Source organism: Iodidimonas nitroreducens (genome assembly GCA_000710935.1).
Classification (GTDB): Bacteria; Pseudomonadota; Alphaproteobacteria; order Sphingomonadales; family Rhodothalassiaceae; genus Iodidimonas; species Iodidimonas nitroreducens.
In genome coordinates, this window is sequence record BAYV01000026.1 from 1 (window position 1) to 42,043 (window position 42,043).

Genomic DNA, 42,043 nt, shown 5'->3' on the forward strand with positions numbered 1-42,043 from the left:
CGCAGGGGCGGTATTGGGGCGATTGCTGGCCGATCCGCCCCCGCCACAGGCGCCGAGCAGCAGGCAAACACCAAGCAGGCTTGATAGAAATAAAGGGGCGCGCCCGGATGGCTTGCGATCTGGCATGATGAAAACCCGTGCAAATGAAAGAAAGAATGATCACACAATGACATGGAAAGCTTAGCAGATGGTTGCCTTTTTGGATGCCCGTTTTGTGATCAATCGGGTGGCTTTTTTGTCGCGCTTTCATGCTAATTTCCGGATTGGATCGAAAGAGTGCAGGCTCAAAAGCGGAAGGATGAAGGCGATGGATGATGGGATAAAAGCCGCTGTGGTGCAGGCCGGATCAGCCGGTTTTGAAACGCAGAAAAGCCTTGGAAAGCTGGCGGATCTGGCATCCGATGCCGCGCGGGGCGGGGCTGAGCTTGTGGTTTTCCCCGAAGCCTTTATCGGAGGCTATCCCAAGGGGATCGATTTTGGCACCCGGCTGGGCTCGCGCAGCCCTGAAGGACGGGATCAATTTCGTCGCTATCATGAAGCGGCGATTGATCTGCCCGGTCCGGCGGTGGATCGCATGGCTGAAATCGCCAGTGATTGCGGGCTTTATCTGGTGGTGGGGGTGATCGAGCGCGCGGGCGGCACGCTTTATTGCACCAGCCTTGTTTTTGGCCCGGATGGCCGCCTGCTGGCCAAACATCGCAAGCTGATGCCCACCGCGATGGAGCGCCTGATCTGGGGGCAGGGCGATGGATCAACGATGGAGGTGGTGCCAACGCCCATCGGGCGGATCGGCATGGCCATCTGCTGGGAAAATTATATGCCCCTTTATCGCAGCCATCTTTATGCCCAAGGGGTGACCCTTTATTGCGCCCCCACGGTGGATGAGCGTGAGGAATGGCAGGCCAGCATGCGCCATATCGCCCTTGAAGGGCGCTGTTTCGTGCTGTCGGCCTGCCAGCATTTGAAGCGGCGGGATCTGCCCGATGATTTTGATTGCCGAGAAGGAAACGATCCCGAAACGACCCTTATCAATGGGGGCTCTGTGATCATCTCGCCTTTGGGAAAAATTTTGGCGGGCCCGGTTTATGGCGAGGATGCGGTGCTGTTGGCCGATCTTGATCGCGGCGATCTGGCGCGGGGCAAATTCGATCTCGATGTGGCGGGGCATTATGCCCGGCCCGATATTTTCCGCCTGATCGTTGATGATGGAGCAAAAAGCTGAGCGGGGGCGGCTTTCATCGATGATTGGCTTTACACCATCCCGGCGATGAAATGATGATCGGGGCGGCTTTTGATCGGGGTGATCCGCAGGTCTTTGGCGGTTTTTGCCGATTCGCGTTCCTGAATGCGGCCCTGATGATCCCGGGCGCGGCGGCAGGGCAGGATCGCCGCCAGTTCATCTAGGGTCATGCGGCCATGCAGATCAGGGCGTTGCAAAAGATCGGCAGGCCGCACAGACCATGTGATGCCGCAATGGGGGCAGCGGCAGATAAAGCGATAGCCATCGAGATAATCGCTCAGATGCAGATCATGGGGCATCACCAGCCATCCTCGATATCGGGAATGCGGCTGAAGGCGATCTTGGCCCCGGCATAGCCCCCCGGTGGCGGGGCCCAAACCCCCTGGCTGATCACTGTGGCGGCATATTTGGCATTGACCTGATCGATGATCGCGGAAATTTTCCGCCAGCGTTCGGATTGATGCGTTTCCGGGGTCAGCAGATCAAGCTGCCGGTGGCCTTCGGGCACCAGATCATAATGCGCCACATGCACCCGTACCACCCGCAGGCCCGGCGGCAGGCTGGCCCGCGCGCGCTGCCAGAGCTGTTCCAGGGCATGAAGCGAGCTGTGATCATCATTGCTCTCCGCCAGGGGCATTTCCCCCGACCAGCGATCATCCTTCATCACCAGCCACAGGCCAAATCGCCGGGCCAGAAAGCGCTCTCGGCGCATCCGGCGGGCGGCCTTGATGGTCAGCAGGCGGGAATAATCGCTGGCATCATCATAGCCGCGACGATCCGGCGGCAGCACCCGACCATGGCCAAACATCGATTTCTGCGCGGCTTCGGCCTGCACCGCATAGCCATGAAGCGCATACCAGAATCGCTCGCCATTCACATTGCCCCACAAGGCGCGAAGCTGTTTGGGCTGGGTATCCCATAAATCCGACAGGCTCCAGATCCCTGCCGCATTCAGGCGGCGCTGCATCTGCCGGCCAATGCCGGGAAGATCATCAAGCTCCAGATCCAGCAAAGGGCCGGGCAGATCATCGGGATAAAGGATCGTCAGGCCATCGGGCTTGTTCATATCGCTGGCGATTTTGGCCAGATGCCGATTGGGGGCCATGCCGATGGAGCAGGTGACATAAGGCCCCACCCGATCCCGGATGCGATCCTTGATCCGCCGGGCCAATTGATGCGGATCGTCCTGATCCTCGGCTTTCAGGGTGCAGGCCAGTTCATCGATCGAGCACACCACATCGATGGGCAGCACCGATTCGATTTCTAAAATCAGCTTGTGATGGGCGCGGGCATACAGATCGGGCGATTGCGGAACCAAAGCGATTTCGGGGCATAAACGCCGGGCTTCCACCACATCGGTTCCGGTTTTCACGCCATAGCGTTTGGCTTTGGCATTGGCGGCGATGACGATGGTAGCGGTGGCATGTTCAAAAGGAATCACCCCAATCGCCCGCCCGCGCAAAGCGGGCCGCGCCTGTTCTTCAACGGATGCGAAAAATCCATCAAAATCAATATACATGCACTCAAGGCGGTGGGGCTTGCGCATGGGGGGATGGTCCTTGTTCATAGGGAATCGGCTGATTGCCGATAATTAGAACAAAACAAGAACTTTAGCGCAAGCTCGATCAGATGGGGGCCGACGGATCAAGGGTCGCGGCTGTTTTTGATGCTGATTTCCCGGCTGCCCAAAGCATCGGCCAAGCGGCGGGTGGCGCTGCCCGGCTGTTTGGGGCGCGGCTGGCCCGGGCCCGGGGCCCAGCCGGTGAGAAACAGGATCTGAAAGCGGGCGGTGATGCGGCCATCCATATTGCTGTGCCGGCTTTGATAAAGGCGCATGGCTTCCATCAGAACATCGCGCCGCCAAAGGCTTTTCTGGCGATCATATAAAACATTGCTTTCCCCCATGGCGCGCAGATCATGAAGCAGCGCCAAAGGATCGCCATAGCTGATCTCGATCAGATCGCTATCGACCACGGGCATGGCAAATCCGGCCCGCTGGAGCAGGCCACCCATATCGCGCAGATCGGCCATGGGAGAAACGCGCGGGCGCACCCCGCCGCACAGATCAAGCTCGGCATCCATCAGGGCGCGGCGCAGGTCCATCAATGTTTCTCCCCCCAGCATGGCCGCCAGAAACAGGCCATCGGGGCGCAAAGCGCGATTGATCTGGATGAGGGTGCCGGGCAGATCATTCACCCAATGGAGGGCGAGATTGCTGATCACCAAAGACAGGCTATCATCACGCAAAGGCAGCCATTCTTCATCACAGGCCAAAGCCGGGCCGGGCATCCGGGCCGCGCGCCCGGGCGAAAGATCGGCATAAAAGCTGTGGCGGGCGGGCAGCGGCTGATGGGGGGCATCCCAGCCCAAGGCCACAGCGCTGTCGAACGGGCGGTTGATATCGCCCAGCCGTTCCAGCAGCCGCGCGGCGACTTCCTCGTGCAGAAAGCCCGCTTTGGCCATGCCCGCACAGGCTTTGCTGCGGCGCTGGCGCAGAAGCCGCCGGTCAAAAACAAGGGCCGGATCGCTCATCTTCAGGCTTTGAGATGCGCTGCGAAAAAGGCCTGGGTGCGGCTCCAGGCAAGGGCCGCATCCTCCTGGTCATAACGGGCGCTGGTGGGATTGGCAAAAGCATGATCGGCTTCATACCAATAGACATCATAAGGCTTGCCCGCTTCATCCATCGCGGCTTTGAAGCGGCCCACCATGGCTTCATCGATATAGCCATCGCGGGTGGCGAAATGCCCCAGCACCGGGCCATTGAGCCGGGCCATATCGCTGGCCGGGCGATCACAGCGCCCATAATAAATGGTGCAGGCATCCACAGGCGCGGCAATGGCGGCATTCAATGACCAGCCGCCGCCAAAGCACCAGCCCACCGTGCCCAGCCTATCGCTGGTGGCGGCATGGGCCCGCAGCCATGAAACCCAGCTTAGAAGGGTTTGGGTGGCGATGTCGGGGTCTGTTTCCCGGGCCAATGTGCCTGCCTGATCGGCGCTTGTGGCCACCGCCCCATCATAAAGATCGATGGCCAAAGCGGCATAGCCCTGCTGCGCGAAATCGGCGGTCACCGCCTTGATCTGATCATTCAGCCCCCACCATTCATGGATGGTGATGATTGCGGGCGCGGGATTGTCCGCACTGGCCCCTTCGGGCAGGGCCAAAGCGGCGCGCAGGGTGCGGCCATCGGGGCCTTTGATCTCGACATTTTTGAGACCGGCCGCCGCCGCCCGGACAAGGCGCGGGTCTGCCAGAACAGCCGCCAGCGGCAGGGCCGAAAGCCCCTTCAACAGATTGCGGCGGGCCATCAGGCCATCGGTTTTCAGCGTGCTGATGCCATCCATGATCGGCTCCTGTATTTTTGTGCTGGGTTGAAGAAACGATCCAGACCCTTGATAAAGAACCAGCATAGCGCCGCAATCCCTTCCATCAAAGCGGCTTTTGATATGGAGTTTCTCATGATCGCACAGCCCGTCCGGATGGCCCGCAAAAGTCTGCTCCGGATTTTGATCCTGATGATGGGTCTTTCTCTGGCGGGATGTTTTGCCCATGCCGATCAGACCGCATCCTCCGATGGCGCCTCTTTGGGCATGGGTGATGATGGGCTGGTGATCGAAAGTCGGGAGATCGGCATGGATCGCTCCGCCGATCCCGATAAGTCGCGAACCGTGGGTCGGCTCGAATTTGTTACGGCTCTGGAACTCACAAGCGAAAACAAGGATTTTGGTGGCATTTCCTCGATCGAGATCAGCGCGGATGGAAAAACCATGATCGGGCTGACGGATCGCGGGCAGTGGCTTTGGATGGAATTAGACTCTGCTGCCGGTGATGGTCGCCCCACAGGGGTGGGGGCGGCGCGGATCGCCCCGATGCGCGGTGCTGATGGCGTGCCTTTGGCGGCGGGTGATCGGGATTCCGAATCGCTGATCCTGATGGAAGATGGCTTTTGGGTTGGCTATGAAAGCCAGGATCGGGTGCTGGCCTTTGCGTCCAAAGGGATTGATGGGGCGACAAACGCGGCAGTGGATGTTTTTGCTGATCCCACCCCCTTTTTTCTGGCACCCGGCGTGGCGGTGGATGTGCCCCTCATGATGCTTGATCATCCCGGCAATGGCGGCCTTGAAGCGATGGTGCGCCTGGCCAATGGCGCCGTGCTCGCATTTTCAGAGCATGGCCGGAAGGAGAAGGAGGGACCGCTCAAAGCCTGGCTTTATCGCGATGGCATAGCGGCGGCGATGGCCCTGGATGCACCGGAAGGTTTTTCCCCCACCGATGCGGCCCTTTTGCCCGATGGCGATGTGCTGCTTTTGCTGCGCAGCTATTCGCCCCTAAGGGGGGTGCGGGCCCGCCTTTTGCGCATCGATCTCGCTGCCATCCTGCCCGATGCGGTGCTCAAGGGCGATGAACTGGCGCGGCTGGAACCGCCCCTAATGGTGGATAATATGGAAGCTTTGGCGGTGCATGTGGATACTGTCGGGCAGTGGATGATCACGATTATCTCGGATGATAATTTCTCACCGCTGCAACGCACGATTTTATTGCGCTATAAGATGCCGCAGCCATAAGGGTCCCGCAGGCTTAAGGGTATCCAACACGAAAAAGCGCATCAGGAGAATGATCCCAATGCGCTTTCATTTTAATGTCCAACAGCCTTGGACGCCTCAGCCTTATACGCAGCGCTTATTCAGCGGCGAGGGCGGCGGGCGCAGCCGTCTTTTTCTTTTTGATTTCGGCTTTCAGGCGGCGGGCTTTGATGGAAAGCTCGGCGTCGCTTGCCTTCAGCAGATAATTATCAAGACCTTCGCGATGATCGACCGAACGCAGCGTGCTCACGGCAATCCGGAAGCTGACGGCGCGGCCGAGTGTTTCGCTCAGCAAACGAACCCGCTTCAGATTCGGCATGAAGCGGCGTTTGGTGCGGATATGGCTGTGACTGACTTTCATGCCGGTCTCAACACGCTTGCCAGACAGTTCGCACAGGCGGGACATGTCTTGATCCTCTTGTTTGTTATCAGCGCCCGATCAGAAAAAAAGGGCCGATCAGGGCATTCTATTTCCAAAGAGCCGCGTGGATGGTTCCATTCACGGCAGACGGGGGCATCTACACCGCATCGGCTGGCACGTCAAGCCTTGCGCATCGCAAAAGCCGATCATTTGCTTTTATCATCGGGGGCGGCAAGGCTCAGGCTCAGGGCATGCACCTGTTGCTTTAATTCATTGGCCAGCAGGGCATAAACCATTCTTTGGCGGGCCACACGCGATTGCCCGCTGAAAACCTTGCTGGTCATTTCCAGATGAAAATGGCTTTCCCCTTCGGGGCGATGGCCTGCATGGCCCTCATGTTTGTGGCTTTCATCACGAAGCCGCAGATGATCGGGGCTGAAGGCGGCAGCAAGCTTTTGCTGCAGGGCCTGACCGGCAGGGCCCAGAGATTCGAGAGACTCGATTGAATCCTGCGATGAATCCTGCGTGTTTTGATGGGTCATGGGGCTCTTTCGTCTCGCCTTGATCAGATGATGGGACTTTATAGATAGCGTTCTTTGGCTGTTGGATAAAGGGGGGTGATGCATGGGCTTGTCGCCGCTGCCCCGATCAACGATATTGGGGCCATGACACGGGCCGAACGATTTCATGGCAAGGTGGAGGATGGCATCCTTCGCCCCTGTGCCGAGGCAGGCTGCGATGATGCGGGCCTGTTTCGCGCCCCCCGCCGGGATGGCGGTGCGGGCTGGCATTGGTTTTGCCTGCCGCATATCCGGGCTTTTAATGCATCATGGGATTATACCATGGGCATGGATCAGGATGAAATCGATGGCCTGCGCCATGCCGCGCCGATGTGGGAACGTAAAACCTGGCCGATGGGCAGCCGGCCTGCTGACCATGGGGGTGCCGGCGGGCAACCGTCCTTTCATGATCCCCATGATCTTTTCACCCAAACCCAAAGCCAGCGGCCCCGGTCGGCCAAGGCAGCGACGGGCGCAGGGCATGATCATAAGGCCCAGGATTATAGGGGGGGTCACAACAAGGCCCGGGCGGCCCTCGAAATTCTGGGGCTTGACGCATCGGCTTCAAGGCAAGACATAAAGAACCGCTATAAGGATCTTGTGCGGCGCTATCATCCCGACAGCCATGGCGGCGACCGGCGGTATGAGCCTCATCTGAACGCCGTGATCGGTGCGTATAAACATTTGACGCAAGATGATAAGGCAATGAAATGAGCGGCAAAGCGCCGGATAAGCCCGCCCGATGAGCCCGATGCGTAAAAGTGAGACAAGAACAGATTGGATAGACCTGACGTGACCGTTTCTGAAAAACCCGATAGCGCGCGCCTCCCCGATATCACCCTTTCGGCTCGTGAAACCTTTGGTATCGATCTTGATATGGATGTTCCGGCCTTTTCCGAGCCGAGCGAACATGTGCCCGATCATGATCCCACTTATGTGTTTGATCAGGAAACCACGGCGGCCATCATCGCCGGTTTTGCTTTCAATCGCCGGGTGATGATCCAAGGCTATCACGGCACCGGCAAATCCACCCATATCGAACAGGTGGCGGCGCGGCTGAACTGGCCCTGCGTGCGAATCAATCTCGATAGCCATATCAGCCGCATTGATCTGGTGGGTAAGGATGCGATTGTTCTGCGTGATGGCAAGCAGGTGACCGAATTTCGCGAAGGGCTGCTGCCCTGGGCTTTGCAATCACCCACCGCTTTGGTGTTCGATGAATATGATGCGGGCAGGCCGGATGTGATGTTCGTCATCCAAAGGGTGCTTGAGGTAGAGGGCCGCCTCACGCTTCTCGATCAGAACAGGGTGATCCGCCCGCATCCGGCTTTTCGCCTGTTTGCCACCGCCAATACCGTGGGCCTGGGTGATACCACCGGGCTTTATCATGGCACCCAGCAGATCAATCAGGGCCAGATGGATCGCTGGAATGTGGTGGTGACGCTTAATTACCTGCCCCATGATACGGAAACCGAGATTGTGCTGGCTAAAGTGCCCCATTATCAGAATGAGGCGGGCCGCAAAATCGTCAGCCAGATGGTCAATGTTGCCGATCTCACCCGCGCCGGCTTTGTGGCGGGGGATATTTCCACGGTGATGAGCCCGCGCACGGTGCTGACATGGGCCCAGAATGCCGAAATCTTCAAGGATGTGGCCTTTGCCTTCCGGGTCAGCTTTCTCAATAAATGCGATGAGGCGGAACGGGCGCTGGTCGCGGAATATTATCAGCGCTGCTTTGGCACGGATCTGCCTGAATCCGCGACCCGCATCGCCCGCGCGAGCTAGAGAGGAATAAGGCCTTTATGGCGGCACAGGATCGATCGCCAGCGGAAAGCTTCAAGCGCAGTGTGGCCGGGGCCACCCGGGCCCTGGCGGGCAAGCCGGAGCTGGAGGTGAGCTTCAGCCATGATCGGCCGGGCCTTTCGGGGCTCGATCTGCATTTGAAAGCGCCTTCGCGCGGGCTTTCCCCCGATGAGATTGCCGATCTCAGGGGAGATGCCGATGGTTTTGCCATGCGCCTTGCCCATCATGATCCCCGGCTTCATGCCGCCCATGCCCCGGCGGGCGAGATTGCCCGGGCGGTTTATAATGCCATGGAGCAGGCGCGGGTGGAGTGTTTGGGGGCGAATGCCATGGCCGGGGTGAAGGCCAATCTGGCCCATGCGCTGGATCGGCGCTGCAAGGCGCGTGGCCTTGATCGGGTGCATGAACCGGGCGAAGTGGCCCTGTCGGATATTGTTGATCTTCTGGCCCGCGAACGGATGACCGGTGAAGGCTCACCGGCTTCAGCGCAATCGGCGCTTGATGTGATGCGCGCCTGGGTCGAGGAACGCGCCGCCGATCGTTTGGATGGCTTGAGCGATAAAATGAGCGATCAGCGCGCCTTTGCCCGGCAGGTGAGCGGTTTGCTGGCCGATCTCGATCTGGCCGATCACCCCGATGAGCGCGAGGATCGCGACGAGGAGGACGACCCCGACACAGCATCCGATGAAGGCGATGGCCGCGATGAGGGCGAAGAGGGGGAAGGTGACGAAGGCGATGGCGCCGCCGATAGCTCGGATCATGCCGAAGACGATCAAAGCAACGCCGAAGGCGAGGATGGCGATGCTGTGGAACTGGATGGCGAGGATGTGGCCGAAGCCCATGAAAGCGACGACAATCTGGAAGGGGCCATGCCCTGGCAATCGAATAATCCGCCGGAAACCCGGCCCGATCTGCCATCCTATCGCCCCTTTACCACCGATTATGATGAAATGATCCGGGCCGAAGATTTGTGCGAAAGCGAAGAACTGGATCGCCTGCGCGCCTATCTGGAACAGCAGATGGTGCATTTATCGGGGGCGGTGACCAAGCTTGCCAATCGGCTGCAAAGGCGATTGATGGCACAACAAAACCGGAGCTGGGATTTCGATCTGGAAGAAGGCATTCTCGATTCCGGGCGGCTGAGCCGGGTGGTCACCAATCCCACCCAGCCTTTATCCTTCAAGGCCGAAAGCGATATCGAATTTCGCGATACGGTGGTCACCTTGCTTCTTGATAATTCCGGTTCCATGCGCGGGCGGCCGATTTCGATTGCCGCCATTTCCGCCGATATATTGGCCCGCACCCTGGAGCGCTGCGGTGTGAAAACCGAAATTCTGGGCTTTACCACCCGGGCATGGAAGGGCGGGCAATGCCGCGAGAAATGGCTCAATCAAGGCAAGCCCACCCATCCCGGGCGCCTCAATGATCTGCGCCATATCATCTATAAAACCGCCGATACCCCATGGCGGCGGGCGCGGCGCAATCTGGGCCTGATGATGCGCGAAGGGCTTTTGAAGGAAAATATCGATGGCGAAGCGCTGCTCTGGGCCCATAACCGGCTGATCGCCCGACCCGAGGAACGCCGGATATTGATGGTGATTTCCGATGGCGCGCCGGTGGATGACAGCACCTTGTCGGTCAATTCCGGCACCTATCTCGAGCAGCATCTGCGGCAGGTGATCGGCTGGATCGAAAGCCGTTCGGCGGTGGAATTGCTGGCCATCGGCATCGGCCATGATGTGACCCGCTATTATCGCCGGGCGGTGACCATCGTTGATGCCGAACAGCTTGGCGGGGCGATGACCGAACAGCTTGCCGCCCTGTTTGAAGAAGATCAGTTGAAAGCCCGATTGCGCCCATCCATCCCGGCCCGGATGATCTGATCCATGGCGCGCATGAAGCCCGATCCCGATCCCGATCCCGATCCCGATCCTCTCTCCTCGATAAGGGTGGGGATCACGGCAGGCTCGTTCATGGGGGGGCGGCTGGCGGCCGTGGGGGCCATGCTGCGGCAGGGGATCGACCTGATCCTGCCGCCACGCTGCTATGGCTGCGGGGCTCTGGTGGATCGGCAGGGGGCCTTATGCGCAGCCTGCTGGGGCGGCTTGCGCTTCATCACCGATCCGCGCTGCCATCATTGCGGCTATCCTTTCGAGTATGCCATGGCAGGCGAACCCCTGTGCGGTGCCTGTCTGGCGGGTTTGCCGCTTTATGATCGGGGGCTGAGCGCTTTGGTTTATGATGATGCCAGTCGCTCCCTGATCCTTGCCTATAAACGCGCTGATCGCACCGAACTGGCCGCGCCTCTGGCGCTTTTAATGGCTCGGGCCGGTGGGGCTATGCTGGCGGATGCGGATCTGCTTTTGCCCGTGCCCTTGCATCATAGCCGCCTTTTCAGCCGGCGCTTCAATCAATCGGCACTTCTGGCCCGGGCCTTATCGCGGCAAAGCGGTATTCCCCATGATCCCACGCTGCTGGTGCGGGTGAAGCGCACCAAAAGCATGGGGGGCCTCAATCGATCCGAGCGGATGAAAAATGTGCGCAAAGCCTTTGCGTTGGGGGGATCGGCGCGGAGCCGGGCGGCGCTTTCAGGGCGACGGGTGATTTTGGTGGATGATGTTTATACCACCGGAGCCACGGTTAATGCCTGCGCCCGGGTCTTGCGCAAGGCGGGGGTTGCCCATATCTCTGTACTCACGGTGGCGCGGGTGCTTTCTCCTGCGCATCAATAGGCTCAATGGCGCTTTTCGGGGCGCATTCAACAGAAATGGAGACGATATGGCGGATGTGGTGATCTATACTAAGGCCTGGTGCCCTTATTGCGTGCGCGCCAAAAGCCTTTTGAAGAAAAAGAACCAGACGTTCCGCGAAATCGATATTGGCAGTGAAGCTGCCAAGCGCGCCGAGATGATCGAACGTGCGGGGGGCGCTTCGACCGTGCCGCAGATTTTCATCGGCAATCGCCATATCGGCGGCTGCGATGATCTGGTGGCCCTTGATCGCAAGGGTGGGCTTGATCCCCTGCTGGGGGCCTGAACCCATGCCGCGCCCCCTGCGCATAGCGATGGTGCAGATGACATCCTCGGATGATGTGGAGGATAATCTGGCCACGGCTTCAGCCATGATCCGGCAGGCGGCGGCGGATGGGGCGCAGCTGATCGCAACCCCTGAAATGACAAGCTGCCTTGTGCGCCAGCGGGATCGTGCCCTGGCCACGGCCCGGCCCGAAGCCGAGGATCGGGCGCTCAGGGCTTTTCGGGCGCTGGCCCGGGATTGCGGCATCACCCTTGTGATCGGCTCGATGCCGATTTTACTGCCCGTTCTTGAGCCCGATGCCAAAGAGGGCGATGGCAAGGAGGACGATTCTGGGGACGATGGGCAGCGTTTGGCCAATCGCTGTTTTGTTATCGGCCCGGATGGCGGGATCATCGCCCGCTACGACAAGATCCATTTATTTGATGTGTCTTTGGGGGCGGGTGAAAGCTATCGCGAATCGCGAACCTATCAGGGCGGTGCACAGGCCGTTCTGGCCGATATCGGGCCTGCAAAACTGGGGCTTAGCATCTGCTATGATCTGCGCTTTCCCTATCTTTATCGGGCTTTGGCGCAGGCAGGCGCAGACATTTTGAGCATCCCCGCCGCCTTTACCGAAACCACCGGACGGGCGCATTGGCATGTTCTGCTGCGCGCCCGGGCTATTGAAACGGGGTGTTTTGTGATGGCTCCGGCGCAATCGGGCCATCATGCGGATGGCCGCGATACCTTTGGCCATTCCCTGTTGGTCGATCCCTGGGGCGAGGTTCTGGTGGATGCCGGACGGGATCGGGGGGTGAGCCTTTTCACCATCGATCTGGATGCGGTGGCGGCGGCGCGGGCGCGGATCCCCGCCCTTGGCCATGATCGGCCTTTGACCATCTGATCGCCGTTTCGTTCTTGATGGCGGCTTGTTTTGCGATAAAGGATGGGGGGATTGATCCCTTTTGGGATGCTTGATCTTTTTGTTTTAGGGACAATGCATGATCGTTTTTGATCTGAAATGTGGCCGGGGCCATAGCTTTGAAGGCTGGTTTCGCGGGCGGGATGATTTCAGCCGTCAGCGCGATGCCGGGATTTTAAGCTGTCCTGAATGTGGATCGGCAGAAATTTCAAAAGCATTTTCAGCGCCCAAGCTTGCCGGTTTACGCGGCGCTGGGGGCTTGTGCGACTCTGGGGATGAGGGTGAGGGCCGGACTGGCGGCAGGCTGTCTGCCGCCTCCTCATCTGGTGAACGGGATGAGAAAGGGGCAGGCCACGCGCCCCCGATGCCCCATGATGCGCGGGCAGCCCCCGGCCAGAGGTCATCCAAAACGAGTTCATCCAGAACGAGTCCGCCCACAGCGATGCCGCCCAAAACAATGCCGGATTCCCTGCACAAGATTTTGCTGGAGATGCGACGGCAGGTGGAACAAAACTGCGATTATGTGGGGGATCGTTTTGCCGAAGAAGCCCGCCGCATGCATTATGGCGAAACCGAAAAGCGCGATATTTATGGCGAGGCCAGCCTCAAAGACGCTGCCGAGCTGATTGATGAAGGGGTGGATGTGATGCCGTTGCCCGGCGGGCGCGGGCGATCAGATGCCTGAACGGCCTCATCCCCCCAGCCCCCCCAGCCATGAGGCCGGTTTTGCCTTTCAGCCGGTTTTAAGGGGTTTGGCCCAGCCGATATAATTCACCCCGCAATCATGGGATGGATGCCAGCGATCCCCTAAAAGATCATAAGACAGGCCCGCGATCGCGCCCACCTCAAAGCCCTGCTCACCCAGAAGTGCGGTCATTTCGGCGGGGGTGACGAATTTTTTCCAATCATGGGTTCCCCGGGGCACCCAGCCCAGCAGATATTCCGCTGCCACAATCCCCATGGCAAAAGACCGCGCCGTGCGATTAAGGGTGGAAAAGATCACCAGCCCATCCGCCTTCACCAATTGCCGCACGGCCTTTAAAAACAGCTTCGGATCGGCCACATGCTCGATCACCTCCAGCGCTAAAACCACATCATAGCGCTTGCCCTCATCGGCCAGATCCTCGGCGCTGGCCTTGAGATAGCTGATGGGCAAGCCCATGGATCGGGCGTGGCTTTGGGCGATTGCGATGGTTTCATCGGAAACATCAAGCCCGGTGACATCGGCCCCCAAACGCGCCAAAGGCTCGCAGATCAATCCGCCGCCGCATCCCAGATCGACCATCTGCTGGCCTTGGAACGGTCTTAATGATCCGGCATCACATTTTTTATGATCTGTGATGGCCTTGCGAATGAAATCGAGTCGGGCGGGATTGAGCTTGTGAAGGGGGCGAAAAGGGCCCTTTGGATCCCACCAATGGGCGGCGACATCGGCAAATTGGCGGGCTTCAGCAGGGTCGATGGTGGCGGATTTAGGGCTGTGATCTGTATTGGGGCTCATGAGAAACCTTTCGATCATCCTTTGGGTAACTTGCGAGCAGGCAAAGTTCGCCCTATGAATACGCCACCTTTGTTGCGGGCGGCATGACGATCTTGATGTTGTGCTGTCCTCGTTGCTTCGATTCAAGGACCATTCTATGGCGCGTCTTGTCAAGAAATTCGGTGGCACTTCGGTGGCCGATCTCGATCGTATCCGGGCTTCGGCGGCTTATGTGAAGCAGGCCGTTGATGAAGGCCATGAAGTGGCCGTGGTGGTCTCGGCCATGGCCGGGACAACGAACCAGCTGGTCAAATGGTGCACGGAAGCCTCTCCCCTTCATGATGCTCGGGAATATGATACAGTCGTCTCGACCGGTGAACAGGTGACCGTGGGGCTGATGGCGATCATTTTGCAGGGCATGGGGGTGCCGGCGCGATCGTGGCTGGGCTGGCAGATGCCGATGATCACCAGTGGCGTGCATGGGGCCGCCCGGATCGAAGATATTGATGTGTCCGAATTACGAAAACGCATGGGCGAAGGTCAGGTGGCGGTGATCGCCGGATTTCAGGGCATTGGGCCCGATAACCGCATCACCACTCTGGGGCGCGGGGGATCGGATACCTCGGCGGTGGCGCTGGCTGCGGCCCTGGGGGCGGATCGCTGTGATATTTATACGGATGTGGATGGTGTTTATACCACCGATCCCCGGATTGTGACGCGCGCGCGAAAGCTTGATCGTGTCACCTATGAAGAAATGCTGGAAATGGCATCACTTGGTGCAAAAGTATTGCAAACCCGGTCGGTGGCCATGGCCATGACCCATGCTGTGCGGGTTCAGGTGCTATCGAGTTTCAAGGATACGCCCGGAACGCTTGTGGTGAATGAGGATGAAATCGTGGAAAAAGAACTGGTAACCGGCCTTGCTTATTCGCGTGCCGATGCGGTTGTAACGGTTTATGGAATGCCGGATCGGCCGGGCACCGTGGCGGATCTGTTCAGCCCGCTGTCCGAAGCCGATATCATTGTTGATATGATCGTGCAAAGCCAGGCCCCCCATAAGGATGAGGCCGAAGTGACCTTCAGCGTGCCGGAAAGTGATCTGGCGCGCACGCAGGAGGTGCTGGCCAATCATCGCGACCGTATCGGCTATCAATCGATCGAGGTCAATTCCGATGTGGTCAAGCTTTCGGTGATCGGGATCGGAATGCGCAGCCATGCCGGGGTCGCCAATATCATGTTCCGAACTTTGGCGGATCGCGGCATCAATATCCGGGCGATTTCCACATCGGAAATCAAGGTCAGCGTTCTGATCGATTCGGAATATACTGAATTGGCGCTGCGCGCTTTGCATACCGCCTATGGTTTGGATGCGGTGCAGCAGCAGGATGATCGGGCATGAAAGATCTGAAGGCGGAGGCCGCCGAGCCGCCGCAGCCTTTAGAGGCGGTTGAAGGTCATCGGCGGCTGACCCATCTGATGGCCCGGGGCTGTGCGTTTTTAGGGGTGGAGCGGGCCATTCTGGGCGGCGCCATGACCTGGCTTTCAGAACGCCATCTGGTCTCGGCCCTTTCCAATGTCGGGGGATTTGGGGTTTTGGCCTGTGGGGCGATGACCCCGGATTTGCTGGCCACTGAAATTGCGGCGACCAAGGCGCTGACGCCTAAGCCTTTTGGGGTCAATCTGATCACCATGCATCATCAATTGGATGAACTGGTGGCGGTGTGCATCGATCAGGATGTGGGGCATGTGGTGCTGGCCGGGGGCCTGCCGCCGGGCTGGGCGATCGATCGTTTGAAAATCGCCGGGATCAAGGTGATTTGTTTTGCCCCGGCTTTGGCTTTGGCGAAAAAACTGGTGCGCTCGGGTGTTGATGCTTTGGTGGTCGAAGGCTCGGAAGCCGGTGGCCATATCGGCCCGGTTTCAACCAGCGTGCTGGCGCAGGAAATTCTGCCCCATATCAATGCCGTGCCGATTTTTGTGGCAGGCGGCATTGGCCGGGGTGAAGCGATGGCCGCTTATCTTGAAATGGGGGCGGCGGGGGTGCAATTGGGCACACGCTTTGTGTGCGCCACCGAATCAACGGCGCATCCGAAATTCAAGCAGGCCTTTATCCGGGCTTCGGCGCGGGATGCGGTGCCATCGGTGCAGCTTGATCCTCGCTTTCCGGTGATCCCGGTAAGAGCCTTGAAAAATGATGCGTCCCGGCGTTTCATGGAAGAACAGCGCCGGGTGATTGATTGCGTCGATAAGGGGGACTTGAACCCCAAGGATGCGCAGCTTGAAATTGAACGATTTTGGGCCGGTGCCTTACGGCGCGCGGTGATCGAGGGTGATGTGGAACAGGGTTCGGTGATGGCAGGACAAAGTGTTGGTTTGGTCAGATCGGAACAATCGGTGCAGGAGATCATGGCTGAATTGATGATCGAGGCGGCCCATTATCTTGATCGGGCCGGTTCGGCTCCAAGCTTTGATGGCTGAGAATTTCATGCAGCAGAATTGGATCTGATGTGAACGATCTGGCCAGTCGTCCCCGTCTGCTCTTGCGCCGCCTTCACCAGGTGATGGCGGGGCCCGGCAGTGCGCAGGAACGGCTTGATAGGCTGACGACCGTGATCGCCCAGAATATGGTGGCCGAAGTCTGTTCGGTTTATCTTGTTCGGGCGGGCGAAATTCTTGAGCTTTTCGCGACCGAGGGCCTGAAGCAGGAAGCGGTCCATCATACCCGCCTGCGCTTTGGCGAAGGGCTGGTGGGGCTGGTGGCGCAGCGCGCTTTGCCCCTTAATGTGCAGGAAGCGTCTAGCCATCCGCGCTATGCTTATCGCCCGGAAACCGGCGAAGAAACCTATCATTCTTTTCTGGGTGTGCCGATTGTTCGGCATAATAAAGTTGCGGGCATTCTGGTGGTGCAGAATGTCAAGCCACGGGAATATTCCGCCGAAGAAGAAGAAGCCCTGCTGACCGTGGCCATGGTTCTGGCCGAACTGGTGGGCTCGGGGGAATTGGTCGATCCCGATGAAATCGCCGATGGTTTGAATCAATCGGGTCTGCCGCTCACCATCAAGGGCCAGAAGATGGCGGATGGTATTGCCCTTGGCGTGGCGGTTTTTCATGAAGGCCGGGTTGAGGTCACCCGCTTTGTGGCCGAAGATCTGGAAACCGAAAAGGCGCGCCTGCTCGAAGCTTTTGAAACCATGCGCGAACAGGTGGATCGGATGATTGCCCTGCCCGAAATCGGCACGGCGGGCGAACATCGCGATATTCTCGAAACCTTCAAGATGTTCGCCTATGATCGCGGCTGGCAAAGGCGCATTTTCGATGCCATCGACTCAGGCCTGACCGCCGAGGCCAGCGTGGAACGGGTGCAGCAGCAAAATCGGCGACGGATGATTGCCAGCCCCGATCCCTATCTGCGCGAGCGCCTGTCAGATCTTGATGATCTGGCCAATCGCCTGCTGCGGACTTTGGCGGGTCGCCAGAATGGTCAGGAATTGAGTGAGGATTCGATCATCATCGCGCGCACCATGGGGCCTGCGGAACTGCTTGATTATGATCGCAGCAAGCTGGCAGGCGTTGTTTTAGAAGATGGCAGCGCCACCAGCCATGTGGTGATTCTGGCGCGGGCGATGGGGATTCCGCTGATTGGTCGCTGCATTGATATCGGCGAGCATGTGCGGGCCGGTGATCGGCTTATTCTGGATGGCGATAGTGGCCAGGTTCTGGTGCGCCCCGGCGAGGATCTGTGCGAAACCTATCGCGATAGCATCCTGATCAAGCGCGAGCAGGCGGCTCAGTTTCGGGCCGAGCGGAATCTGCCATCCGTGACCCGCGATGGGGTGCGGATCCATTTGCACATGAATGCCGGTCTGCAATCGGATATGGCGCATCTCGATGCTTTGGGGGCTGATGGTGTAGGGCTGTTTCGCACCGAATTTCAGTTCATGGTCAGTTCCACTTTGCCCCGCCTTGAAACCCAGCAAGAGCTTTATAAAGCGGTTCTGGATGCGGCGGGGGGGCGGCCGGTGGTGTTTCGCACCCTTGATATCGGGGGCGACAAGGCCGTGCCCTTTTTGCAGCATGAAGAAGAAGAAAATCCGGCAATGGGCTGGCGGGCGATCCGCATTGCCCTCGATCGGCCGGTTTTGTTGCGCTATCAATTACGGGCCTTGATGGGGGCGGCGGCCGGGCGCAGCCTTTCGATCATGTTTCCCATGATCGCCGATGTTGCCGAATTCAAGGCGGCGCGCAAAATTGCCTTAAAGGAAATGGAGCGCTTCGAGCGTCTTGGCCTCAAGGGTCCTGTGGATCTTCAGATCGGCACCATGCTCGAAGTGCCGGCTTTGGCGTGGCAGCTTGATTCGCTTCTTGAACTGGTTGATTTCGTGTCTATTGGCACCAATGATCTGATGCAGTTCTTTTTTGCCAGTGATCGGTCCAATCCGCGTTTGATTGATCGCTATGATCTTTTGTCGCCTGCGGTTTTGAGCTTTATCCGCATGGTGGTGAAGGCCTGTGATCGGGCCGGAGTGCCGGTGACCGTGTGTGGCGAAATGGGCGGACGGCCCCTGGAGGCCATGGCCCTGATCGGATTGGGCTTGCGGCGCTTATCCATCTCACCGATGACCATCGGCCCGGTGCGCCGGATGATTCGTTCGCTTAATGTGCGGCAGATCGAAAACTATATTCTGGATATGCTCCAATCGCCTGATCACTCATTACGTGTAAAATTTAAGGATTATGCACGGGATCATTCCGTCGATTTGTGATTTTTCCTAAGAATTACGAAGAAATAAGATTTTTTTAGAACAATATTGCGATTAATCATTAATCCTCTATTGACCTGTGTCCTATATGATACGCTATCGTTAACGGAATGCTGGAAATGGGCGTGGTCCATCTTTGCCATAGGGGTAGAACCAAGCAAAAAGGGATGGGGCTTGGCTTGGTTCAAGCGCTTTTCATAGATGAAGGGCTTTGCTCTCGTGAGGATGGCTGCATGATGGCCCTGAGATGCCATTCAAAATTGCCAGATATTTATTGCCAGATACTTGTGAATGAAACTGAAGGCTGCGGATAGAAAACTGAGTCGGAAAGTTGCAAGCCATGACTGATGAGCGCCAATCCAAAATGCATGAATTATCCCAAGCTGATGATAGGAGCCCCGATACAGGAGGGTCCGATTTATCTGTGGGGCACATTCTGCAAAAGGCACGTTTGGCGCAGGGCCGTTCTCTTGAAGAGAGCGCTGCAGAACTCAAAATCAAAAGCCGATATCTGGCCGCTTTGGAAGATGGCCGCTATGGGGATATGCCGCCGCCCGCTTTCAGTGCCGGTTTCGTGCGATCCTATGCGGTTCTTTTTGGTCTTGATGGGCAAGCGTTAGCGCAATCCTTCCGCAGGGAAGCGGGGGCGGTCAATGAACAATCGCATTTGCATTTTCCCGAGCCTGTGGCGGATTCCCGCTTGCCGGGGCGGGCTGTTCTTTTGGCTGGGTCTGCGGGGATGCTGGCCATTTATTTTGGCTGGATCGCCGATTTTGGCACTATATCCATGGCGGAATCACAAGTTGATCCCGTGCCGCATCATCTGACCGCGCATCTCACTGATAGGGCTGCCGATGGCAAGGCTGTTGCGGCGGGGCTCGCCGTGGATGCCGCTTTGCTTGATCAGGCGCAAAAATCCAACCCTGAGGCTCCGGGTGATCAGGTCAGTCAGGTGATCGCTTCGGCAGTTACCAAATCTGTGCCTGCGGGCGAGGCTGCGGGCGGGTCTTCATCTGCCGAACAAAGCCGCATATCAGGTGATGCAAAGCCCGAACCCACTGTCGAATCCGCTTCTCCTGATGCAGGCTCTGGCGATGATGGGGCGGCGCTTCTGGGTAGCCGTCTTGTTTTGCAGGCGCGGTCGGATGCCTGGCTTTATATTGTGGATGATGCCAATCGGGAAGTGTGGAACGGCGTGCTGCGCACCGGCGAGCGCTGGTCGCCTCCCTCTGGTCGTTCTGGTTTGCGCCTGATGACCAGCAATGCCGGGGCTTTGCGTATCCTTGTGGATGGCGAGGAGCTGTCTGCCTTAGGTAAGGCGGGCGATGTTGTGCGGGATGTCTCGCTCAATCCTGATCGTCTGAAAAAGCGGGAAAAACTGGCCCTGCGTTAAGTGATCGCACCGGGCCTTGCCTTTCCTTTCAAACTCCATCATTTTCCTCAAAGATTGAACTGCCGCGACTCTTTCAAAGGTCGGGGCCGTGTTCTATTGTGATGTTGTGCTGCCCAGTTGAAAGAGGATAACCATGAGCATCCGCCCCTATCGCGATATTTTTCGCCGTCAAAGCCGACAGATCATGGTGGGCAATGTGCCCGTGGGGGGGGATGCGCCGATCACCGTGCAAACGATGACCAACACCCTGACCCATGATATTTCCGGCACCATTGCGCAAATTCGTCGGGCTGAAGAGGCGGGTGTTGATCTTGTGCGGGTGTCCTGCCCCGATAAAGAATCAACCGCCGCACTGAAAACCATCGTGCGCGAAGCCAATGTGCCGATCATTGCCGATATTCATTTCCACTATAAGCGGGCGCTGGAAGCCGCCGATGCCGGGGCCGCCTGTTTGCGCATCAATCCGGGCAATATCGGCTCGGCTGATCGGGTGAAGGATGTGGTGCGGGCCGCCAAGGACAATGGCTGTGCCATTCGCATCGGCGTGAATGCTGGCAGTCTTGAGCGGGATCTGCTGGAAAAATATGGCGAGCCCTGCCCCGATGCCATGGTCGAAAGCGCCCTCGATCATATTCGCATTTTAGAAGACAATGATTTTTTCAACACCAAGATTTCCTGCAAGGCTTCTGACGTGTTTTTAGCGGTGGCGGCCTATCAGGGGCTGGCGGAAGCCTGCGATTATCCCTTGCATCTGGGCATCACCGAGGCCGGTGGCCTGCGCGATGGCACGGTGAAATCATCGGTGGGTTTGGGGATGCTTTTATGGTCGGGCATTGGCGATACCATTCGGGTGTCGCTGTCGGCTCAGCCGGAAGAAGAGGTGAAAGTCGGCTTTTCGATCCTCAAATCCCTTGGTCTTCGCCATCGCGGGGTGCGGATCGTTTCCTGCCCCTCCTGCGCGCGGCAGGGTTTTCAGGTGATCAAAACGGTTGAGATTCTGGAAGAACGCCTGTCGCATATTTCAACGCCTTTGTCCTTGTCGATCATCGGCTGTGTGGTGAATGGCCCGGGCGAGGCGCGGGAAACCGATATCGGCCTCACCGGCGGCGGCAATGGCAAGCATATGGTGTATCTGTCCGGGGTGACCGATCATCATATTGCCGATGATCAGATGGTGGATCATATCGTTGATCTGGTGGAACAAAAAGCGGCGGCCATCGAGGCGGAGATCGAAGCGGAAAAAGCCCGCTCGAATGCAGCGGAATAAGGCGCCCTTCTGATCACAAGGTGCATCTGCGGGCCTTTTAAAGGCTCGATAGATCGGTATGGGCGGCATCAATAAGGAATGAGAACCCATGAGCAAGCTGCAACCCGTTCGGGGGACGCGGGATATATTTGGCGATGATATGCGCCGTTTCAGCCATGTCGTGCGGATTTTCGAGCGACTGGCACAGGCTTATGGCTTTGATGAAATCAGCACCCCGATCTTTGAGTTTACCGAAGTGTACAAACGCACTTTGGGGGAAACCTCCGATGTCGTGACCAAGGAAATGTACACCTTCGAGGATCGTTCGGGCGACCTGCTCACTTTGCGCCCGGAATATACGGCGGGGATCGCCCGGGCTTATATGTCGGGCGGGATGGCGCAGGCAGGGGTATCGCGCCTGTTTGGCTGGGGGCCGATGTTTCGTCATGAACGGCCGCAAAAGGGCCGTTTCCGGCAATTTCATCAGTTGGATGCCGAAATCATCGGGGCCGCCGAACCTGCCGCCGATGTTGATCTGCTGGCTTTGGCCTGGCAGCTTTTAAGCGATCTGGGGATTTCGGATCGTATTGTTTTGCATCTCAACAGCTTGGGCGATCAGGAAAGCCGCCTTGCCTATCGGGCGGCGCTGACGGCTTATTTTGCCGATCATGTGGATGCCCTGTCGGAAGACAGCCGGATGCGTTTGCAGAAAAATCCCATGCGCATTCTCGATTCCAAAGATCCCGGTGATCGCGCCCTGCTTCCCGATGCGCCGCAGATTGCCGATTATTTGAATGAGCGGTCGCGCGCTTTTTTTGAAACGGTGTGCGCGGGTGTCAAAAGCCTTGGGATTCCATACATCCATGATCAAAGGCTGGTGCGCGGCCTTGATTATTATTCTCACACGGCTTTTGAATTCGTCACCGATGCCTTGGGATCCCAAGGCACTGTTTTGGGCGGCGGGCGCTATGATGGTTTGATCGAAATGATGGGCGGGCCGTCCACCCCGGGCGTGGGCTGGGCCGCGGGGATCGAGCGTTTGGCCATGCTGATCGATGAACCGCCAGCCCCGATGCGGGCAGTGGCGCTGATCCCCATGGGCGATGCGGCGGAAAAACAGGCGCTGGTGCTGGCCCGCGATCTGCGGGCGGCGGGGCTGCGAACCCTGATGGATTATAAGGGCAATATGAAAAAACGGCTCAATCGTGCGGCCAAAGCCGATGCCCGTTTGGCCCTGATCATTGGGGATGAGGAAGTGGCGCGGGGGGCCGTGGTGGTGCGCGATCTGGATCACAGCACGCAAAAAGATTGCGCTCTTTGGGCGGTTCATGATCAGGTGCGGATGATGCTGGCCGCTCCCCCCATTGCGGATATTTCACCTGCGGCAAGCCGCGATGTGATCGATGCGGAGCAGCCATGATCCCGCGCGAAAAGCTGCAGGCGCTTTTTGATCGTCATGCTGAATTGCAGCACAGGATGAACACATCCACCGATCTTCAGGCGGCCGAGATCATGCGGATTTCAAAAGAACTGGCCGATCTCGATCCGGTGGTGTCGGCTGCCCGGATGCTGGATGAAGCGCTGGCGGAAAAGGCGGGCCTGCTCGATCTGATGAGCGGCGATGACAGCGATATGCGGGCGCTGGCACATGATGAAATGAAAGCCTGCAAGGCTCGGATCGAGGCGCTGGAGCAGGATTTGCAGCGCCTTTTATTGCCGAAAGACGAAGCCGATGATCTGCCCGCCATTCTGGAAATCCGGGCGGGCACGGGGGGTGAGGAAGCCTCGCTTTTTGCGGCTGATCTGGCGCGCATGTATCAGCGCTATGCCGAACAGCAGGGCTGGAGATTTGAAATTCTGTCGGCCAGCGCATCCGATGCCGGGGGGCTGAAGGAACTGATTGCCTCGGTGGTAGGGAAAAGCGTTTTTGCCCATCTCAAATTTGAATCCGGCGTCCATCGGGTGCAGCGGGTGCCGGTTACGGAATCGGGGGGGCGTATTCATACCTCGGCGGCCACGGTGGCGGTGCTGCCTGAGCCACAGGATGTGGATATCAAGATCGATGAAAAAGATCTGCGGATCGATATTTTCCGCGCCTCTGGCCCCGGCGGCCAATCGGTCAATACCACCGATAGCGCCGTGCGCATCACCCATCTGCCCAGCGGTGTTGTCGTCAGTCAGCAGGATGAAAAATCCCAGCATAAAAACCGGGAAAAAGCGATGAAGGTGCTGCGCGCCCGGCTTTATGAGCATGAGCGCGAAAAGGTGCATCGCGAACGGGCCGATGCCCGCAAGCAGCAGGTGGGATCGGGGGATCGCTCTGAACGCATCCGCACCTATAATTTTCCTCAAGGTCGGGTGACCGATCATCGGATCAATCTCACCCTGCACAAGCTTGATCAGATTTTGGCCGGTCCCGGCTTATCCGAGGTGGTGGATGCCCTTTTATCTTATGATCAGGCGGAGCGTTTGGCGGCGATGGAGCAGATGACCTGATGCCCGATCATCAAAAGGCTGAGGGTTTGACGGTGGCTGCGCTGCTTAGCGGGGGCCGGGAAAAGCTGATCAGCCAAGGCATCGAGACGGCAAGGCTTGATGCCCAAATTTTACTGGCGCATGCTTTGGGGCGGTCGCGGATGGATCTGGTGATGAACCCGGCCATCGAGCCCGGCATGGCCGAGATCGCTGCCTATCATGCGCTTATTGATCGGCGGATGCGGCATGAACCCATTGCCTATCTTGTGGGGAAGCGGGAATTTCATGGCCATGATTTCAGCCTCAATCACGCAACATTGATCCCCCGTCCTGATAGTGAAACGCTGGTGGATGCGGTGCTTGATCAAATGCCGGATCGCGACGGGGCCTATCGGATTCTGGATTTGGGCACCGGCAGTGGATGTTTGTTGCTCAGCCTCCTTATGGCGTTGCCCAAGGCAAGAGGCTTAGGGCTTGATATCAGTGCGGATGCGCTTTTGATGGCGCGCCGGAATGCGGAAAACCTGGGCTGTGGGTTGCGTGCCGATTTTTTGGAAAGCGATTGGCTGGCGGGGGTGCCGCATGATGGCCGGAGCTATGATATCATCATCAGCAATCCCCCTTATATCCCCCATGGTGATGTGCAAAATCTGATGGCGGATGTGCGTGATCACGAGCCCTTGCGCGCCCTTGATGGCGGGGCGGATGGGCTTGATGTTTATCGGGCTTTGATGGGCCCGGCCTCGCATATTTTGGCGGATGGGGGTCTTTTGGCCTTCGAGGTGGGGGCAGGGCAGGCCGATGCCGTGGCGCAGATGATGGCGTTGCTCTGTGGCACAACCCCGCAGATTTACAAGGATTTGGCAGGCTTTGATCGGGTGGTTCTGGCCAGCAAAGCGGGTTTGCCGGTAAAAGAAGCGGACGCGGTTGAAAAAACCTTGGAATATGATTCTGAAACGGTTAGGGTCTGGCTCACAAGGCACGGTGAGAAGCAGTGAACCGCTCCCTCCGGGCCCCCCGATGATAAAAATTGATATCGCAAAGCGGCGGTCTTTTGGCTTTGCTGCGGGGGTGGTGTGCCGTGACCGAAAACAGCAAGTACTGGTAGTTATTCTATGAACAAACCTCAAAGTCCGCGCAGGCCGCGCGGTCGTGGTCCGAAACGCCCGAACAAGGGTGGGGGCGGTGGCCTTCGGAATGATAATCGGGCCCGGGGCAATCCAAAACAGGCGCTGGATAAATACAAGCTGATGGCCCGTGATGCCTTGCAGTCTGGTGATCGCGTTTTGGCGGAATATTATTTCCAGCATGCCGATCACTATCAGCGTGTGGTGAATGAACGTTTTGGGGTGAGCCCGGTCGTCGATGATGATGAAGATGACGACGACGATGAAGACGATTATGATCTTCAGCAATCACAGCCTCGCAGCCAACAGCGTTCGCGCAGCCAGCGGGCCGAAGATGCCGCATTGTCTGAGCAGGGCAATGCGGATCGATCCGAGCGTTTTGAACGGCCAGAGCGGCCAGAGCGTTTTGAACGGCCAGAGCGCTCAGAGCGTGCGGATCGCTCCGATGAGCATGTTTCAGAGGATGGGGATGCGGATGGCCGGGATCGTGGCCAGCGCCCGCGCCATGGCAATCGGCGGCGTCCGGCACCGCGCCGTAATGATGCAGAGGCTCCGCGCAGGGACCAACGAGATCAAGGGTATCAGGGGGATCAGGCGCGTCCTGATTTTTATGATCGCGCAGAAGAGGCGCCGAAATCCGCACCGCAAGGCGAATTGCCCATGACTGCCGAGCGCGTGGTTGAGCGTCCGGCGGCGGATGATGCGCCAATTGCGGAAAAGCCTGCGCCGCGTCCGCGCAGAAAGGCCCCGGCGGCAAAGCCAAAGGCCGATGCAGCGGCTGAAGGTGAAAAGGCCGTGGCCAGCGAAAAGCCATCTGCCAATCTATCGGATGCAGAGAAGCCAAAGCCCCGCCGTCGGCGCAAACCGGTGGCAGATAAGGAAGAAGCCCCGGCGATTTCTGATTGATCGTCGGGTGCGATCCTGATCTCGCGTGCATTCGCTACGCTCATGGCTAATCCCATCGTCATCCCGGGCTTGACCCGGGATCCATCTTTGGCACGCACGAGCCCTTCACGAGATGGATTCCGGGTCAAGCCCGGAATGACGAAAGTTGGGAGAGGGTAGAGAGAGTTAGCGCGACTGAGCGCTGGCGCTTATGCGCCGCCCCATCGGAGCCGTGAGCGTAGCGAACTGGCGCGAGATCAAAAAGATGGCCGGGGTCCATTCTTTTCCACGCTCAGCCCTTCACGAGATGGACCCGGGTCTCCGGCCGGGACGACGAAGATTGCTTAAATAAACCTTGAGCGGCGCTGGTTTCTCCCCATATCGAGGAGGGACGAGAGCGAGCCGGGCGGATCTTCCGTGCCAATGAAAGCCTTGCTCCGTGATGATCACAGCGCAGCGCTGCCAATGTTGGGGCCTGCCACAACATGGGATAAAGATCCATGGATATCGAACATTATACTGATCGGTCCAGAGGTTTCATTCAATCGGCCCAAGGCCTTGCCATCCGCTCCAATCATCAGAAATTCACTCCCGAACATCTGCTGAAGGTTTTGCTGGATGACAAGGAAGGCCTTGCTGCCAATCTGATCCGGGCTGCCGGAGGGCGGCCTGAGCAGGCATTGGACGCAACCGAAGCCGCTCTTGCCAAAATCCCTAAGGTGGAAGGATCGGGCGCGGGGCAGATTTATCTGGACCCGGCCCTGGCCCGGATTTTTGAAAGTGCGGAAAAGCTGGCCGAGAAATCGGGTGATCGTTTTGTGACAGCGGAACGCCTGCTGCTATCCATGGCCACCGAAACGAAATCCACCTGTGGGCGGATTCTGGCCGATGCCGGGCTGACCGCGCAGGCGCTGAATGCCGCCATCAATGATGTGCGCAAGGGTCGCACCGCCGATAGCGCCGGGGCGGAAAACAGCTTCGAGGCGCTGAAACGTTATACCCGCGATCTGACCGAGGCCGCACGCGATGGTAAGCTGGACCCGGTGATCGGCCGGGATGAGGAAATCCGCCGCACCATTCAGGTGCTTTCACGGCGGACCAAGAATAATCCGGTGCTGATCGGTGAGCCGGGCGTGGGCAAAACCGCCATCGTTGAAGGCCTGGCCCTGCGTGTGGCCAATGGCGATGTGCCCGAATCCTTGCGCGATCGGCGGATCATGTCATTGGATATGGGATCCCTGATTGCCGGGGCGAAATATCGCGGTGAATTTGAAGAGCGGCTGAAGGGTGTTCTGGATGAGGTGACGGGTGGCGCTGGGGATGTGATATTGTTCATCGATGAAATGCATACCCTTGTGGGCGCGGGCAAAAGCGATGGGGCCATGGATGCCTCCAATCTTTTGAAACCGGCTTTGGCCCGGGGTGAATTGCACTGCATCGGGGCCACTACACTTAATGAATATCGCAAATATGTTGAGAAGGATTCCGCGCTGGAGCGCCGGTTTCAGCCTGTTTTTGTGGGCGAACCCACGGTTGAGGATACCGTTTCCATTTTGCGCGGGCTGAAGGAAAAATACGAGCTGCATCATGGGGTGCGGATCACCGATGGGGCGATTGTGGCGGCGGTCACTTTATCGAACCGCTATATCACCGATCGGTTTTTGCCCGATAAAGCGATTGATCTGATGGATGAAGCCTCGGCCCGGCTGAAGATGGAGGTGGAAAGCAAGCCCGAGGAGATCGAGGCGCTGGACCGCCGGATCATTCAGCTTAAGATCGAGCGTGAAGCCCTAAAAAAAGAGAAGGATGAGGCATCGCGGGATCGGCTGAATAATCTGGAAAAGGAACTGGCCGATCTATCGCAATCGAGCGCGGAATTAACGGTACGCTGGCAATCCGAGAAGGAAAAGCTGACCGGCTCGCAAAAGCTGAAGGAACAGCTTGATCAGGCGCGGCTGGAATTGGAACAGGCGCAAAGGCGCGGCGATCTGGGCCGGGCGGGGGAATTGTCTTATGGCATTATTCCCGATCTGGAAAAGCGCATTACCAAAGCCGAGCAAAGCGCCGATGGCAGCCCCGAAGGTTTGCTGCGTGAGGAAGTGACGGCGGATGACATTGCCGGGATCGTTTCGCGCTGGACCGGGATTCCCATGGAAAAAATGCTGGAAGGCGAGCGCGACAAGCTTTTGCGCATGGAAGAAGGGCTGGGCCGCCGCGTGGTGGGGCAGGAAGAAGCCATCACCGCCGTTTCCAATACCGTGCGCCGGGCGCGGGCGGGTTTGCAGGATCCGAACCGGCCTTTGGGATCGTTCCTGTTTTTAGGGCCGACCGGGGTTGGCAAAACCGAACTGACCAAATCTTTGGCGCATTTTCTGTTTGATGATGAACAGGCGATGGTGCGGATCGATATGTCGGAATTTATGGAAAAACATGCGGTTTCCCGGTTGATCGGGGCGCCGCCGGGCTATGTGGGCTATGAAGAAGGCGGGGTTTTGACCGAAGCGGTGCGCCGCCGCCCTTATCAGGTGATTTTGTTTGATGAGGTGGAAAAAGCCCATCCGGATGTTTTCAATGTGCTGTTGCAGGTGCTTGATGATGGGCGGCTCACCGATGGGCAGGGCCGCACGGTGGATTTCAGCAATACGCTGATCATTCTCACCTCCAATCTGGGAAGCGGGGCGATTGCCGCCTTGCCCGATGGGGCCGATGTGGAAGAAGCCCGCGATCAGGTGATGGAGACCGTGCGCGGGGCTTTCCGGCCGGAATTTCTCAACCGGCTGGATGATGTGATTCTGTTTCATCGGCTCGCCCGCAATCAAATGGCCGGGATTGTGGATATTCAATTGCAGCGGGTGCAAAAGCTGCTGGATGATCGCAAGATCAGGCTGGAACTGGATGATGCGGCGCGCAATTGGCTGGCAGAGGCGGGCTATGATCCCGTTTATGGGGCGCGGCCCCTAAAGCGCACGATCCAAAGGCAGGTGCAAAATCCACTGGCCGAAATGATCCTGCGTGGTGAAGTGAAGGATGGCCAGACGGTGAAGGTGGGCGTTGGCGATGGCGGGCAATTGGCGCTTTCCTTGAGAAACCCGCAGGACAAAGCCGCCTGAAAACACCGGCTGAAAACACCGGCTGAAATCGCCGCCTGAAAAGCGATGAGCCTGACACCGGATTGAGACGGTGCCAAAAAAAACAGCCCGCCCCCCATCAGGGAGCGGGCCTTTTTTGTGCAATCCTCGAAAGGATTAGAAGCGGGCGCTGGCCCCAACAAAGAAACGACGACCAAAGAAGTCGAAGATGTTGTTTTCAGCAAACCCCGGTGGCTCACGATCGAAAGCATTCGTGATACCGCCACGGATCGTATAATTCTCAAGGAAATCATAGGTGATATTGAAATCATGCTGCGAGAAATCACCCGTGAAGGCAAAGGGTGAATTCAACTGATCTTCCGTGGAGAAGAAGCTGTCTTCATCAAAAATCCGCTGTGAGCTTTGCCAGTTGAGCTGATGCCCAATGGTCAAAGGTCCGCGGTTCCATGATGTGTTGAGATTGAAGCGATAGGTTGGCGTTCCCAATTCGCCTTCGCTCATATTCAGCGTTGTCGGATCAGACGGATCGGTTTGATCATTTTGCTTGAGAAGAGCGGTCCCTTGAACACGAATGCGAAGATTACCAAAATCAAAATTTGAATTGAAAGCCGGCTGCAGCCATTTGTTCAATTCGGTTTGATAAAGGGCTTCAAAGTCAACACCACGAACCTTGAATTGCGCCGTGTTCACAGGCCCTTGGATGAAATCGATGATTTCATTTGTGTTGGCATCGCGTGTGAAAAGATTGCACAGATTTTCTGCCGGACCACCCGCAGCATCAAAACAATCATCAACGATGGTTTGAATGCCGATTGTCTGGATCGCATCATCAATCTTGATGTCGAAGAAATCTGCCACGAGCGTGAGGCCAGGAACCCAACGTGGGGTGATTGTGGTGCCCACAAAATAGCTGCGCGAGGTTTCTTCTTCAACAAAAGGATTGCCGCCATTCGCGCCCGGATTGCTGATATTGGGGTTGGGATCAACGAAATCAGCAGGAACACCCAAAGCCTGGCAGTTGGCAATGCGATTTGCCGCAACCGAGGGATCTTCATTCAGATTTTCCTGCGAGCAGGGATCATCGATCTGAATAAAGGTTTGGGCCGGGGCCTGGAACAATTCCCCGATATTGGGGGCACGAACAGATCGGCTGCGGCCCCCGCGGAACACAACATCATCCACAGGACGCCACACACCTGATGCAGACCATGTTGTGGTGGCCCCAATGGTGGAATAATCCGACTGACGCACAGACCCGGTGATCTGCAGATCCTTGATCAGGAACATATCCTTGATCAGGGGAACATTCACTTCGGCATAACCTTCATGCACATCAAAGCGCCCAAAGGTTGGGTTGATAGCATTGGAGAAGCTATCCACAACCAGTGGAAGGGCATCAGGCCGTGTTTCGGAATCTTCACGGCGATATTGATAGCCCATGGCAACGCCGATATCCCCTGCGCCGGTCAGATTGAACAAATCACCAGACCAGTTGGCCGACACGATCAATTGTTCTGTTTTGGATTTGTCATTCAGATCGACAGACGCAAAATCAATGGCTTCCTGTGAAAGCGAATTGACACCAAAAATATTGCCGGCAACGCAATTATCGATGGTATTTTGCGACACTGCACCCACACCATTGATGGTGGTGGGAAGCCCTGCCTGTTCAAGAAATTGAACACGACAAACAATATCGCCCACATCAAATGTTGGCGTATTCCCAGCGGCTTCAATAGCAGCAATATCATCCTCATTGATCTGGATGGCATCGATGGATGCAAAGAAATTGGGATTCAGGCGAGAATTTTGTTGCCGGTTGGTGGCATCATCACGGCTGAAGTTTACCGCAACATCCCAATTCCATTCCTTTTCAATGATCGGCAGTTTGTATTCGCCTTCAAATCCACCCACAAAGCGGAATGTTTGGCGGGTTGCATTCTGCCCCCGATTGAATTCAGACATGAAACGCTGGATATTGCCGATCCCAAAGCCATTATCAATGGCTTGGCCCACAACCGGATCGAGGAAAGCATTGTCGGTACCTGTGAAGGCGCCGATATTAAAGGTTTCGGCTGCAGTTGGCAGTGTGCGATCAGCATTGGCCGTGGCAATTCCGTTTGGCGCCCCAGAGAAGAAGGAGGGCTGGAACGTGAATTGCGAATCGATATAGGTGTATTTCATATCGACGAAGGTTCTGAAACCATCCGCAATTTCAAAGTTTGATTTGGCCTGAATATTATAGGTTTCACTATCGGGCGTAAGGGAAGCCTGCAACTCATTAACTAGGACACCGGTGCCGCCAATCTGAGTGGTTCTGGGAAGGCCAGCCGATTCGGGATCATCGCTGAAGGGCAATTGCGTACCGGGATTGAAGGGAATGGCTTGGCCATTCGCCCCGAATTCAAACTGCCCGGCATTGGTGAATGTGTTGACCAGGCCGCCGTTGGTGATGATGTTCAAAACAGCATTTTCGGTCAGAAAGAAATTGGGAACACCATCCGATGGGGCGAAATCAGGGACCCCATCACCATCGGTATCCACCGTGACCGCATCCTGATCAACCGTTACAAGTGCGCGATTGCGATTGAAGAAATCGAGATCTGTTTGCAGGATTTCTTCATTCTGGCGATATTCAAAGGCAAGCATGGCATTGCCTTTGTTGTTGGCAAAATTGCCACCCATAATGCCTGAAAAACGTGCGGATTGCCCTTCGCCATTTTCATCTATTGCAAACTGACCATCAAGTTCCAGCCCTTCAAAATTTTTGCGGAGCACAAAATTGACCACGCCAGAAACGGCATCGGCCCCATAGATGGAGGAGGCACCGCCGGTCAGAACTTCGGTCCGTTCAACCATCAGAAAGTTCAGGGTATCAATATTCACCGCAGCCGTGCCGGGATCGGACCCGACCTGACGGCGACCATCAATGAGCGTAAGTGTGCGTTGCTCGCCAAGCTGACGCAGATTCAGCAGGCTCAGGCCCGATGTGCCGAGAACAGCGCCTGTGGTATCATCAGGAACCTGAGATCCCTGCAGAGCCGGAATATCGCTTAAGAAATCGGCCAGATTGTTGAAGCCAGAGAGTTTGACGGCATCGCCATCAATGGACAAAACCGGACTGGCTTCCATGCCGGGGGCACGACTGATGCGTGAGCCGGTGACCACGATTTCTTCAACTTCGAGCGCTTCTTCGTCTTCTTCGTCCGTTGATTCCTGCGACCAGACGGCGCTTGACGTCATCGCCAGAATGCCGATGGACGAAGCGGCAAGCAGCCTTAATCGTCTGCTTTTCTTTAAATCTTGCGGGTGCATTCTATCCCTCCTCAACACTATTATTGTTACTGATAGTCCCGCGCTGGCGTGAAATTTTATTTCATTTTTTTATCTTGTCATCGTGAAGTGCGGCTTTTTCTGATGCCACTACTCGACAGGAAAAAAGCCATGCTTTGTCTCAGTTGTAAACCTGCAGAGAATGCCATTCCTGAATATAGTTTTTCCTGTGACAATTTGGTCACAATTATGGCGCCTGGAAAGCCATTGTCATAATTGGAATGGCGCTGCATTAAATGGATAGCGATGCCGAAAAAGTGGATCGGTTAATTTGATACCGGGCTGATTTCAAATAGCTTTTCATAATTGGGAAGCTTCATCCGCCATTGGCCGAGGAAATTTTTGCTAAGGACGACCGTTTGACCATCTGGTTCAATTCCAGCAGGCATTTTGCGACCCGCACTTTCAAAAACGAAGCCTTCGCTGATGCGGATTTTGAAATCGCCCACACTGTTGGAATTGTATCCTGTGATTGTGGTGGTTAAGGGCAGAGCCAGATCATCGGCGCTGGCTTCACGCTCCACCACGCGGCCTCGGATCACATCACCCTGCCTTATGGTGCTGGATTCGTAAGCACCTTCGTTGGTGATATTGCTGTCCAGACCTTCCTCCCCAACCCGCCCTTGGGGCACGGCGCGGGGGCTGGTGATCTGGCGCGGCCTGTCGCGTTCAGCCTCGGCGATGGCTTCGGGTGTCGCTTCGATCAGGCCATAGCGGATCTTGTATTTCTTGAGCAGGCTGTCATAGCAGCCAAGGCGTTCGGCAGCGATGATCAGGGGATCGCAGGACAGAAAATCCGACAGCACATTTTGCGCCGTATCCGTGCGGTTTTGTGCTGCGGCGGAAAAAAGGGGCGCTGTGCAGCACAGCATGCTTATTGCAATGAGGGGGCGGCGCATGGGGGTCTCGCTTTTTTCTGTTGCCTTTATAATCTATCGATAACGCCCGCGCGCGCGGCTGTAAATGATGCGCATTGACAGTTTGGGGGGACTCTGTGCTTTTCTGAGGATCGACAGACCGATCCAATGGTGGATTTGCCCATGACGGCTTCACACACGGCGCTTTCCCAAAGCCTGCAAACCGCCCTGTCCATGGCACAATCGGGCCGCTTGGGCGAGGCGGAGGCGATTTTATCACGGCTATTGGAGCAATGGCCCGATCAGCCCGATGCTTTGCAATTGATGGGTTTGGTAAAGCGCGGGCAGGGGGATCAGATTGCGGCCATAGAGTTTTTTCAACGCTCTTTGGCTTTGAACCCCGCGCAGCCTCATGTGTTGAACAATCTGGGCAATGCGCTTTTGGCATCTGCCCGCCGGGATGAAGCCGTGGCGGCTTATCGGCGGGCCATTGTCCTTGATGCGGATTATGCCGATGCACGGCTTAATTTAGGGCGAATTTTGCTTGATGACGGGTATCTTGATGAGGCGAGGCAGGTGCTGGCGCAGGCGACAAAACTTGCACCGGGCAGCGTGAAGATCTGGTCTGCTTACGGCCGAGCCTTGCGGGCCCTGGCGGATTATGAACAGGCGGTGGCGGCATTTGAACAGGCTTTGCGGATCAAGCCCGATCATGTGCCCGCCCTCCATAATCTGGCAGTCACCCATTTCGTGGCCGGGCGGGCGGAACAATCCCTTCAATTGCTCGATCAATGTTTGGCGCGGCAGCCTGATCTGGCTCTTGCCCATTATAATCGGGGCCATGCCCTTTATGAATTGGGGCGGACCGATGAAGCCATCCAAAGCTATGAACTGTGCATTGCCCTCGCCCCCGATTATCGCGAAGGCCATGATACCCTGAACAAGCTTTTCTGGCAGCATGGGATGGGCGATCATTATCTGAAAAGCTATCAAACGGCGCTGCAAAAAGTGCCGCAGGCTTTGGATTTATGGATTGATTGGGCTGATAAGCTGATTTTGGCCGAGCAGTGCGCCGAGGCCGTGGCGGTGGTGGCGGGGGCTTTGGATCAGGGCCATGATGATGCCCGGCTTTCCCATGTTTTGGGGCGGGCCCTGATGGGCATGGGGCAATATGGTAAAGCGCAAACCGCCCTCATTGATGCCACGGATCGGCCTGATGCACCTTTGGCCGCCGTCCTTGATCTCTCGCGCTGTTGCCTTCTGGCTAAATCCTACAGGGAAGCAGAGCAAGCCGCCGAAAAAGCCCTGCGCCGGGCCCCTTTGGATCAGGAAGCGCTGGCTTGGCGCGCTCTTTCCTGGCGGTTTCTGGGTGATGCGCGGGAGCCTGATCTCAATAATTATGAACGCTTCATCGGGGTGTTCGATCTGCCCGCCCCGCCCGGATATGCAAGCATTGAAGCTTTTAATGAAAGGCTGGCCGCCTGTTTGCGGGATTTGCATAAAGCTCATCAGCACCCCATGGAGCAGACCCTGCGTGGCGGATCGCAAACCATGGGCAGCCTGTTTTCCCGCGATCATCCGGAAATCCAGCAGGTTCGCGCCTTGTTCGAGGCGGCGATCAAGGCTTATATCAAAGCCCTGCCTGATGATCCGGCGCATGTGTTTTTAAATCGCAAATCCCGGAATTTCAGCTTTTCGGGGTCCTGGTCGGTGCGCCTTCATCGCCATGGCTTTCATGTGAACCATGTGCATGCCAAGGGCTGGATCAGTTCGTGTTATTATGTGGAACTGCCGCCCTCCACCCATCAGGGTGATGGCCAGCAGGGCTGGATCAAATTTGGCGAATCAAGCCTTGGCCTGGGCGGAGTGGATGCCATCCAGCGGGTGATCCAGCCCAGGCCCGGCCGTCTGGTCTTGTTTCCATCCTATTTCTATCACGGCACCATCCCTTTCGATGATGAGGCCGAACGGCTGACCATTGCTTTTGATGTGGTGCCGGATTGATCCTTGTCAAAAAGCCGGATCAGTTGAAGATCAAACAGGAAAAGGCGGGGAATGATCCCCGCCTTTTCCATATCTATCGGGTGGCTCGGTCTTAGAAGCGAACCGTGGCACCCATGAAGAAGCGCGTGCCCAACACGTCGAAAGTGCTTGGGAAGGTGTTGGCCTGCTCCGAGGTGTCACCCACCAAGGGGGGCTTGTTGTCGAGGATATTATCGACACCGCCATAGATCTGCAGATTTTCCATCACATCATAAGTGGATGACAGATCGAAATAATGCTGGCTTGCAAGCTTGGGTGCCGCAAGATCGGCAGGATCAACGGCCGGATCGAGCAATTGATCATCCCGGGTGCTGTCAATCCAGCGCCAACGAACGCTGAGATTGAGCGGACCGGTGCGATAGGTCACGCGGCTGTTGGTCTTGAATTCCGGCAAAGGCTCACCGCAGGTATTACCGAAAGTACCGCCACATTCGTCGATCCGATCAGCCAGTTCGGCCACCGGGGTGATATCGAAATTATTCAGCCAGGTACCGGCGAAGGAGATGTCAAGGCTGCTGGTTTCGCTCAAAAGCCCGCGGCCCAGATCCATAGTGTAGGCGATCTGAACATCGATCCCGTCGGTTTCGATCTTGCCGATATTCTCATTCAGAACTTCAACGAAATTGGGTTCCTGAATAACGCCATCGGGGCCACGATTAACAGCCTGACAGAAGGGGCTGTTGATATCCTGCACCACATTGAAACACAGATCGAGCACATTATTCACCGAACCGCCCAGCACGCTGATGGCACCATCAAGCTCGATATTATAGTAATCGACCGTGACGCTGAGGCCTGGAATGGCCCGCGGGGTGATCACCGCGCCCACGGTGAAGGTATCCGATTCTTCTTCTTCAAGATCGGGATTGCCGCCAAAAAGACCCTGGATCTGCGTATTGGGCTGGATGGCCCCAAAGACGCTGCCATTCGGAACACCGCTGGCGACGCAGATATCACGCAGTGCCTGGGTGCGATCACTGGCCGAGCGATCAGAGCAGGGATCGGTAGCAGGTGGGAAGCCCTGTGACTGGCCACCAAACAGTTCCTGCACATTCGGCGCCCGAACGGCATGCTGGAACTGCCCACGGAACATCACATCATCCGTAGCGCGCCAATCCACACCGCCAGCATAGGTCCACACACCGCCCACATTATCCAGATCATAATCGGAATAACGGAAGGCGCCGTTCAGCTCCACACGTTGGGCGAAGGGCAGATCGGCAATCACAGGAACACGAACTTCGCCAAACAGTTCCCACACATCATAGCCACCCTGGGTGGGCTGACCGGCATTGAAGCCGACCACATCACCTGACGACAGGGCGAAATCAGGGCTGAAGCGGGCCGAGACCGAGCGATATTCAAAGCCGAAAGCGGCCCCGGCGGTACCAGCAGGCAGATCGATAATATCACCGGAAATCACGCCCGATGCCACCTGAAGCTGGGATTCTTCGACATTGGTTGCATTGATGCGGACAAAACCAGCCGCTTCAGGGGTGATATTGGGGCCGAAGATATTGATGGGAACGCAGTCGCTCGAGGTATCGGCGCAGGCTGTGCCATCTTCATTGGTGAGCAGGGCCTGCTGGAAGCGGCTGCGCGAGACATTGCCGAACTGGCGTTGGGTATTCAGTGTTCTGGAGAACATGTAATAGGCATCATAGGTCATGTTCTTGAACATGGTGTCGCTGAAATCACCCAGATCGCCACGCAGACCGGTGACCACCCGCCAGCTATTGCGTTCATCGAGATTCTGGCGCGGGCCCACTTCTTCCAAACGGCGACCGATGCCCAGAGTGGTTTGACCATCACCTGCGGTGCCAGCAAGGGTCAGGGTGCCGGGATTGATCAGATTGCCATCATCATCCCGTGTTGTGCCAGTGATCGTCCCTTCGCTCAGGTCGGTTTGGCGTAAAACTTCCTGTAATTCGGGCGACAGGAAGGGATTGTTCACATTGAATAGGAAGTTGCCGGTGATGGGGGTGGGGGCAAGCTCGGTATTCACCCGGTTATTGGCAAAGGTGCCTTCGGCATAAGCTTCGATCTTATCATTGATATCAAAGCTGGCCATGGTGCCGATCAACCAGCGTTCCTGAGGAACCTGCAGGAAGTTGTCGGGCGCATAGTTGAACAGATCGCCCGGATTGTTGAACGGGCTTGCATTGCGGCCACTGTTATCGGGCAGGAAACCCAACCCGCCAAGGCTGCCAAGGTTGGCATTATTGAGGGCTGTGATGAGCCCGGGGCGCAGAGCCTGATTGACATCGCCCGCATTGGGGCCGGTGAAACGACCATTGGGAACGGAGGCCGAACCACCAGCGACCAGCGCCGGATTGCCATTGGCATCCACATTATCAATCAATGCATTGGTCGAGAAATCGCGGGCATCCTGCATCACAGGATCGCGATCGAAATAGTTCATGAACAGCACGACATTGCCGCGACCATCGGCGAAATTACCGCCCATGGTCAGATCGATATTGGCGCGATCCGCATCACCACGGCTGGTAATATCATATTGGCCGCCGAGCTCGATGCCTTGGAAATCATCCTTCAATTTGAAGTTGATGACACCGGCGATGGCATCGGAACCATAAACGGCGGATGCGCCACCGGTCACCACTTCGGTGCTTTCAATCAGCGCCGATGGAATGGTGTTCACATCGGTGATCTGATTGGCATCAAAGAACATATAGCGGCGATTGTTCACCAGGATCAGCGTGCGGGTGACACCCAAGCCACGCAGATCGAGAGTTGCCGCGCCGCCACCGGGATTGTTGGAAAAGGCGGTGGCCGCAGGAATGAGCTGGGGCATGGTATTGAGCAGCTGCTCAACGTTCACCGTGCCGGAAATCCTGAATTCTTCGGCGGTGACAACAGAAACCGGGCTGGAACTGGTGAGATCGGTGCGGGCAATGCGCGAACCGGTAACCACGATCTGTTCGATTTCGGCCACTTCAGAATTTTGCTGGGTTTGGGCCAGCGCAGAAACCGAGAGCAGGCTGCCAGCCAGCGCAGTGGCTGCACTGCCGAGCAGGAGGGCTCTGCGCTTCATGGGTCCGTTACGAGACATAGGCGCTTCCTTTTTGATTTTGCGGTCCGTAGAGAAAAAAATGCGAGTGCATCTTATGCGACGCGTAAGATCACCTAAACGCGGTTGCCTGTACAGGCATATAGAGTAGAATTCGGGGGCTATTCATCATTCTTTCATAAAGCTGTTGCCATGATGCAACAAATACCCCGCTTTATGAGCGGTTTCCTGTCAGCCACCAGCCCAGCTTGATCTGCTGAGTGCCGAAAATGGCCGGTGAGATGGCGACTCTTCCCCCCCCATGTCTGTGCCTTCCATATCTGGCAAACAGATCGTGGAGCGCCCGGCCTTGGTCTTCATCATGGGCAGCGGCGAGCAGGGCCGATAAGCGCTGATGGCGAGCGGCGCGCTTCAGATCAATTTCATCGATCAGCGCTTTTATGGCGGCATCGTCGAGCTTGTGCCTTTGTTCGAACAGCCAGCCTGCGCTTTCCATGAAGGCCTTGAAGATATCGCCCGCGCCCAAAGCGGTTCCATCCCGCACCAGCCGGGCTACGGCGATGGCCAGGCTTTGGCTGGCTTCCCGGGCTTTGGCTTCCAGGGCATGGCTATCATGGGCATTCAATGTGCCGGATGCGCGGATATGCTGAACGCGCTGCTCCATGTCTTTGATCGCTGGGATTTGTTCGCGCATCAAGGCGATCAAGCCGCTGTCTTCGATCATCTGCAATTGCGCCATCTGCTGGCTGCTATGGGTCATCAGAACGCTATCTTTGGCATGGATCAGAAAGCGGAAAGCGCCGCGGGGGGCCAAGACCCGCAAAATTTCGGGAACGGCTTCATCAATGGGCGCATATTCAAGTGCATATTGGCCGCTGATGGCGGTGAAGGTGCCATCATCAAAAGGCAGCTTTTGCATCAGGGTGCGGGGGTGAAAACGCACGTTCTGGAGAGCCTCGCCCCCTGTTTTCACATATTGAACAGGATCGATATCGGCGGCATCGACGGCATCAATCGTGAAATCCACCTTTCGCTCGCGGGCCGATTTCACCGCCAGTGCCGCCAGCGCCCCATTGCCGGTACCCACATCCAGAAGGCGGGTTTGGTTCGGCAGGCTGGCAAACCACGCCATCCATGCCGCATCGAGCGCCACCGCCGCATCGCCGCTGCCTGTGCTGTTTTGGGGGACACAGGATTGCAGCCGGTCGGCCTTCCAATAAAGATCCCAGGCCCAGCTTTGATGGTGCGAATTGCTGATCATTGCAGCCGTTTCACACGAAAGCTGCGGCCATCGATGGTCATGATGAAATTGCTCATCACGCCTTTTTCAATATCGGCTTTAAGGCCCCCCTTGATCCTTGATAGTCGCTCGGTATCCACTTGTTGCCAGATCTGGCCATTTTCCATGCGGATGATCCATTGTCCGCGCAGGGTTTTTTCGGCACTCTCCACCGTCATGCTGCGCTCTTCATCGGATTGGCCTGGTTCCGGGCGCGGGGCAAAACCAAAGCGATCTTCCTGGCTTTGGCTGTCATCGCTTTGTCGTTCGGCTTTATTGCTCTCTTTACTGCTTTGGGTGTCGTCTTTGGGGGGCGGCATCTGTCGGTCGAGAGTTTGTGACCGGTCCGACATCTCGATGCGGGATGCATCAAGCGCGATGCGATCAAAACAGGCCAGCCGCGCCGCATCCTGCGTGATTTGCCGACAGGCCTGTATCTGCCCCGAAAGGCTATTGGGACGCTCGGGGTTTTGCGCTTGCGCCGGATGGGGCATGAGAGGGGCCAGCAGCAAAGCAGCGGCGGCAATCAGGGGCTGCCGGGGGCGGTTGAACGTGATAGGCATGCCGGTTCCGTTTCAACTTGATAATAAAGGGAGGCCCTTTGTGCCTGCGATCAATCGGCTTTTGCCAGCAAAATCGCCTGCGCTCTTGAAAGGGCCAGACGATCTGCATCGGTTTGCTGCCGGGCCTCGATGAAGGCATCAAGGGCATCGGCGGTCAAAACCCGCCCGGATGGCAGTTTCAAGGTCAGCGGATCAACGCGCTCTTCGCCCATATAAACTTCATAATGCAGATGCGCCCCGGTGACCCGGCCGGTGGCCCCCACATAGCCAATGATCTGGCCCTGTTTCACCCGCACGCCCTGCTTGATGCCCCTGCCATATTTGCTGAGATGGGCATAAGCGGTTTTATAGGTGCCATTATGCCGGATACGCACATAATTTCCATAAGAGCCATAGCGGCTTGATCGCTCGATGATCCCATCGCCGGCGGCAAAAACCGGTGTGCCGGTGGGGGCTCCGAAATCAACCCCCTGATGCGAGCGCACATAGCCAAGCACGGGGTGCTTGCGCTTGCCGAATCGCGAGGTCAGCCGCGCTCCGTCGAGCGGGGTTTTCATCAGGGCCTTGCGGACGCTTTTGCCGTTTTCGTCGAAATAATCCCAATCGCCGCTATCAGCCGGGGTGTGGCGATAAAGGGGTAGATCGCGTCCCCGCAGATTAAGCCGGGCATACAGAATCGCTCCATCTTCAATGGCCCCATCATCCTGTGCCATGGTGCGCTGATAGAGAATTTCGAATCGGTCGCCCGCCCGAATTTCCCGCTGGAAATCGACATCAAAGCTGTAAAGCCGGATCAATTCCACAATCACCTCAGCAGGCACCCCCGCCGCCCGCGCCGAAAGATAAAGGCTGTCATCAATGGTGCCGCTGCCATAAGCCAGCAAAGGGGTCACCTCAAGCGCTTCATTGCGCGCTTCATAGCGGCCATCGGCAAGGCGATCTGCGATGATCAGGCGATCATAGCTGGCACGCAGGGCAAGCGAGTTCAGGCTCAAGGCCTTTCCATCTGCCTCTAATGTGGCATCGATGATCTGGCCAATCGCCAGACGCCGCATATCATAATGCTTGGAAAGAGCCGTGATCGCCGCATGGGCCTGCGCCCGATCAATGCCTGCGCGCATCAGCGCTTCGGTCATGGTGTCGCCCCGTCCGATGGTGATGGTGCGGATGAAGGGCGCTGCCGATTGATCAGCGCTTTCGCTCTCTTTATGCCCCGCCATGATTGGGAAATATTGCGGGGTGGGGGCGGCGGCCCATGGCCCCAGGCTTTCGGTTCTATCGGCCATATTTTTAGAATCAGCCGCTGTTTCAGCCGCATCCGCTAAAGCAGTCGCCTGATCAAAGCGCGTGCCCGTTGATGACAATCCAATGCCAAGGGCCAGGGCAAGCCCGGCCATTAATGTGGCAAGCCCGGCCCACCATGTGCGCTCGCCCTTGTTCCGCGACAGATCGATCACCAGCGGCCAGGGTGCAGAGGCTGAAGCAGACGAACGCCGCCCCAGCCAGCAGTTTCGCGGGCCATGCCCCTTATGCTTATTGGCACGATTTCCGGCCTGATCATGAGGGCTATTCGATGCGTTATCCGTCACAGCAATCTCCTGAGCCTTCATGGGGAAGACTCTTCGATGAATAAGGTTAAAATAACCATGTCTTGTTGGGATGCGTCTGTCAATCGGCGGAATTCTGCGGATTCATGATGAAATATGACGGCATATCCCCCAAACTGTAAAAAAAATGACGCATCGGTAAAAAAGCCGCTTGACCCCAGCGGCTCAAGGGCATAGAAACCCCCTCGTCGGCGGCAAACGTCGGCACCGGCACTTGAGCTTCTTGCTTGACTCGTTCATTCGAGACGCTTATATGACGGTCTTGCGCATGTTCACATTGGTGAGCACGGCAAAATTTTGCCTTACAACCCGAAAAGGTTTTTGCGAATGCTTCGGCAGTCGTGGGGGTAGAATTCGCTCTTTGACAGTGTTGATGAGAGAAGGGAGATGC

34 protein-coding genes are annotated in these 42,043 nt (G+C 57.1%); 20 read left to right on the forward strand and 14 right to left on the reverse strand.

Features of this window, described 5'->3' with window-relative positions:
- Positions 1-307 precede the first annotated feature (307 nt).
- Positions 308-1,222 carry a carbon-nitrogen hydrolase family protein gene (locus tag AQ1_RS10195; RefSeq protein ID WP_042086951.1) on the forward strand — a complete coding sequence of 305 codons (915 nt, stop codon included), beginning with the start codon at positions 308-310 and terminating at the stop codon, positions 1,220-1,222.
- Positions 1,223-1,251: 29 nt separating this feature from the next.
- Here the strand turns inward: AQ1_RS10195 and AQ1_RS10200 are convergent, their stop codons facing one another.
- The 4 genes from AQ1_RS10200 to AQ1_RS10215 all read right to left on the reverse strand — a co-directional run bounded on the left by AQ1_RS10200 (position 1,252) and on the right by AQ1_RS10215 (position 4,584).
- Positions 1,252-1,539, reverse strand: a complete 288-nt coding sequence (locus tag AQ1_RS10200) for a hypothetical protein (protein WP_042086910.1) — start codon at positions 1,537-1,539, stop codon at positions 1,252-1,254.
- Positions 1,539-2,786, reverse strand: a complete 1,248-nt coding sequence (locus AQ1_RS10205; RefSeq protein ID WP_042086911.1) for a Y-family DNA polymerase — start codon at positions 2,784-2,786, stop codon at positions 1,539-1,541. The genes AQ1_RS10200 and AQ1_RS10205 overlap by 1 nt, the downstream gene beginning before the upstream one ends.
- Positions 2,787-2,884: 98 nt before the next feature.
- On the reverse strand, positions 2,885-3,772 hold the full coding sequence (locus tag AQ1_RS10210) for a methyltransferase domain-containing protein (RefSeq protein ID WP_042086912.1): 888 nt from the start codon (positions 3,770-3,772) through the stop codon (positions 2,885-2,887).
- A gap of 2 nt (positions 3,773-3,774) precedes the next feature.
- The gene (locus tag AQ1_RS10215; RefSeq protein WP_042086954.1) at positions 3,775-4,584 is read right to left on the reverse strand and encodes a dienelactone hydrolase family protein; all 810 of its coding nucleotides are present in this window, start codon (positions 4,582-4,584) and stop codon (positions 3,775-3,777) included.
- A gap of 114 nt (positions 4,585-4,698) precedes the next feature.
- On the opposite strand from AQ1_RS10215, the gene AQ1_RS10220 reads away from it, so the two are divergent.
- On the forward strand, positions 4,699-5,805 hold the full coding sequence (locus AQ1_RS10220; protein WP_161760558.1) for an esterase-like activity of phytase family protein: 1,107 nt from the start codon (positions 4,699-4,701) through the stop codon (positions 5,803-5,805).
- A gap of 115 nt (positions 5,806-5,920) precedes the next feature.
- Here the strand turns inward: AQ1_RS10220 and rpmB are convergent, their stop codons facing one another.
- Both rpmB and AQ1_RS10230 read right to left on the reverse strand, forming a co-directional pair.
- Positions 5,921-6,229: a 50S ribosomal protein L28 gene (rpmB, locus tag AQ1_RS10225; protein ID WP_042086916.1), complete on the reverse strand. Its 309-nt coding sequence runs from the start codon at positions 6,227-6,229 to the stop codon at positions 5,921-5,923.
- A gap of 161 nt (positions 6,230-6,390) precedes the next feature.
- A complete protein-coding gene (locus AQ1_RS10230) occupies positions 6,391-6,726 on the reverse strand; it encodes a BolA family protein (protein WP_081837269.1) in 336 nt (111 codons plus the stop codon).
- Between the two features lie 78 nt (positions 6,727-6,804).
- Between AQ1_RS10230 and AQ1_RS10235 the strand changes: the two genes are divergently transcribed.
- The 7 genes from AQ1_RS10235 (at position 6,805) to AQ1_RS10265 (ending at position 13,169) form a co-directional block, all read left to right on the forward strand.
- On the forward strand, positions 6,805-7,458 hold the full coding sequence (locus AQ1_RS10235) for a J domain-containing protein (protein ID WP_052371197.1): 654 nt from the start codon (positions 6,805-6,807) through the stop codon (positions 7,456-7,458).
- A gap of 78 nt (positions 7,459-7,536) precedes the next feature.
- Positions 7,537-8,529 carry a cobaltochelatase subunit CobS gene (gene cobS / locus AQ1_RS10240; RefSeq protein ID WP_042086919.1) on the forward strand — a complete coding sequence of 331 codons (993 nt, stop codon included), beginning with the start codon at positions 7,537-7,539 and terminating at the stop codon, positions 8,527-8,529.
- A 17-nt stretch (positions 8,530-8,546) separates the two neighbouring features.
- The gene (cobT, locus tag AQ1_RS10245; RefSeq protein WP_042086921.1) at positions 8,547-10,430 is read left to right on the forward strand and encodes a cobaltochelatase subunit CobT; all 1,884 of its coding nucleotides are present in this window, start codon (positions 8,547-8,549) and stop codon (positions 10,428-10,430) included.
- A 3-nt stretch (positions 10,431-10,433) separates the two neighbouring features.
- Positions 10,434-11,279, forward strand: coding sequence for a ComF family protein (locus AQ1_RS10250; protein WP_462687123.1), 846 nt, complete (start codon positions 10,434-10,436; stop codon positions 11,277-11,279).
- 46 nt (positions 11,280-11,325) lie between these two features.
- Positions 11,326-11,583, forward strand: coding sequence for a glutaredoxin 3 (gene grxC / locus AQ1_RS10255; protein ID WP_042086922.1), 258 nt, complete (start codon positions 11,326-11,328; stop codon positions 11,581-11,583).
- Positions 11,584-11,587: 4 nt separating this feature from the next.
- Entirely contained in the window at positions 11,588-12,466 is an 879-nt protein-coding gene (locus tag AQ1_RS10260) for a carbon-nitrogen hydrolase family protein (protein ID WP_462687124.1), read from the forward strand.
- Between the two features lie 97 nt (positions 12,467-12,563).
- Complete coding sequence (locus AQ1_RS10265) at positions 12,564-13,169, forward strand: DUF1178 family protein (RefSeq protein ID WP_042086925.1); 606 nt, start codon at positions 12,564-12,566, stop codon at positions 13,167-13,169.
- Between the two features lie 48 nt (positions 13,170-13,217).
- Here the strand turns inward: AQ1_RS10265 and ubiG are convergent, their stop codons facing one another.
- Positions 13,218-13,985 (reverse strand): bifunctional 2-polyprenyl-6-hydroxyphenol methylase/3-demethylubiquinol 3-O-methyltransferase UbiG, encoded by a 768-nt coding sequence (gene ubiG / locus AQ1_RS10270; protein WP_042086927.1) that lies wholly within the window; start codon positions 13,983-13,985, stop codon positions 13,218-13,220.
- A gap of 136 nt (positions 13,986-14,121) precedes the next feature.
- Between ubiG and AQ1_RS10275 the strand changes: the two genes are divergently transcribed.
- From AQ1_RS10275 to clpB, 10 genes are all read left to right on the forward strand, one after another.
- Complete coding sequence (locus AQ1_RS10275; protein ID WP_042086929.1) at positions 14,122-15,363, forward strand: aspartate kinase; 1,242 nt, start codon at positions 14,122-14,124, stop codon at positions 15,361-15,363.
- 77 nt (positions 15,364-15,440) lie between these two features.
- Positions 15,441-16,442: an NAD(P)H-dependent flavin oxidoreductase gene (locus AQ1_RS10280; RefSeq protein ID WP_042086964.1), complete on the forward strand. Its 1,002-nt coding sequence runs from the start codon at positions 15,441-15,443 to the stop codon at positions 16,440-16,442.
- A gap of 29 nt (positions 16,443-16,471) precedes the next feature.
- A complete protein-coding gene (ptsP, locus tag AQ1_RS10285) occupies positions 16,472-18,727 on the forward strand; it encodes a phosphoenolpyruvate--protein phosphotransferase (RefSeq protein WP_313982145.1) in 2,256 nt (751 codons plus the stop codon).
- A gap of 337 nt (positions 18,728-19,064) precedes the next feature.
- A complete protein-coding gene (locus AQ1_RS10295) occupies positions 19,065-20,117 on the forward strand; it encodes a helix-turn-helix domain-containing protein (protein WP_150007366.1) in 1,053 nt (350 codons plus the stop codon).
- Positions 20,118-20,250: 133 nt separating this feature from the next.
- Positions 20,251-21,384 carry a flavodoxin-dependent (E)-4-hydroxy-3-methylbut-2-enyl-diphosphate synthase gene (gene ispG, locus AQ1_RS10300; protein WP_042086935.1) on the forward strand — a complete coding sequence of 378 codons (1,134 nt, stop codon included), beginning with the start codon at positions 20,251-20,253 and terminating at the stop codon, positions 21,382-21,384.
- An 88-nt stretch (positions 21,385-21,472) separates the two neighbouring features.
- Positions 21,473-22,783 (forward strand): histidine--tRNA ligase, encoded by a 1,311-nt coding sequence (hisS, locus tag AQ1_RS10305; RefSeq protein ID WP_081837271.1) that lies wholly within the window; start codon positions 21,473-21,475, stop codon positions 22,781-22,783.
- The gene (gene prfA / locus AQ1_RS10310; protein ID WP_042086937.1) at positions 22,780-23,859 is read left to right on the forward strand and encodes a peptide chain release factor 1; all 1,080 of its coding nucleotides are present in this window, start codon (positions 22,780-22,782) and stop codon (positions 23,857-23,859) included. The genes hisS and prfA overlap by 4 nt, the downstream gene beginning before the upstream one ends.
- Positions 23,859-24,836: a peptide chain release factor N(5)-glutamine methyltransferase gene (gene prmC, locus AQ1_RS10315; protein WP_052371198.1), complete on the forward strand. Its 978-nt coding sequence runs from the start codon at positions 23,859-23,861 to the stop codon at positions 24,834-24,836. The genes prfA and prmC overlap by 1 nt, the downstream gene beginning before the upstream one ends.
- Before the next feature lie 117 nt (positions 24,837-24,953).
- Positions 24,954-25,871 carry a DUF4167 domain-containing protein gene (locus AQ1_RS15485; RefSeq protein ID WP_052371199.1) on the forward strand — a complete coding sequence of 306 codons (918 nt, stop codon included), beginning with the start codon at positions 24,954-24,956 and terminating at the stop codon, positions 25,869-25,871.
- Positions 25,872-26,350: 479 nt separating this feature from the next.
- The gene (clpB, locus tag AQ1_RS10325) at positions 26,351-28,960 is read left to right on the forward strand and encodes an ATP-dependent chaperone ClpB (protein ID WP_042086938.1); all 2,610 of its coding nucleotides are present in this window, start codon (positions 26,351-26,353) and stop codon (positions 28,958-28,960) included.
- Positions 28,961-29,095: 135 nt separating this feature from the next.
- On the opposite strand, the gene AQ1_RS10330 is transcribed toward clpB, so the two are convergent.
- Both AQ1_RS10330 and AQ1_RS10335 read right to left on the reverse strand, forming a co-directional pair.
- On the reverse strand, positions 29,096-32,254 hold the full coding sequence (locus AQ1_RS10330) for a TonB-dependent receptor domain-containing protein (RefSeq protein ID WP_042086940.1): 3,159 nt from the start codon (positions 32,252-32,254) through the stop codon (positions 29,096-29,098).
- 284 nt (positions 32,255-32,538) lie between these two features.
- On the reverse strand, positions 32,539-33,171 hold the full coding sequence (locus AQ1_RS10335) for a hypothetical protein (RefSeq protein ID WP_042086942.1): 633 nt from the start codon (positions 33,169-33,171) through the stop codon (positions 32,539-32,541).
- A 141-nt stretch (positions 33,172-33,312) separates the two neighbouring features.
- On the opposite strand from AQ1_RS10335, the gene AQ1_RS14620 reads away from it, so the two are divergent.
- Complete coding sequence (locus AQ1_RS14620; protein ID WP_161760560.1) at positions 33,313-35,133, forward strand: tetratricopeptide repeat protein; 1,821 nt, start codon at positions 33,313-33,315, stop codon at positions 35,131-35,133.
- 91 nt (positions 35,134-35,224) lie between these two features.
- Here AQ1_RS14620 and AQ1_RS10345 read toward each other — a convergent pair whose 3' ends face one another.
- From AQ1_RS10345 to AQ1_RS15490, 5 genes are all read right to left on the reverse strand, one after another.
- Positions 35,225-38,245 carry a TonB-dependent receptor domain-containing protein gene (locus AQ1_RS10345; RefSeq protein WP_081837272.1) on the reverse strand — a complete coding sequence of 1,007 codons (3,021 nt, stop codon included), beginning with the start codon at positions 38,243-38,245 and terminating at the stop codon, positions 35,225-35,227.
- A gap of 172 nt (positions 38,246-38,417) precedes the next feature.
- A complete protein-coding gene (locus tag AQ1_RS10350; RefSeq protein ID WP_042086947.1) occupies positions 38,418-39,464 on the reverse strand; it encodes a class I SAM-dependent methyltransferase in 1,047 nt (348 codons plus the stop codon).
- Positions 39,461-40,045 (reverse strand): hypothetical protein, encoded by a 585-nt coding sequence (locus AQ1_RS10355; RefSeq protein ID WP_042086949.1) that lies wholly within the window; start codon positions 40,043-40,045, stop codon positions 39,461-39,463. Before AQ1_RS10355 ends, AQ1_RS10350 begins: the two co-directional genes overlap by 4 nt.
- 50 nt (positions 40,046-40,095) lie before the next feature.
- The gene (locus tag AQ1_RS10360; RefSeq protein ID WP_161760562.1) at positions 40,096-41,634 is read right to left on the reverse strand and encodes a peptidoglycan DD-metalloendopeptidase family protein; all 1,539 of its coding nucleotides are present in this window, start codon (positions 41,632-41,634) and stop codon (positions 40,096-40,098) included.
- Positions 41,635-41,713: 79 nt separating this feature from the next.
- Positions 41,714-42,043: hypothetical protein (locus AQ1_RS15490; RefSeq protein ID WP_462687125.1), on the reverse strand; the 330-nt coding region annotated here is incomplete at its 5' end.

Bases quoted from the DNA above. Each gene is read 5' to 3' on its own strand.
- AQ1_RS15485 (WP_052371199.1), top strand. From the start codon at position 24,954: ATGAACAAACCTCAAAGTCCGCGCAGGCCGCGCGGTCGTGGTCCGAAA.
- AQ1_RS10265 (WP_042086925.1), top strand. From the start codon at position 12,564: ATGATCGTTTTTGATCTGAAATGTGGCCGGGGCCATAGCTTTGAAGGC.
- cobT (WP_042086921.1), top strand. From the start codon at position 8,547: ATGGCGGCACAGGATCGATCGCCAGCGGAAAGCTTCAAGCGCAGTGTG.
- AQ1_RS10345 (WP_081837272.1), bottom strand. From the start codon at position 38,245: ATGTCTCGTAACGGACCCATGAAGCGCAGAGCCCTCCTGCTCGGCAGT.
- AQ1_RS10275 (WP_042086929.1), top strand. From the start codon at position 14,122: ATGGCGCGTCTTGTCAAGAAATTCGGTGGCACTTCGGTGGCCGATCTC.
- AQ1_RS10200 (WP_042086910.1), bottom strand. From the start codon at position 1,539: ATGCCCCATGATCTGCATCTGAGCGATTATCTCGATGGCTATCGCTTT.
- AQ1_RS10210 (WP_042086912.1), bottom strand. From the start codon at position 3,772: ATGAGCGATCCGGCCCTTGTTTTTGACCGGCGGCTTCTGCGCCAGCGC.
- AQ1_RS10250 (WP_462687123.1), top strand. From the start codon at position 10,434: ATGGCGCGCATGAAGCCCGATCCCGATCCCGATCCCGATCCCGATCCT.
- rpmB (WP_042086916.1), bottom strand. From the start codon at position 6,229: ATGTCCCGCCTGTGCGAACTGTCTGGCAAGCGTGTTGAGACCGGCATG.
- AQ1_RS10295 (WP_150007366.1), top strand. From the start codon at position 19,065: ATGACTGATGAGCGCCAATCCAAAATGCATGAATTATCCCAAGCTGAT.
- AQ1_RS10335 (WP_042086942.1), bottom strand. From the start codon at position 33,171: ATGCGCCGCCCCCTCATTGCAATAAGCATGCTGTGCTGCACAGCGCCC.
- prmC (WP_052371198.1), top strand. From the start codon at position 23,859: ATGCCCGATCATCAAAAGGCTGAGGGTTTGACGGTGGCTGCGCTGCTT.
- AQ1_RS10215 (WP_042086954.1), bottom strand. From the start codon at position 4,584: ATGGATGGCATCAGCACGCTGAAAACCGATGGCCTGATGGCCCGCCGC.
- AQ1_RS10280 (WP_042086964.1), top strand. From the start codon at position 15,441: ATGGCCCGGGGCTGTGCGTTTTTAGGGGTGGAGCGGGCCATTCTGGGC.
- ubiG (WP_042086927.1), bottom strand. From the start codon at position 13,985: ATGAGCCCCAATACAGATCACAGCCCTAAATCCGCCACCATCGACCCT.
- AQ1_RS10350 (WP_042086947.1), bottom strand. From the start codon at position 39,464: ATGATCAGCAATTCGCACCATCAAAGCTGGGCCTGGGATCTTTATTGG.
- ispG (WP_042086935.1), top strand. From the start codon at position 20,251: ATGAGCATCCGCCCCTATCGCGATATTTTTCGCCGTCAAAGCCGACAG.
- AQ1_RS10330 (WP_042086940.1), bottom strand. From the start codon at position 32,254: ATGCACCCGCAAGATTTAAAGAAAAGCAGACGATTAAGGCTGCTTGCC.
- prfA (WP_042086937.1), top strand. From the start codon at position 22,780: ATGATCCCGCGCGAAAAGCTGCAGGCGCTTTTTGATCGTCATGCTGAA.
- AQ1_RS10220 (WP_161760558.1), top strand. From the start codon at position 4,699: ATGATCGCACAGCCCGTCCGGATGGCCCGCAAAAGTCTGCTCCGGATT.
- clpB (WP_042086938.1), top strand. From the start codon at position 26,351: ATGGATATCGAACATTATACTGATCGGTCCAGAGGTTTCATTCAATCG.
- AQ1_RS10195 (WP_042086951.1), top strand. From the start codon at position 308: ATGGATGATGGGATAAAAGCCGCTGTGGTGCAGGCCGGATCAGCCGGT.
- AQ1_RS10355 (WP_042086949.1), bottom strand. From the start codon at position 40,045: ATGCCTATCACGTTCAACCGCCCCCGGCAGCCCCTGATTGCCGCCGCT.
- hisS (WP_081837271.1), top strand. From the start codon at position 21,473: ATGAGCAAGCTGCAACCCGTTCGGGGGACGCGGGATATATTTGGCGAT.
- AQ1_RS10230 (WP_081837269.1), bottom strand. From the start codon at position 6,726: ATGACCCATCAAAACACGCAGGATTCATCGCAGGATTCAATCGAGTCT.
- AQ1_RS10260 (WP_462687124.1), top strand. From the start codon at position 11,588: ATGCCGCGCCCCCTGCGCATAGCGATGGTGCAGATGACATCCTCGGAT.
- AQ1_RS10235 (WP_052371197.1), top strand. From the start codon at position 6,805: ATGCATGGGCTTGTCGCCGCTGCCCCGATCAACGATATTGGGGCCATG.
- AQ1_RS14620 (WP_161760560.1), top strand. From the start codon at position 33,313: ATGACGGCTTCACACACGGCGCTTTCCCAAAGCCTGCAAACCGCCCTG.
- AQ1_RS10205 (WP_042086911.1), bottom strand. From the start codon at position 2,786: ATGCGCAAGCCCCACCGCCTTGAGTGCATGTATATTGATTTTGATGGA.
- grxC (WP_042086922.1), top strand. From the start codon at position 11,326: ATGGCGGATGTGGTGATCTATACTAAGGCCTGGTGCCCTTATTGCGTG.